Origin of the sequence: Solidesulfovibrio sp. DCME, assembly GCF_049995385.1 — a bacterium.
Classification (GTDB): domain Bacteria; phylum Desulfobacterota; class Desulfovibrionia; order Desulfovibrionales; family Desulfovibrionaceae; genus Solidesulfovibrio.
The window spans coordinates 5,329,000-5,383,491 of record NZ_CP188261.1 but is presented as its reverse complement, the minus strand read 5'-3'; the positions used below and the strand labels follow the sequence as shown (position 1 = coordinate 5,383,491).

General features: G+C 67.4%; 58 protein-coding genes (2 of these 58 cut by a window edge). 21 read left to right on the top strand and 37 right to left on the bottom strand.

What is annotated here, in order from left to right:
• Positions 1-384, top strand: partial view of a hypothetical protein gene (locus ACP59X_RS23755; RefSeq protein ID WP_428563346.1) — the 3' portion only. Its footprint begins 360 nt before the window's first position; 384 of the gene's 744 nt are visible here — the last part of the coding sequence; its start codon lies beyond the left edge, outside the window; the stop codon is at positions 382-384.
• A gap of 10 nt (positions 385-394) precedes the next feature.
• Entirely contained in the window at positions 395-1,213 is an 819-nt protein-coding gene (locus ACP59X_RS23750; RefSeq protein WP_428563344.1) for a sugar phosphate isomerase/epimerase family protein, read from the top strand.
• A gap of 200 nt (positions 1,214-1,413) precedes the next feature.
• Here the strand turns inward: ACP59X_RS23750 and ACP59X_RS23745 are convergent, their stop codons facing one another.
• The 8 genes from ACP59X_RS23745 to era all read right to left on the bottom strand — a co-directional run bounded on the left by ACP59X_RS23745 (position 1,414) and on the right by era (position 7,085).
• A complete protein-coding gene (locus tag ACP59X_RS23745) occupies positions 1,414-2,448 on the bottom strand; it encodes a carbon-nitrogen hydrolase family protein (RefSeq protein WP_428563342.1) in 1,035 nt (344 codons plus the stop codon).
• A 283-nt stretch (positions 2,449-2,731) separates the two neighbouring features.
• Positions 2,732-3,001 carry a flagellar biosynthesis protein FliQ gene (gene fliQ / locus ACP59X_RS23740; RefSeq protein ID WP_428563340.1) on the bottom strand — a complete coding sequence of 90 codons (270 nt, stop codon included), beginning with the start codon at positions 2,999-3,001 and terminating at the stop codon, positions 2,732-2,734.
• 14 nt (positions 3,002-3,015) lie between these two features.
• Complete coding sequence (fliP, locus tag ACP59X_RS23735; RefSeq protein WP_428563338.1) at positions 3,016-3,882, bottom strand: flagellar type III secretion system pore protein FliP; 867 nt, start codon at positions 3,880-3,882, stop codon at positions 3,016-3,018.
• Positions 3,788-4,201 (bottom strand): flagellar biosynthetic protein FliO, encoded by a 414-nt coding sequence (gene fliO, locus ACP59X_RS23730; RefSeq protein ID WP_428563336.1) that lies wholly within the window; start codon positions 4,199-4,201, stop codon positions 3,788-3,790. Before fliO ends, fliP begins: the two co-directional genes overlap by 95 nt.
• Complete coding sequence (gene fliN, locus ACP59X_RS23725; protein WP_428563334.1) at positions 4,194-4,775, bottom strand: flagellar motor switch protein FliN; 582 nt, start codon at positions 4,773-4,775, stop codon at positions 4,194-4,196. Before fliN ends, fliO begins: the two co-directional genes overlap by 8 nt.
• A 23-nt stretch (positions 4,776-4,798) precedes the next feature.
• The gene (locus tag ACP59X_RS23720; RefSeq protein ID WP_428563332.1) at positions 4,799-5,386 is read right to left on the bottom strand and encodes a flagellar basal body-associated FliL family protein; all 588 of its coding nucleotides are present in this window, start codon (positions 5,384-5,386) and stop codon (positions 4,799-4,801) included.
• Positions 5,387-5,407: 21 nt separating this feature from the next.
• Entirely contained in the window at positions 5,408-6,106 is a 699-nt protein-coding gene (locus tag ACP59X_RS23715) for a YggS family pyridoxal phosphate-dependent enzyme (RefSeq protein ID WP_428563330.1), read from the bottom strand.
• A 61-nt stretch (positions 6,107-6,167) separates the two neighbouring features.
• Entirely contained in the window at positions 6,168-7,085 is a 918-nt protein-coding gene (era, locus tag ACP59X_RS23710; protein ID WP_428563328.1) for a GTPase Era, read from the bottom strand.
• 145 nt (positions 7,086-7,230) lie between these two features.
• Between era and topA the strand changes: the two genes are divergently transcribed.
• Positions 7,231-9,489: a type I DNA topoisomerase gene (gene topA, locus ACP59X_RS23705; protein ID WP_428563326.1), complete on the top strand. Its 2,259-nt coding sequence runs from the start codon at positions 7,231-7,233 to the stop codon at positions 9,487-9,489.
• Here the strand turns inward: topA and ACP59X_RS23700 are convergent.
• The 4 genes from ACP59X_RS23700 to ACP59X_RS23685 form a co-directional block, all read right to left on the bottom strand.
• Positions 9,486-9,905 carry a hypothetical protein gene (locus tag ACP59X_RS23700; RefSeq protein ID WP_428563324.1) on the bottom strand — a complete coding sequence of 140 codons (420 nt, stop codon included), beginning with the start codon at positions 9,903-9,905 and terminating at the stop codon, positions 9,486-9,488. The genes topA and ACP59X_RS23700 overlap by 4 nt on opposite strands.
• Positions 9,902-10,477, bottom strand: a complete 576-nt coding sequence (locus ACP59X_RS23695; RefSeq protein ID WP_428563322.1) for a hypothetical protein — start codon at positions 10,475-10,477, stop codon at positions 9,902-9,904. Before ACP59X_RS23695 ends, ACP59X_RS23700 begins: the two co-directional genes overlap by 4 nt.
• Positions 10,478-10,504: 27 nt before the next feature.
• Complete coding sequence (locus tag ACP59X_RS23690) at positions 10,505-10,696, bottom strand: hypothetical protein (RefSeq protein WP_428563320.1); 192 nt, start codon at positions 10,694-10,696, stop codon at positions 10,505-10,507.
• A 74-nt stretch (positions 10,697-10,770) separates the two neighbouring features.
• Positions 10,771-11,757: an HDOD domain-containing protein gene (locus ACP59X_RS23685; RefSeq protein ID WP_428563318.1), complete on the bottom strand. Its 987-nt coding sequence runs from the start codon at positions 11,755-11,757 to the stop codon at positions 10,771-10,773.
• A 153-nt stretch (positions 11,758-11,910) separates the two neighbouring features.
• Here ACP59X_RS23685 and ACP59X_RS23680 point away from each other — a divergent pair, with 153 nt between their 5' ends.
• Complete coding sequence (locus tag ACP59X_RS23680) at positions 11,911-12,678, top strand: CBS domain-containing protein (RefSeq protein WP_428563316.1); 768 nt, start codon at positions 11,911-11,913, stop codon at positions 12,676-12,678.
• A gap of 68 nt (positions 12,679-12,746) precedes the next feature.
• Here ACP59X_RS23680 and ACP59X_RS23675 read toward each other — a convergent pair whose 3' ends face one another.
• Entirely contained in the window at positions 12,747-13,322 is a 576-nt protein-coding gene (locus ACP59X_RS23675; RefSeq protein ID WP_428563314.1) for a cysteine hydrolase family protein, read from the bottom strand.
• 186 nt (positions 13,323-13,508) lie between these two features.
• Here ACP59X_RS23675 and ACP59X_RS23670 point away from each other — a divergent pair, with 186 nt between their 5' ends.
• Positions 13,509-13,961 carry an RrF2 family transcriptional regulator gene (locus tag ACP59X_RS23670; protein WP_428563312.1) on the top strand — a complete coding sequence of 151 codons (453 nt, stop codon included), beginning with the start codon at positions 13,509-13,511 and terminating at the stop codon, positions 13,959-13,961.
• Here ACP59X_RS23670 and ACP59X_RS23665 read toward each other — a convergent pair.
• From ACP59X_RS23665 to ACP59X_RS23650, 4 genes are all read right to left on the bottom strand, one after another.
• Complete coding sequence (locus ACP59X_RS23665; RefSeq protein WP_428563310.1) at positions 13,949-15,235, bottom strand: EAL and HDOD domain-containing protein; 1,287 nt, start codon at positions 15,233-15,235, stop codon at positions 13,949-13,951. The two genes, ACP59X_RS23670 and ACP59X_RS23665, sit on opposite strands and share 13 nt — an antisense overlap.
• 152 nt (positions 15,236-15,387) lie before the next feature.
• Positions 15,388-16,560, bottom strand: coding sequence for an amidohydrolase family protein (locus ACP59X_RS23660; protein WP_428563308.1), 1,173 nt, complete (start codon positions 16,558-16,560; stop codon positions 15,388-15,390).
• A gap of 31 nt (positions 16,561-16,591) precedes the next feature.
• Complete coding sequence (locus ACP59X_RS23655) at positions 16,592-17,101, bottom strand: hypothetical protein (RefSeq protein ID WP_428563306.1); 510 nt, start codon at positions 17,099-17,101, stop codon at positions 16,592-16,594.
• Between the two features lie 79 nt (positions 17,102-17,180).
• Positions 17,181-18,275: a radical SAM protein gene (locus tag ACP59X_RS23650; RefSeq protein WP_428563304.1), complete on the bottom strand. Its 1,095-nt coding sequence runs from the start codon at positions 18,273-18,275 to the stop codon at positions 17,181-17,183.
• Between the two features lie 137 nt (positions 18,276-18,412).
• On the opposite strand from ACP59X_RS23650, the gene ACP59X_RS23645 reads away from it, so the two are divergent.
• Together ACP59X_RS23645 and ACP59X_RS23640 are read left to right on the top strand one after the other, a co-directional pair.
• Positions 18,413-18,841, top strand: coding sequence for an HIT family protein (locus ACP59X_RS23645; RefSeq protein ID WP_428563302.1), 429 nt, complete (start codon positions 18,413-18,415; stop codon positions 18,839-18,841).
• A 51-nt stretch (positions 18,842-18,892) separates the two neighbouring features.
• A complete protein-coding gene (locus ACP59X_RS23640; RefSeq protein ID WP_005997200.1) occupies positions 18,893-19,195 on the top strand; it encodes an integration host factor subunit alpha in 303 nt (100 codons plus the stop codon).
• Between the two features lie 235 nt (positions 19,196-19,430).
• On the opposite strand, the gene ACP59X_RS23635 is transcribed toward ACP59X_RS23640, so the two are convergent.
• The 6 genes from ACP59X_RS23635 to ACP59X_RS23610 form a co-directional block, all read right to left on the bottom strand.
• A complete protein-coding gene (locus ACP59X_RS23635) occupies positions 19,431-20,171 on the bottom strand; it encodes a septal ring lytic transglycosylase RlpA family protein (RefSeq protein WP_428563299.1) in 741 nt (246 codons plus the stop codon).
• Positions 20,172-20,236: 65 nt separating this feature from the next.
• Positions 20,237-22,375, bottom strand: coding sequence for a putative bifunctional diguanylate cyclase/phosphodiesterase (locus ACP59X_RS23630; RefSeq protein WP_428563297.1), 2,139 nt, complete (start codon positions 22,373-22,375; stop codon positions 20,237-20,239).
• Between the two features lie 324 nt (positions 22,376-22,699).
• On the bottom strand, positions 22,700-22,966 hold the full coding sequence (locus tag ACP59X_RS23625; protein WP_428563295.1) for a hypothetical protein: 267 nt from the start codon (positions 22,964-22,966) through the stop codon (positions 22,700-22,702).
• Between the two features lie 116 nt (positions 22,967-23,082).
• Positions 23,083-23,445: an STAS domain-containing protein gene (locus ACP59X_RS23620; protein WP_428563293.1), complete on the bottom strand. Its 363-nt coding sequence runs from the start codon at positions 23,443-23,445 to the stop codon at positions 23,083-23,085.
• A gap of 195 nt (positions 23,446-23,640) precedes the next feature.
• Positions 23,641-23,874, bottom strand: a complete 234-nt coding sequence (locus tag ACP59X_RS23615; protein WP_428563291.1) for a hypothetical protein — start codon at positions 23,872-23,874, stop codon at positions 23,641-23,643.
• A gap of 152 nt (positions 23,875-24,026) precedes the next feature.
• Positions 24,027-24,689, bottom strand: a complete 663-nt coding sequence (locus tag ACP59X_RS23610) for a CBS and ACT domain-containing protein (protein WP_428563289.1) — start codon at positions 24,687-24,689, stop codon at positions 24,027-24,029.
• 154 nt (positions 24,690-24,843) lie between these two features.
• On the opposite strand from ACP59X_RS23610, the gene ACP59X_RS23605 reads away from it, so the two are divergent.
• From ACP59X_RS23605 to ACP59X_RS23570, 8 genes are all read left to right on the top strand, one after another.
• Positions 24,844-26,058, top strand: coding sequence for a zinc-dependent alcohol dehydrogenase (locus ACP59X_RS23605; RefSeq protein ID WP_428563287.1), 1,215 nt, complete (start codon positions 24,844-24,846; stop codon positions 26,056-26,058).
• 116 nt (positions 26,059-26,174) lie between these two features.
• A complete protein-coding gene (locus tag ACP59X_RS23600) occupies positions 26,175-27,122 on the top strand; it encodes a bile acid:sodium symporter family protein (protein ID WP_428563285.1) in 948 nt (315 codons plus the stop codon).
• 136 nt (positions 27,123-27,258) lie between these two features.
• On the top strand, positions 27,259-28,311 hold the full coding sequence (locus ACP59X_RS23595; RefSeq protein ID WP_428563283.1) for a class I fructose-bisphosphate aldolase: 1,053 nt from the start codon (positions 27,259-27,261) through the stop codon (positions 28,309-28,311).
• Positions 28,312-28,505: 194 nt separating this feature from the next.
• Positions 28,506-29,003, top strand: a complete 498-nt coding sequence (locus ACP59X_RS23590; protein WP_428563281.1) for a Spy/CpxP family protein refolding chaperone — start codon at positions 28,506-28,508, stop codon at positions 29,001-29,003.
• 13 nt (positions 29,004-29,016) lie between these two features.
• On the top strand, positions 29,017-29,607 hold the full coding sequence (locus ACP59X_RS23585) for an RNA polymerase sigma factor (RefSeq protein WP_428563279.1): 591 nt from the start codon (positions 29,017-29,019) through the stop codon (positions 29,605-29,607).
• A 10-nt stretch (positions 29,608-29,617) separates the two neighbouring features.
• Positions 29,618-29,932, top strand: a complete 315-nt coding sequence (locus ACP59X_RS23580; protein WP_428563277.1) for a hypothetical protein — start codon at positions 29,618-29,620, stop codon at positions 29,930-29,932.
• A 9-nt stretch (positions 29,933-29,941) separates the two neighbouring features.
• Positions 29,942-30,604 carry a hypothetical protein gene (locus ACP59X_RS23575; RefSeq protein ID WP_428563275.1) on the top strand — a complete coding sequence of 221 codons (663 nt, stop codon included), beginning with the start codon at positions 29,942-29,944 and terminating at the stop codon, positions 30,602-30,604.
• 141 nt (positions 30,605-30,745) lie between these two features.
• A complete protein-coding gene (locus ACP59X_RS23570; protein ID WP_428563273.1) occupies positions 30,746-31,453 on the top strand; it encodes a superoxide dismutase in 708 nt (235 codons plus the stop codon).
• Positions 31,454-31,626: 173 nt separating this feature from the next.
• Here ACP59X_RS23570 and ACP59X_RS23565 read toward each other — a convergent pair whose 3' ends face one another.
• The 6 genes from ACP59X_RS23565 to ACP59X_RS23540 form a co-directional block, all read right to left on the bottom strand.
• Positions 31,627-32,421: a hypothetical protein gene (locus ACP59X_RS23565; protein WP_428563271.1), complete on the bottom strand. Its 795-nt coding sequence runs from the start codon at positions 32,419-32,421 to the stop codon at positions 31,627-31,629.
• A complete protein-coding gene (locus ACP59X_RS23560) occupies positions 32,418-32,678 on the bottom strand; it encodes a hypothetical protein (protein ID WP_428563269.1) in 261 nt (86 codons plus the stop codon). The genes ACP59X_RS23565 and ACP59X_RS23560 overlap by 4 nt, the downstream gene beginning before the upstream one ends.
• Before the next feature lie 76 nt (positions 32,679-32,754).
• Positions 32,755-33,363, bottom strand: a complete 609-nt coding sequence (locus ACP59X_RS23555) for a DUF4881 domain-containing protein (RefSeq protein ID WP_428563267.1) — start codon at positions 33,361-33,363, stop codon at positions 32,755-32,757.
• Positions 33,364-33,396: 33 nt separating this feature from the next.
• Positions 33,397-34,464, bottom strand: coding sequence for a sulfite exporter TauE/SafE family protein (locus ACP59X_RS23550; RefSeq protein WP_428563265.1), 1,068 nt, complete (start codon positions 34,462-34,464; stop codon positions 33,397-33,399).
• Between the two features lie 29 nt (positions 34,465-34,493).
• Complete coding sequence (locus ACP59X_RS23545; protein WP_428563263.1) at positions 34,494-34,790, bottom strand: DVU0150 family protein; 297 nt, start codon at positions 34,788-34,790, stop codon at positions 34,494-34,496.
• A gap of 17 nt (positions 34,791-34,807) precedes the next feature.
• The gene (locus ACP59X_RS23540) at positions 34,808-35,224 is read right to left on the bottom strand and encodes a universal stress protein (protein WP_428563261.1); all 417 of its coding nucleotides are present in this window, start codon (positions 35,222-35,224) and stop codon (positions 34,808-34,810) included.
• A gap of 220 nt (positions 35,225-35,444) precedes the next feature.
• On the opposite strand from ACP59X_RS23540, the gene ACP59X_RS23535 reads away from it, so the two are divergent.
• From ACP59X_RS23535 to ACP59X_RS23525, 3 genes are all read left to right on the top strand, one after another.
• Positions 35,445-37,916: a sigma 54-interacting transcriptional regulator gene (locus ACP59X_RS23535; protein WP_428563259.1), complete on the top strand. Its 2,472-nt coding sequence runs from the start codon at positions 35,445-35,447 to the stop codon at positions 37,914-37,916.
• A gap of 59 nt (positions 37,917-37,975) precedes the next feature.
• On the top strand, positions 37,976-38,710 hold the full coding sequence (locus tag ACP59X_RS23530; RefSeq protein WP_428563257.1) for an MBL fold metallo-hydrolase: 735 nt from the start codon (positions 37,976-37,978) through the stop codon (positions 38,708-38,710).
• A 157-nt stretch (positions 38,711-38,867) separates the two neighbouring features.
• Entirely contained in the window at positions 38,868-40,355 is a 1,488-nt protein-coding gene (locus ACP59X_RS23525; RefSeq protein ID WP_428563255.1) for a B12-binding domain-containing radical SAM protein, read from the top strand.
• Positions 40,356-40,430: 75 nt separating this feature from the next.
• On the opposite strand, the gene ACP59X_RS23520 is transcribed toward ACP59X_RS23525, so the two are convergent.
• Both ACP59X_RS23520 and dut read right to left on the bottom strand, forming a co-directional pair.
• A complete protein-coding gene (locus tag ACP59X_RS23520) occupies positions 40,431-41,630 on the bottom strand; it encodes an aspartate aminotransferase family protein (protein WP_428563253.1) in 1,200 nt (399 codons plus the stop codon).
• 371 nt (positions 41,631-42,001) lie between these two features.
• A complete protein-coding gene (dut, locus tag ACP59X_RS23515; protein WP_428563251.1) occupies positions 42,002-42,466 on the bottom strand; it encodes a dUTP diphosphatase in 465 nt (154 codons plus the stop codon).
• A 224-nt stretch (positions 42,467-42,690) separates the two neighbouring features.
• Here dut and glgP point away from each other — a divergent pair, with 224 nt between their 5' ends.
• The 3 genes from glgP (at position 42,691) to ACP59X_RS23500 (ending at position 46,916) form a co-directional block, all read left to right on the top strand.
• Positions 42,691-45,261, top strand: a complete 2,571-nt coding sequence (gene glgP, locus ACP59X_RS23510; RefSeq protein WP_428563249.1) for an alpha-glucan family phosphorylase — start codon at positions 42,691-42,693, stop codon at positions 45,259-45,261.
• Positions 45,262-45,477: 216 nt separating this feature from the next.
• A complete protein-coding gene (gene bla / locus ACP59X_RS23505; RefSeq protein WP_428563247.1) occupies positions 45,478-46,443 on the top strand; it encodes a class A beta-lactamase in 966 nt (321 codons plus the stop codon).
• Positions 46,444-46,559: 116 nt separating this feature from the next.
• Entirely contained in the window at positions 46,560-46,916 is a 357-nt protein-coding gene (locus ACP59X_RS23500) for a DsrE family protein (protein WP_428563245.1), read from the top strand.
• A gap of 130 nt (positions 46,917-47,046) precedes the next feature.
• Here ACP59X_RS23500 and ACP59X_RS23495 read toward each other — a convergent pair whose 3' ends face one another.
• From ACP59X_RS23495 to ACP59X_RS23470, 6 genes are all read right to left on the bottom strand, one after another.
• Positions 47,047-49,377 (bottom strand): FAD-dependent oxidoreductase, encoded by a 2,331-nt coding sequence (locus ACP59X_RS23495; RefSeq protein WP_428563243.1) that lies wholly within the window; start codon positions 49,375-49,377, stop codon positions 47,047-47,049.
• A gap of 40 nt (positions 49,378-49,417) precedes the next feature.
• Positions 49,418-51,052 carry a glutamate synthase-related protein gene (locus ACP59X_RS23490; protein WP_428563241.1) on the bottom strand — a complete coding sequence of 545 codons (1,635 nt, stop codon included), beginning with the start codon at positions 51,050-51,052 and terminating at the stop codon, positions 49,418-49,420.
• Positions 51,016-52,146 carry a class II glutamine amidotransferase domain-containing protein gene (locus ACP59X_RS23485; protein WP_428563239.1) on the bottom strand — a complete coding sequence of 377 codons (1,131 nt, stop codon included), beginning with the start codon at positions 52,144-52,146 and terminating at the stop codon, positions 51,016-51,018. The genes ACP59X_RS23490 and ACP59X_RS23485 overlap by 37 nt, the downstream gene beginning before the upstream one ends.
• 364 nt (positions 52,147-52,510) lie before the next feature.
• Complete coding sequence (locus tag ACP59X_RS23480; protein ID WP_428563237.1) at positions 52,511-53,455, bottom strand: ABC transporter substrate-binding protein; 945 nt, start codon at positions 53,453-53,455, stop codon at positions 52,511-52,513.
• 40 nt (positions 53,456-53,495) lie between these two features.
• Positions 53,496-54,263, bottom strand: coding sequence for an ABC transporter permease (locus ACP59X_RS23475; protein WP_428563235.1), 768 nt, complete (start codon positions 54,261-54,263; stop codon positions 53,496-53,498).
• A gap of 1 nt (position 54,264) precedes the next feature.
• Positions 54,265-54,492 carry the final stretch of an ABC transporter permease gene (locus tag ACP59X_RS23470; RefSeq protein ID WP_428563233.1) on the bottom strand. Its footprint extends 576 nt past the window's final position, so only the last 228 of its 804 coding nucleotides appear in the window; its start codon lies beyond the right edge, outside the window; it ends in the stop codon at positions 54,265-54,267.

The following is a 54,492-nucleotide window of genomic DNA, read 5'->3' as shown; positions in this document are numbered from 1 at the left end:
CCCCGTGAACGCGAGGCCGCCCGCCCCGACCTGTCCCGGCTGCTCGCCCGGGTGGACGCCAACCAGGCCGGCGTCGACAACCTGCGGGCCCGCATCGACAACAAGAAGCTCCAGCTCAATTTCGATTTGAGCAACGTCACCCCGCAGACCAATCTGGTCGGCCGGGTGGAAGCGGCCCTGGTGGGCAACGACGCCAGCCTCGTGCCGCTTAAGCCCGAAAAGGACGAACTGTCCTTCCAGATCCAGCGGTTCAAGCAGATCGCCGCCAGCCTGACCCTGCCGGCCAAGATCGACACCAAGGACCTCTACGGCCTGAAGCTGACCATCCTCGATCCCGCCGGCAAGACCGTCTTCGCCCAGGTCTATCCGCTGCCCCGGGAGTAGCCGTCGCGCCATGACCCGTTTTTACGTCAATTTGAACCTGCGGGTGGCCGACAAGGACCCGGCCGTGGTGGCGCGCCATCTAGAGGCCGGCGTGGCGGCGGAATTCGGCCTCGACCCGGTGCTCATGGACGCCAAGACCCCGGCCTGGCACCGGGAGATGGCCGGCCGATTCGATGGCGCCGGGCTGTCGCGCACCCTGCACCTGCCCTTTTTCGATCTCCAGCCCGGCAGTGCCGATGCCCGCATCCGGGCGGCCAGCCGCGACCGGCTGTGCCAGGCCATAGATACGGCCGCGCTCTACGCCCCGGACCGCCTGGTCGGCCATGCCGCCTACAACCGCTTCCTCTACATCCGCTCCTTCGCCGATTGGGCGGCCCGGGCGGCCGACACCTGGGCCGAGGTGCTGCGCGTGTGGCCCGAGCATCCGCCGCTGTGCCTGGAGAACACCTTCGAGACCGATCCGCTGACCGTTTCCGGGGCGGTGGCGGCCCTGCGGGAGCGGCTGCCCGAGGCCGATCGGGAACGCGTGGGCATCTGCTTCGACGTCGGCCACTGGTACAGTTTCGCCGCCGGCAAGGCGCTCGGGAACCTCGAGGCCTGGTGCGACGCCCTGGCGCCGTATCTGCTCCATCTGCACCTGCACGACAACGACGGTTCCTTCGACCAGCACCTCGGCCCGGGCCAGGGGGAAATTCCCTTCGATGCCCTGTTTAGGCTGCTGTCCGCCCGGGGCCTGCGCCCCACGGCCACCTTCGAGCCCCACACGCCGGCCGCCTTCCGGGTGGCCCTGGACTTCGCCGCCGCCAGGCCAGAATTCTTCGTCGACTGATCGCGGCAACCTGCCAGGCTTTTCCCGCGCCACCCCACGACCCGGCAGCGAACACTCCCGGAGCCGGGCCGAACCGGGCCGGTTTCGCCGGTTTCGGGCGAGTGTCGCGTCCCTTAATAAATACGATAGTATTTTTAAAATAATAATTATTTTAAAGTGTTGTTTCCATATACGCACGTATCCTTTTCAAGGGCGCGACACTAGATTTCCTCGGCGCCGACCGTCGAGGCCGCGTCGTGCCCGATACCGGGCGGGATGGCCAGTGCCGTTTGGCCAAACGCGTCCATGGGTACCACCCGCTTTGCCGGGGCGGTGTTGAGCAACAGCCGGGCCACGTCCGGCCTGGCGTAGTGCCCGGCCGGATCGGCGGCCGTCTTGGCCAGGCCGATGGCCGCGAAATCGACGTCCGCGTAGAGGATGCCTTCGCGGTCCTCGGGGATCGGTTGGCAAAGCGGCGCGCCGTCCGGGCCGAAGATCATCGAACAGCCGCCCCCCACGGGCAAAAGCCCCTGGCGCAGCGGCGTATCGCACAGCCTGGCCACCAGTTCCGGTGTGGCGACCTGGGTCGCGGCCAGGACATAGCATTGTCCTTCCAAGGCGTAGACCTGGCTCGTCGCCCAGGTCATTTCCGGCCCCAAGGCGTAGGACTTGCCCTTGTACAGGGACAGGCTGGGCCAGGCCGCGACGTGGATCTCCTCGTTTTGGGCATACATGGCATACTTGAGCAGCGGCTGGAGATGTTCCCAGCAGTTGAGCGCCCCCACCCGGCCGATGGACGTTTCCACCACCTGGAGATGGCTGCCGTCGCCCTCGCCGAACACGCACCGTTCGGCCAGGGTCGGCTTGAGCTTGCGGCGTTGGACAAGGGGCACGCCCTCGGGCGAGAGCAGCATCTGGCCCATGTACAGGCTGCTGCCGGACAGTTCGCTGTAGCCCATGCAGACGAAGATGCCGTTGTCGGCGGCCGCCCGGCGCAGGGCCAGGTCCTGTTCGCTGCCGATCACCAGCGCATTGTCGCGGTAGCCCGGCATGTGGGCCAAGCCTTCGATGGGGGCGCCAAGCCAGAAAAAGAAGGGATACCCGGGCAGCCAGACCTCGGGAAAGGCTATGAGCCGGGCACCGTTTCCGGCGGCGTCCTCGATGAGGGCGATGGACTTTTTGATGGTTCGATCCAGATCGAAATACACAGGCGCCGCCTGGACGCAAGCGACTTTGACCTTGGGTTTTTCGCGCATCGGACAGCTCCTTCCCGGCGTGTTCGCGCAGGCATTCGGGACGTTGCGGTCCTGGCCAAGAAGCAATATATGTTCCCGATATAAACGTCGTTATTCTAGGATGTTACTTGTTTTGTTCGGCAGAAACCGTCACGAATGAAGACAGTCCTGTCACTGGGCGCGACAAGGAACACGGCCACCGGCCGGGCGACCGGCGAAGGGGCCGTGGCCGTTTCAAAAAGGGCGGTTGCGGCCGCGACGGGGGTGCTTCAGACAGGCGGGGCGGGGGGCGGCGGCTTGCCGCTCAGCGCAGATACAGCGGGATGTTCATGAACAGATCCCTAGTGAAATTGATCATCTTGTCCATCATCCAGGGAAAGGCCAAAAGCAGGGCGATGAACATGGCCAGGATCTTCGGTACGAAGGTCAGCGTCATTTCCTGGATCTGCGTGGCCGCCTGGAGCACGGAGATGACCACGCCCACCACCAGCGAAACGCCAAGCATGGGCAGCGCCAGAAAAAGCGCCGTTTCGATGGCCTGCCGGGACAGGGCCACGACCATGTCGGGTGTCATGGGCCGTACCTCCCTTAGGTGGCGAACGAGTTGACGAGGGATGCTACCATGAGGCCCCAGCCGTCCACCAGCACGAACAGCAGCAGCTTAAACGGCATGGCGATGGTGGCCGGCGGCAGCATCATCATGCCCATGGCCAGCAGGATGCTCGAAATGACCATGTCCAGGATCAGAAACGGGATGTAGATCAGAAAGCCGATGGTAAAGGCCGTCTTGAGCTCGCTGATCATGAACCCGGCCGCCAGCATCAAGGTCGGCACCTCGGCCTTGTCCTTGGGCCGCTCCATCTTGGTCACGGTGTAAAAAACCGACAGGTCCTTTTCCCGGGTGTGCTTGAACAGGAACTCCCGCAAGGGAATCTCGGCCTGCTTGAGGGCCTCGGTGAAGCCGATGCGCTCCTCGAGGTAGGGGTTGAGGGCATTGTCGTAAATGGCCCGGCCCGTGGGGTACATGATGACGCAGGTCAGGAAGATGGCCAGGCTGGCCAATATCTGCGACGGCGGCACCTGCGGCACGCCCATGGCCTGGCGCAGGAAGGAAAAGACCACGATGATGCGGGTAAAGGAGGTGACCATCAACACGAACGACGGGGCCAGCGACAGCACCGTCAAGGCGAAGAGGATCTCCAGCAGGGTGGCCACCCGCTCGGGCTGGTTCTGGCCGGCGGCCAGGTTGAGCGAGAGCGTGGGCGCGTCCTGGGCCAGGGCCGGCGCGGCCAGGCACAGCCCGGCCAGGGCCAGGGCAAGGGCCGTCAGGCCAAGGCGAAGCGCCGGGGCGGCCGGCCGGCTAGGGCGAAGCGCCGGGGCCGGGGCCGCCGTGTGGCGGGTTGCCTGTCTTGGCGGCCAGGGTGGCGGCGAAGTTTTTGTCGGAGTCGTCATCATCGTCGACCGTTTCCTCGGTAAGCAGCGTGATGGCCTGGTCGGTGACGCCAAGCACCAGGTTCTTATGCAGGAATCGGACCACGACAACGCTTCTTCGCGGGCCCAGGCTCAAGTGGGCCATGAGCCGCAGCATGCCGCCCCGGCCGGCCGGGCCCAGGCCCAGCTTGGGGCCGTAGCGGCGCAACAGCCAGTAGGCGGCGAAGATGAGCAGCAAAATGAAAAGCAGGGCCAGGGCCATTTGCATGGCCGTGCCGGCCAGGCCGTAGTCCGACGGCGGCGGCGTCGGGATGCCGGCGGTCGGGAGGGTGGGATCAGGCAAGCTGTTTCACCCGTTCGATGGGGCTGATGATGTCGGTTAAACGCACGCCGAATTTCTCGTTGATGACCACGGCCTCGCCCCTGGCCACCAGCTTGCCGTTGACGTAGATTTCCAGCGGTTCGCCGGCCAGTTTGTTGAGCTCGATGACCGAGCCCTGGCCCAGTTGCAGCAGTTCGTTGATGAGCAGCTTGGTGCGGCCGAGCTCGGCCGAGACGTCCAGCGGAATGTCCAGGATGAAGTCCAGGTCGCGGCGCACGTTTTCCGGGCGCGGCGCCTTGGCCTCCTGCGTCAGATTCTTGAACTGGGCCGAGGCGCTTTGGCGCGACAGGGCATCCTGGTCGCGTTCGCGCTTGATGGACTGTTCCTCTTCGTCGGCCAGGGCGGCGGCCCATTCGGCGGCCAGGGCGTCGTCGCCGCCGCCGCCCTTGGCTTTGGCCTTGCCGCCGCCGGAGGCGGGCTGGTCGAAGAGGGCGTCGATGTCCGATTGGGAGGCCGGTTTGTCGTCGTCCTGCTCTTCCAGGGCGGCGGCCCATTCGGCGGCCAGCTTGTCCTGATCGATGTCGTCCGGAGCCATGGAATGTCCTTGCGCGGCAGCGGTTATTGGATGACGAAATCCGTGAAATAGACCCGCGCCACCTTGGCCTGGCCGATGGCCTGGTTGAGCCGGTCCACGATCTCCTTGCGCAACAGGATCTTGCCTTCCAGCGTGCTCAGTTCCTGGGAGGTCTTCGAGGACAGGAGCATGAGCAGGGCGTCGCGGATCTTGGCCTGGTTGGCTTCCAGCAGTTCCGGATTGCCGGTCATTTCCACATCGAGCACGATCTTGAGGTAGCGCCGGGCGTTGGGGTCGGCCAGGTTGACCACGAAGGCCGGCAGGGCCACGTTGTTGGACGGGGCCTTGTCCTTGCCGCCATGGCCGCCCTTGGCTTCGCCGTGGCCGCCTTCGGCCTTTTTCTCCTCGGCCTTTTGCGCGGCGTGGCTGTCCTCGGCCTTTTTCTCCTCGGCCGGGGCGGGCTGGCCTTCGGCCGTGGCCTCGGCCGCCGGGGGCTTGGCCGCGAAAAATTTCAGATAGGCGAAATAGCCGCCGCCGCCGAGGACCAGCAGCAAGACGACCAGGATGACGTATTTGAGGAATCCGCCTTTTTTCTTTTTCTTGCCTTCTTCGGCTTCGGGCGCGTCGGCCATGGTTTTCCTCCGGCGTGGCGGTCAGCGGGCCGCGCAGTATCGCGGGCCGAACAGGTCGGTGCCCACGCGCACGTGGGTGGCCCCTTCTCCGATGGCGGCCTCGAGGTCGCCGCTCATGCCCATGGACAGCACGGGCAGGGCCAAGCCCAGGCGCGGCTCCAGTGCGTCGCGAAGCTCCCGCAGCCGGGCGAAGGCCGGCCGGGCTCCCTCCGGGTCGTCGAAGACCGGCGGGATGACCATCAGGCCCCGAAGCTCCAGCTCCGGCATGGCGGCCACGGCCTCGGCCAGGGCGCCCAGGCCCTCGGGCGCGACCCCGGATTTCTGGGCCTCGCCGGCCACGTTGACCTGCAGGCACACGGCCTGGGTCAGGCCGGCCTCGCGGTTTCGTTTTTGCAATACCCGGGCCAGTTCCACATTGTCCAGGGTGTGGAGCAGGGCGAAGCGGCCCACGGCGAAGCGGGCCTTGTTGCGCTGCAAATGCCCGATGAAATGCCAGGCAAGCCCGGCCGGGGCGGCCTCCATCTTGGGCAGGGCCTCCTGGATGTAGGACTCGCCGAAAACCGTCTGGCCGCACCCGGCCAGGGCGGCCACGGCCGCGGCATCGTGCAGCTTGGACACGGCCACCAGTGTCACCGTGGCCACGTCGCGGCCGCAGGCGGCGCAGGCGGCCGCGATGCGCTCCCGCACCCGGGCCAGGCGCTTTGCGGCTGTTGTTTCCACCGCGAAAACTCCTTTCGGTCACTGCCGCAACACGGCGGACCTATTCCCCGAAACGGCTGGCCTATTCCCCCAGCCCCAGCTCGCGCAGCAGGGACGGATCGTCGGCCCAGCCGGGCCGGACCTTGACCCACAGTTCCAGGAAGACCTGGGACCCCAGCATCTCCTCGATTTCCAGGCGGGCTTTCTGGCCGATGTCCTTGATGCGCGACCCGCCCTTGCCGATGACCATGGGCTTGTGGCTGTCGCGGGCAACCAGGATGGTGGCCTGGATTTTCGTCAGCCCCGGCTTCGATTTTTCGTCCCAGTGGTCCACGGTCACGGCCGTGGCGTAGGGCAGTTCCTCGCCAAGGGCCAGAAAAAGTTTTTCGCGCACGATCTCGCCGGCCAGAAAGCGTACCGGCGCCGTGGACACCTCGTCCGGGTCGTACTGGTGTGGCCCCTCGGGCAGGCGGGAAAAAAGGGCGGCCAGCATCTCGGGCAGGCCCTTTCCCGTCAGCGCGCTGACGGGAAAGAGCTCCGCCCCGGGCAAGGCCTCGCCCACGGCGGCCAGCAGCGGCAGCAGCCGGGCCTTTTCCTTGACCAGGTCGCATTTGTTGAGCGCGACCACCACCGGGACGGCCCCGGCGCCCACGGCCTTGGCGATGGGGCGCAGCTCCGTGGCCAGGCCCTCGGGCCGGCGGGCCAACGGGGCCGCGTCGAGGAGCACGAGCACCACGTCGGCCTGGGCCAGGGCGCTGTAGGCGCTGCGCAACAAAAGCGGCGCGATGCCGCGCTTCTGGCGGTGCAGGCCGGGCGTGTCCAGGAAGACGGCCTGGGTGTCCCCCTCGGTCAGAATGCCGCTGATACTGTTGCGGGTGGTTTGCGGCTTGGGGGAAACGATGGAGACTTTCTGGCCGATCAGGCGGTTGAGCAGGGTGGACTTGCCGGCGTTGGTCGGGCCGAGCATGACCACGTGGCCGAAACGTTGGGTGTGCGCCAAGGGAACTCCGGGGCGGCCCGAAATCGGGCCGCGTTTGTCTTTCTTATAAATTCATACGCCTGGCTCGAAAATCGACACGTAGCCCGGCAAAGGACAAACGGCAACCCTTGCCTTGGCCCCTTCGGGTGGCTATAGCACGCCTGCCATGGGAAAGGACCTTATCATCGTCGAGTCGCCGGCCAAGGTGAAGACCATCAAGAAGTTCCTCGGCAACGCCTACGCCGTGGAGGCTTCCGTTGGGCATGTGCGCGATCTGCCGCAAAAAAAGCTCGGAGTGGACGAGGAAGACTTCGCCCCCCAGTACCAGATCATACCGGGCAAGCAAAAGGTCGTCTCCAAGCTCAAGGAAGCGGCGGCCACGGCGGCCACCATCTATCTGGCCCCGGACCCGGACCGCGAAGGCGAGGCCATCGCCTGGCACGTGGCCGAGATTTTAAAGGGCACCGACGCGCCCATCCACCGCATCCAGTTCAACGAGATCACGGCCAAGGCCGTGCGCGAGGCCCTGGCCCATCCCCGCGACATCAACGAAAAGCTCTTTTTGTCCCAGCAGGCCCGCCGCATCCTGGATAGGCTCGTGGGCTACAAGGTCTCGCCCATCCTCTGGCAGAAGGTCAAAAGCGGCATTTCGGCCGGCCGGGTCCAGTCCGTGGCCCTGCGCCTGGTCGTGGACCGGGAAAAGGAACGCCGGGCCTTCGTGCCGCAGGAGTACTGGAACTTCAAGGCCCGCCTGGCCGGGGACGCCCCCCCGGAGTTCGAGGCCGAGCTCGTCAAGTACCAGGGCAAAAAGCTCGACATCGGCAGCGCCGAGGCGGCCGAGGCGGCCGAGGCGGCCATCCGCGGCAACCCCTTTGTCGTGGCCGCCGTGGCCGAGAAGGAACGCAAGAAATCGCCGCCGCCGCCGTTTATCACCTCGACCCTGCAGCAGGCGGCCAACCAGCGCCTGGGCTACTCGGCCAAGCGCACCATGGGCGCGGCCCAGAAGCTCTACGAGGGCCTGGAACTCGGCGACCGGGGCACGGTGGCGCTTATTACTTACATGCGCACCGACTCCACCCGCATCGCCGACGAGGCCCGGGACGCCGCCCGGGAATACATCGTGGGCACGCTCGGCCCGGACTACTATCCGGAAAAGGCCCGGCATTTCCGCTCCAAGGCCGGCGCCCAGGACGCCCACGAGGCCATCCGGCCCGTCGACGTCGCCCTCACCCCGGCCGACGTCAAGGCGCTTTTGCCCAAGGACCTCTTTTCGCTGTACAAGCTCATCTGGGAGCGCTTCGTCGCCTCCCAGATGCGCGAGGCCCGCTTCTGGGACACCGTGGCCGACGTCGCCGCCGGCCCCGGGCTGTTTAAGGCCAAGGGCCAGCGGCTCATTTTCCCGGGCTACCTCAAGGTCTACGGCCAGGAGGCCGGGGACGAGGCCAAGTCCCTGCCGCCCCTGGCCAAGGACCAGGTCCTGACGCTTTTGGAGCTCAAGAAGGAACAGAAGTTCACCCAGCCGCCGCCGCGCTACACCGAAGCCTCGCTGGTGCGCGAGCTGGAGGAAAAGGGCATCGGCCGGCCCTCGACCTACGCGGCCATCATTTCCACGCTCCTCGACCGCGACTACGCCCGGCTCGAGGACAAGCACTTCGTGCCGTCCGAGCTCGGCGAGACGGTTTCCGACCTGCTGGCCGAGCACTTCGTCAAGATCATGGACGTGGGCTTTACCGCCGGCATGGAAGAAGCCCTGGACGCCGTGGCCGAGGGCCGGGGCGACTGGGTCGGGCTTTTGAAGGACTTCACCGGCGACTTCTACCCGGCCCTGGCCAAGGCGGCCAAGGACATGGCCAAGGTCAAGGCCGGCAAGGAAACGGACGTGACCTGCGAGCTGTGCGGCAAGCCCATGGTCATCCGTTTCGGCAAGGCCGGCGAATTCCTGGGCTGTTCGGGCTATCCGGAGTGCAAGAACACCAAGGAGTTCGACCGGGCCGCCGACGGCGCGGTCATTGCCCGGGAGCGCAAGGCCGAGGAAGCCGTTTCGGTCGGCACCTGCCCCCAGTGCGGCAAGGACCTGACCGTGAAAAAGTCCCGCACCGGCAGCCGGTTCATCGCCTGCACCGGCTGGCCGGACTGCAAGTACACCAAGCCCTTCCCCACGGGCGTGGCCTGCCCCAAGGAGGGCTGTTCGGGCACGCTGGTGGAAAAAAGCTCCAAGCGCGGCAAGGTGTTCTACGCCTGCGACGCCTATCCCCAGTGCGATTTCGCCCTGTGGGACTGGCCCATCCCCGAGCCCTGCCCCCAGTGCGATTCCAAGGTGCTCGTGCGCAAGAAGACCCGCGACGGCGAGGTCATCGCCTGCCCCAACCGCTCCTGCCGCTACAAGCGGGCCGTGGGCGGCAAAAAGGACGAGGGCGAGGCCTAGCTGTTGAAATAGGCGACCACGGCGTCGCGCGTGGCCTTGGACAGGAGCTTCAGGCGCAAAAACACGTCCGGGTGCGTCTGGAACACCCCGGCCAGGAAGAGGAACCGGGGATCGTTCATCCGGTCCTTGCCCCGATCCGCGCCCTGCACGGCGTTTTGCACCGTGGCCTCGAAATCGTAGCCGGCTTTCTTGAGCGTGGTGGCATAGAGCAGGCAGGTGCGCTCTTCGTAGTCCTTGCCCGAGATCTCCTCAGGAAAGGCCTGCTTCCCCTCGGCCACCTGCTTGAAATAATTGTACACGTTCTGCCTGTTAAACGGCAGGCTGCGCGGGGCGTCGGCGGCCCGGGCACTTGCGGCCCAAAGCACCAGCCCGGCCGCGGCCGCCGGCAACGCCGCCAGAACCTCGCGCCGCCTCATTGAGGAGCCGTCCCCCCGGGGCCGGAACAGGGCGCAAAAAGGGGCTGGTAGAAGTAGCTCAAGGTGCCGGCGTCCTTGTCCTTGAAAAACTGCAAGCGGATCAGTACGTTGCCCAGCGGCCAGGCCAGGTCCTCGGGCTTGTCCTCCACCTCCACCGGCGGGGTGTACTTGCCGATCAGGAACTTGCGGATGCTCTCGTGGGCCTTGGCCCCTTTGTAATCCACCATCACGGCCGCGAACTTGTCCTGGCAAAACCCGTAGACCATGTTGTTTAAAAAGGCGTCGCCGATGCGGTAGACCGCGCCTTCCACCGTGGCGTAGGCGGCCTGGCCGTCCTTTTCCACCACGGTCAGGTCCGGCACGGCGGCCATGGGCGTGCCCCATTTGGTGCCGTGGAAGGCGTTGGGTTCCTTGATGACCTTGCCGGGCGTTTCCACGGTTTCATGGTCGGCCTGGGCCGGGGCGGCTTTTTTGGCCGGCTGGTGCTTGGCCGGGGGCGGGCTTTTGGCCGCGGCCGGGCCGCAAGCCAGCAGGCAGCACAGGGCCGCCACAAAGACAGCGTGCAGTTTCATGGGATAGGCGCTGGGGGGTGGAAGGGTTCAGGCCGAAGCCGAAAGGATCATGCCGCGCAGGGTCATGGCCATGATGTCGCTTTGCACGGTGCGGCTGTTGGACAAAAACTGGGCCATTTCCTCGCGCCGGCGATCGGCCCGCAAGGCCATGTATTCCTGGATCATGTCGTTTATGGCCGAGCCGGTCAGCGGGGTGAGGGTCACAGCGGACGGTGCCATGGCGAGTCGCTCCCTTTTTCCGGTACGTAGCGCCGCCACCGGGGATTGGCAAGTCGCAAGGCCGCTGGCGGCCGTCACGGGGCCACCAGGGCGGTCATGGCCGACAGGCCCTGTTCCAGGAGTTCCCAGAAGGCCTCGGGCTCGGCGTGGACCAGGTTGAAGGCCGGCAGGACGCGTTCGTCGAGCCGGGGCAGGCCGGCGGCGGCCAGGCCGCGCACGCCCAGGGCGTTGGCCATGAAATCGGCGGCGTGGACGGCGGCGGCGACCAGGTTGTCCGGGCAAAGGGCCGGGTCGTGGTGGCCGGCCACGGCCTGGCACAGGGATTCGGGCAGGCGCCATTTCTCGGCGATGCGCCCGCCGAGGTTGGCGTGGTCGAAGCCGAGCTCCAGGCGTTCGGCGGCGGTGGTGGGCAGATTCTGGGCCGCGGCCCGGGCCAGGACCAGGGCGGCCAGGTCCGGCTCGGCCACGGTCAGGACCAGCCGGCCGATGTCGTGGAGCAGCCCGGCCACGAAATAGCGTTCCCCGCCCCGTTCGCCCACCCGTTCGGCCAGGGCCCGGGCCAGCATGCCCACGGCCACGGCGTGGCGCCAGAAGGCGTCCAGGGCCAGCAGTTCGGGCCGGGGCGGCTTGTCGAAGACGCGCGTGAGCATGGAGCCGGCGGCCATGGTCTCGATTTCGCCCAGGCCGATGACGGACACGGCCCGGCTGACGGTTTCCACCTTGGCCGAGGGGGTGTACAGGGCGCTGTTGGCCAGGCGCAACACGTAGGAGGCCAGGGCCGGGTCCATGGACAGGGCGGCGGCCACGTCGGCCGTGGAGCTCATGGGGTCCTGGGCCACCCGGCGCAGGGCCAGGTAGGCTTCGGGCAGGGGCGGCGGATGGATGTCGGCCAGGGAAACGGTGCCCGCCCCTAGCAGGTCGCCCAAGGGTTTGACGGCCTGGGGCACGGCCATGGCGCGAGGCCGCAACGGCTCCCCGAAGGCCAGGAACCGGCCAGTGAATCCGTCCACGGCGGACGATGGTGACGGGTTGCCGGAAGGTGCGGCGGCGTGGGCATGCATGGCGCGACGGTCTCCCTGGAAACGTCGTGCCGAAAGCTAGCCGATTTCGCCGCGGCCGGCAAGCCGGGGGCACGGGCATATTCGCCGGGATTCCTTGACTTTCGGGACGCTCCGGATATTTAAGTCCGTATCCAGGTACGGCGGATAGCCCTCATGTTCAAGCAACGGGTCGGCGAACTGGCCATACGGCCCCATATCGTTGCCGCGGACGCCACCGTGGCGCAAGCCTGCGAGGCCATGGCCCGGGCCGGCGTCAGCTGCCTGGCGGTCGTGCGTGGCGCCCGGGTGGTGGGCTTTTTGACCGAAAGCGAACTGGCCCGGCACCTGGACGTGGACCTGGACCCGACCGCCTCCATCGAGGACTTCCTCGTGCGGCCAAGCGCCAGCGTGCCCAAGGACAAGCCCGTGCAGGAAGCGGTCAAGATCATGCTCGAACGCCACGACCGCCACCTGCCCGTGGTCGATTTCAGCGGCTCTATGCTCGGGCTGGTCACGGAAAAGGAACTGGTCGACGCCCTGGCCGTGGATTTCATGGTGGAAAACGCCGCCTGCAAGGCGCTGATGCGGGCCGATCCGGTCACGGCCGACCCGGATGCCCTCGTGCGCGAGGGGCTTTCGCTCATGCGCCAGCGCGGCGCGGAATGCGTCCTGGTGACCGAGGCCGGCCGGCCTGTGGGCATTTTCAGCGAAAGCGACGCCCTGACCCGCATCCTGGGCCGGCCGCAGCGGCTGCTGGAGCCCCTGTCGCAATACATGACCGCCCCGGTCGTCAGCGTGCCCGGGGAGGCCATGGTCTACAAGGTCATCCTGTTCATGCGCCAGAAAGCCGTGCGCCGCGTGGCTGTGACCGGTGCCGACGGCGCCCTGATCGGGCTTTTGACCCAGCGCGACATTCTGCTCTACGCCCGGCGCATGACCTAGTTTTGAAAAAAATAATTATTTAAATATGTTGTTCCAGAAATTCGGGTGCCCGAATTTCGAGAACGCGACTAGGCCGGGCCGTCCGCCACGGCCGCGGCCGCAACCACCCGCGCATAGACCGCCGCCAGGGCGGCCAGAAAGGCGGCCTGGACATCGGCCGCCGCCACCGTCCTCCCTTCGAAAACGAGATCGCGCGTGGCGCAGGCGTCGCCCGCCACCGTCACCCCGAAACCCAGGTCAAAGGCCGCCCGGACCGTGGCGTCCAGGCACATGTGCGTCATCATGCCGCACACGACCAGCTGGCTGGCCCCGGCCCCGTGCAACAGGGCCAGGAGGTCGGTTTCGCGGAAACTGTTGGGAAAGGCCTTGGTGACCATGGCTTCCCCGGGCAGCGGGGTAAGGGCCGGGTGGATGGCCGCGCCCGGGGTGCCGGGCAGAAAAAACGTGCTCCCGGGCCGGACGGATTCGTGACGCACATGGACGACGGCCGCCCCGGCCCGGCGAAAACGGGCCAGGACCAGGGCGGCCCGGCCCAGGGCGGCCTCGGCCCCGACGAGTTCCATGGCCCCGCCGGGGAAATAGTCGTTTTGGATGTCCACGAGCACCAGGGCGGTCTGGGACAAAGCGGCATCAACGGCGGTCATGGCGGCTCCTTTCGGTAGCGAATCGGTACGTTGCGCCTCGGCCGGCCCGTTCTTGACGCCGGGGAGGGCTTTTTGGCAACAATCAGCACTGAACCGATCAATTTGGTCCCCGGATCGAGCCCGGCGTCCGCGACGTCGGGGGGGCCTGCGCGCCCGGGGGCCGGCGAGGCCATAAGGAGGCATGCCATGGCCGTGACCCAGAAATGCCAGTACGCCCTGCGGGCCCTGTTCGAGCTGGCCCGGCGCAAGGGCGAGGGCCCCATCCCGGCCGGCGGCATCGCCGACAGGCAAGCCATACCCAAGCGGTTCCTGGAAGTCATCCTGCACCAGTTGCGCCAGGGCGGGTTCGTGGATTCCCAGCGGGGCAAGGAGGGCGGTTTCTACCTGGCCCGGCCGGCCGAGGACGTGACCGTGGGCGAGGTCATCCGCTTCATGGACGGCCCCATAAGCCCGGTGGACTGCCACCGGGAACGGCCCGGCCACGATTGCCCGCTGCGCGGCGACTGCGTGTTCCGTGGGTTGTGGGACGAGGCCAGGCTCGCCCTGGAGCGGGTCTACGACACCCGGACCCTGCGCGACCTGGTGGAGGAAAAAAGGCGCATGGAACTGGCCGCCGTGGAGCCGCCCTACGAGATTTGACCCGGCGCCGGGCGGCTGGTGGAGCCGCGAAACATCTCCGCGGCCCAGGCCAGGGCCCCGAAATAGGCCCGGGAGGCCGTCTCGGCGGACACGCCGAAGCTGGAAAGCACCTGGGCCGCCTGGGCGTCGGGGCTGCCTTCGTAGCCCCGGCACAGGGCCAGGCACGGGCGGCTGGGGCTTGGTTGGCCAAGCAGGGCCTGGCGCATGGCCGCATCGATGGTCACGCCGGCCAGGGCCTTGTCCATGGGCACGCCGAGCATGGCGTCGAGCAGCGACAAAAGCCCCACCAGGCAGATGGACTGGCCGTGGTGGCAGGGATTGGGCCGGGACTTGTCGATCAGGGCCAGGAAGCGGCCGCGCACGGCCGAGGCGAAGGCCAGCTCCTGCTCCCGGGGCGTGGAACCCAGGGAGGCCAGGAGGTTGACGGCCACCCAGCTGGCCAGGGCGTCGCGCCCCATGAGCTTGAGGGCGTAGTCCAGGGATTCCACGGGCTGCCCCCGGTAGAAGCTGGCGGAATTGACGTAGCGCAGCAGCTTGTAGGCCAGTGAGACGTCGGCGCCGAGGATGTCCCGGACCTTGGGCACATCGATTTCCGGCCGGGAGACTTCGGCCAACAGCCCGAGCTTGGTCGCCTGGTTGGCCGGAAGCACCTTGGCCGTGACCACCTGGGGCCGGCTGTAGAAATAGCCCTGGGCCAGGGGAATGCCTTTTGCCCGGCAAAGGGCGATGTCCTCGTTGGTCTCCACCTTTTCGGCCAGCACGGTCTTGCCCGCGGCCAGGGTGGTGTCGATGACGGCCCGCAACCGGGCCGGATCGTCGCGCAGGGCCAGGAAATCGACCTTGACGTAGCGCACGTAGGGCAGGATCGGGTCGAAGGAAGGGTCGCCCACGTAATCGTCCAGGGCCAGGACGTAGCCGGCTTCCCGAATGGAGCGCACCAGCTCGGTGAAGGCGGCGTCGCAGGTCACGTGCTCGAGCACCTCGATGACGAACCGCTCGGGGTCGAGGAAGCCGTGGTAGCCTTTTTCCAGGATCTCCTTGGAGAAATTGATGAAAATCTTTTTATTCGCATCGATGTCCCGGGAGATGGCCTGGATGCCGTCGGCCAGCACGGCCAGGGTGGCTTCGGCGTCCGAGGGGATGATGGCGGCATTGGGGCCGCCCACGGAACGATAGAGCAGTTCGTAGCCGAAAATCCCGCCGTCCACCTGGTAGATGGGATGGCGGGCAACGGCGTAGTTGCAGTCCAGGGTGCAGTTTTGATCGGAGCCCATGACGGGGTATCCTGATGCGTGTTCGGCGAGGCAGGACTTTTCGGCGAACGTGGCTAGCGGTTACATGACCAACAAGCCCGGTGGGGCACGCCGTCTTGGTTTTCAAAACTAGGCGAATGGCCCGACAAACACAATCCCTCACCTGGGGCGGTTCAACGGCCGCCGGCCAGACGCGGGCGTAAGTCCTCGGGAATGAGGGCGATCCCGCCCAGGGCTCCCGGGGCCAGGCAGCCGAGTTCCCCGGGCCGGCCGAGCAACCGGGCCGGGGTCGTGGTCAGGGCGGCCAGGAGCGCCCGGCCGGGGAGGTCCGCCCAGGCGGCCAGCAGGGCCCGGGCTTCGTTCCACAAATCGAGGTCGTCGTTGGAGGCCAGGCTGTCCGTGCCCAGGCACAAGGGCACGCCGGCCGCCCACAGCGCGGCCGCGTCGGCCGTGCCGACGCCGATGCGGGCGTTGCTGCGCGGGCACAGGCACACGCTGGTACCGGAGGCGGCCAAGAGCCGGCGGTCGGCGGCGTCCAGCCACACGGCATGCACGGCCAGGACGTCCGGCCCGAGCAGGCCCTCCCGGGCCGCCGCGGCCACGGGCGAACAGCCCGGGGGGGTGTAGCCGCGCGGCAGCACCGAGCCGGCCAGCAGGGCCGCCAGCGCCCCCCCGCCCGTGCGCAACAGCGCGTCTTCCTCGGCGTGCTCGGCCAGGTGCAGGCAAAAGGGGGCGCGGCGCAGCCGGCAGGCCTCCCGGGCCAGGTGCAGGGTCTCGGGGCTGGTGGAGTAGAGGGCGTGGCCGCTGGCCGCCGCGCGCACCGGGCCGTTGCCGCCGGGCGGGTCGGCCGAGCCGGCGGCGGCCGTGGCCACGGCCGCGTCCAGGGCGGCCGGGACCATGGCCTTCGGTCGCCGGCGCCAGCCGAAGGCCTCGTGGCAGACCAGCCCGGCCAGCCCGGCCCGGTGCAAGGCCCCGGCCACGGCCGGGCCGGCCTGGCTGCCCACGTCGATGACCGCGCCCGTGCCCGAGGCGGCCATGGCGGCCACGGCCCGGTCGAGCAGGGCGTCGGTCGGCGGCCGGCGGCCCGTGGCCACGAGCCAGGCGGCCCAGGCGGCGAAACCGGCCGGAGGGGGGCACAGGCCGCGCAGGCCGGCCAGTTCGAGATGGCTGTGGGCGTTTACGAGCCCGGGCAGCAGGACCGCCTCGCCCAGGTCGTAAACGGGGCCGGAAAAGCCCCGCAGCACCAGGCGCCTTTTGCCCACGTCCAGGATGCGCCGCCCGGCCAGAAGCACGGCGGCGTCGTCCACGGCCGCCGCGTCCCCCATGGGCAGGGCCGTTCGGGCCACGACGGCGCGCGGCCGGGGCGGATCGGCCGGATCAGCGCTGGAAGACCACAAGGGAGGATTTGATGAAGGCCCGCAGCTTGTCGATACGGTCGTCGAATTCGGCGACGTTGCGGGCGATGGGGGATTTCTTGTCGTCGAGGAGGCTGGCGTCCACGTTGTAGGGCGTGGTCTTGATCTTGTCCAAGGTGTCGAGGATGTTGTCGATGCGATCGAACAGGTAGGTTTTCTCGTCCTTGGTGAAGCAGTAGGTCGTCTTGTTGTAGATGTAGTAGATGTCGCAGAGGTTGAGCGCCAGGCCCAGGGTCTTCTCGAGCCGGGCGGTCAGGTCGGTCAGGGCCATGTATTCCTGGGTGTAGGGCCTTTTGGCCACCAGGTTTTCCGATGCCTCGTATTCCTTGATGCGGATGGCCTGGACCACGGCCTCGTTGAAATAATTCATGAAATAATTGAGGCTTTGGCGCATGTTGGGCGCATCCGCCCGGGCCGGGGCAGCGGTGGCGAAAAGGGCGACGCAGGCAAGGACCGTAAGAAGACGTTTCATGGCATCCGCCGGACGGGTTGAGGGTTTGCGGGAGCGGGCCGCGCTCCTTGCCTGGATGTGGCACGAGTGGGCGGCGGAGTCAAACGTGGCGGGCCGATACATGGAATTCCTCCTGGTCCCAGAAGCGGATGCGCTCCCGGGGCAGGCCCAGGGCGGCGTAGGCCGGCACAAGCTCGCCGGCCTGGCCGAAAAGCTCGCCGGCGAAACGGCGCGGCACGGCCAGGCCGTCCGCTGGGCCGCCAAGGGCCGCGACCTCGGCCGCGACCAGGGCAACGAGCGCCCTGGCCCGGACCCGGGCGCCCAGGGCGGGATGGCGCGGCCCGGCCAGCACGGCCGCGTCCAGGCCCTGTTCCGGGGCCAGGCCGATGCGGGCCACCCGGACCCCGGCCCGCCACAGCACGGGCAAGGCCCGGGCCAGGGCGTCCAGGGTCGTTTCCAGGCTCCAGGGCCGGAAGCGGCCCGCCGCGAAAAGCCCGGCCAGGGGCGTGCCGGCGATGACCAGGCAGGGATGCAGCCGGGCGATTTCCGGGGCCAGGGCGGCGGCCTCGGCCGCGTCGCGCCAAAGCCCCTCGGGCGTGTGGCCGGGCAGCCCGGGCAGCAGTTGCAGGCCCAGGGCCAGCCCGGCCGCCCGGACCGCCGCCGCGCCCCGGCGGATGGCGGCCGCGTCGTGGCCCCGGCCGGCGGCGCGCAGGACCGCGTCGTCGAAAGTCTGGCCGCCCAGTTCGACCAGATCCAGGCCGGCGGCGCGCAACCGGGCCAGCCTGGCCGGGTCGCAGGCGTCGGGGCGGGTGGAGCAGCGCACGCGCGTCACGAGCCCCTGGTGGCGAAAGCCCGCCGCCGCCTCCAGGAACCGTTCGGGCCAGGGGTCGGGCAGGGCCGTGAACACCCCGCCGTAGAAGGCCAGCTCATAGGGGCCGCGCCCGGCCGCGGCCGCCGCGCCAAGGCCGGCGCGCAGGTCCGCGAGCACTTGCCCCGGCGCCTGGGCCGGGCGGCCGCACTGGAGGGGCTGGGCGCAAAACACGCACCGGCCGGGGCATCCCTGAAATGTCACATAGGCCGGCCAGATGCGGGAACGGGGCTTTGGGGGTTCGGGATGGCGGAAAAAGCGGCCTGGCGGGCCTTGGCGACCGGCCGCCCTGGCACTCCCGAGGGGCGGAGATGGTGCGTGTTGCAATATTTTTCTCCTAAACCACTTGAAAAAAAGCTTTTCCTTGTCTATCAGGAAGGCAATGCATCGGCTCGGCCCCCGGCCATGGCCAGGTGGGGCCGGGCCAGGCCGAGCAGCCGCAGCCAGGGGAGACGGGATACGCCATGCACCAGCCTGATTGCATTTTTTGCAAAATCGTCAAGGGAGAGCTTCCCTGCGCCAAGGTTTTCGAGACGGACCACGTGCTGGCCTTTCTCGACATCGCGCCCGTGGCCCCCGGCCATGCCCTGGTCATTCCCAAGGCCCATCATGTCAACCTGTTCGATCTGCCCGAGGAGGCGGCCGTCCGGCTGTTTGCGGCCCTTTCCCCGGTCGGGGCGGCGATCATGGCGGCCACCGGCGCGGCGGGCCTCAATGTGCAGATCAACAACAACGCCGCCGCCGGGCAGGTGGTCTTCCACGCCCACGCCCACCTGATTCCCCGGCATGAAGGGGACGGGCTGCGCCTGTGGTCCGGCCATCCCTATGCCGATAACGCAGCCATGCAAGCCATGGCCGCAGCCGTGCGCCAGGCCCTCGCCCCATCGCGCTAGACCGGATCGAAGCGGCCGGATCAACGCAACGCCCTTTCGCAGGAGAATGCCATGAACGGAAAAACCCTCACCAAAGCCGACATCGTCGATTACATCTACGAAAAGACCGAACGCAACCGGGCCGAGGTCAAGGTGCTGGTGGACCATCTGCTGGAACTGATGAAGCAGTCCATCAAGAAAGACCATTCCCTGCTGGTCAGCGGCTTCGGCAAATTCGAGTCCTACGACAAGAAGGCGCGCAAGGGCCGCAACCCCCAAACCAACGAGTCCATCATGCTGCCGCCGCGCAAGGTCGTGGTTTTTCGGCTCTCGCGCAAGTTCCGGGCCGAACTCAATCCGGACGAGGTCCTGTAGACCCTCGGCCGTTGCAGCCGACAGGGTGGTTGTTTTCGCCCCGGTCCGCCGGCTTTTCCCGAGATATGCCCGGCCGGCCGGCGGCCTCGGTGAGGGCCGGGGCCGGCCGCCGGCTGTCCGGATGCGCCCTGGCCGTATTCCGATTCCACCTGAAAAGCGGCATTGGGCGGCCGCGCGCATGGTGACAACGTTTCCTCTTTGTTAAACATAACGTCCGTTATGTTTTCTGTTCGTATTACTGGGCCAAAACGAACGCCCCCTCGAAGGCCGAGGACAGCCGCAGCCGGGCCTCCTCGGCGGCGGCCACGGTGGGGAAGGTCCCGGCGTGGACCCGGAAAAACTGGGTCCCGTCGATCTCCTTGTAGTGGATGCGCGAACCGGCGTAGCCGGCGGCCACGATCTGCGAAAAAAGCTTCTCCGCGTTCTCCCGCCGGGTGAACGCCCCCACCTGCACGTAAAACGGCCCCGGCAGCTCGCCGGATGCGGTCGCGCCCGGCACGTCCCCCACCACCTCCACCCGCACCTTGGCCGTGCCCCGGGCGTAGACGCCCAGTTCCTTGGCCCCGGCCAGGGACAGGTCGATGACCCGCCCGGACACGAACGGCCCCCGGTCGTTGACCCGCAGCTCCGTGAACCGGCCGTTCTCCAGATTCGTCACCCGGACCTTGGTGTGCATGGGCAACAGCTTGTGGGCGCAGGTCATCTGGTACTGGTCGTAGATCTCGCCGCAGGAGGTCAGGCGGCCGTGGAAGCCCGGGCTGTACCACGAGGCGATGCCCTCCTCGCGAAAGCCCTTGGCCGAGCGCAGGGGGGTGTAGGTGATGCCCTTGATGGTGTAGGGCCGCAGTGTCGCCGGTTCCCGGCCCGAGGGCCGGGGGATGGGGGCCTTGGCGGCGCAGCCCCACAACAGGGCGGCCAGAAGGCCGAGGCACAGGCAGCGCAGGCAGCGGACGAGGAACGCGGGGCGGTGCGGCATGGGCCTGTCCTAGCCGCTGGGCCGGCCCGCGGCAACCGTTGCCGTGCGCCGGGGCCGGGAAACCCCTAGCAGGAACAGCCCGGGGAAGTGCGGCCAAACAGGCCGAGCAGGTCGTTTTCGGGCTGGGGCCGGGCGTAATGGAACCCCTGGCCCAGGTCGCAGCCAAGGCCGGCCAGGTCGGTCAGCTGGTTGGCGGTCTCGATGCCCTCGGCCACCACGTCGTAGCCCAGGCTGTGGGCCAGGCCGATGACCGAACGCACGATGGCCCGGTTGCCGTGCTCCTCCATGCCCGAGACAAAGGCCCGGTCCACCTTGAGGGTGTCGATGGGAAAGCGCTGGAGGTAGGACAGGGAGGAATAGCCGGTGCCGAAGTCGTCGATGCCGATGCGCACGCCCAGTTCGCGCAGCCCCCGCAGCTTGGGCATGGCCGATTCCGGGTGCTCCATGAGCACGCTTTCCGTGATCTCGAGCTTGAGGTCGGCCGGGTCCATGTTTTCGCTGCGCAGCGCCGAGACGATCTGCTTGACCAGGTCCGGCTGGCTGAACTGCCTGGCCGAAAGGTTGACGGACATGAAAAAGGGCCGCGCCCCCAGAAGCCCCCGACGCCAGCGGCAAAAGGCCCGGCAGGCCTCGGCCAGCACCTGGGCGCCCAGGGGGATGATCAGCCCGCTTTGCTCGGCGGCCGGGATGAACTCACCCGGCGGCACGAGCCCGCCGTCGGCCCGCCGCCAGCGCACCAGCGCCTCGACGCCGCGCATGGACAGCGTGCGAAGACAGAAAATCGGCTGGTAATGGAGCACGAATTCGTCGCGTTCGATGCCCAGGCGCAGGTCCGTCTCCAGGTCCATGACCCGCTTGGCCCGCTCACGCATGGACCAGTCGAAGACCCGCACCCGGCCGCTGCCGGCGGCCCGGGCGTTGCCCATGGCGATGGTGGCGTTTTGCAAAAGCTCCTCGGGACGCTCGTAATCGGCCGGCCCCAGGACCACGCCCAGGCTGGCCGTGACGTAGCACTGCCGCCCGCCCACGGAAAACGGCGCTCGCAGCCGCTCGCGGATGGCCCGCACGATGCGCAACGCATCCCCCGGCGAGGCGATCTCCTCGAGCAGCACCACGAACTCGTCCCCGCCCACCCGGGCCACGGTGTCGAGCTGGCGCACCTCCCGGCGCAACCGGTCGGCCACGCGGCGCAGCAGTTCGTCGCCGGCCAGATGGCCCAGGCTGTCGTTGATGAGCTTGAAGCGGTCGATATCCAGAAACAGCAGGGCGTAGACATAGTTGGCCCGGCGACGGGCCCGCTCGATGGCCCGGGCGATGCGGTCCAGGCACAAGGCCCGGTTGGGCAGGCCGGTCAGGGCGTCGTGGAAGGTGCGGTAGCGCAGCCGCTCCTCGCCGTGCTTGCGCTCGGTGACGTCCTCCAGGGCCACGGCCACCTGGCCCGGCGCCGGGCTGTAGGCCTGGGCCAGGAAATACATGTTGCGGGCGGACAGGAAGTTCTCGAAGCGCACCGACCGGCCCGTGCGGGCCGTTTCACACAGCGTCTCCAGCCAGAAGGGCTCCATGCCCGGAAAAACTTCGGTCAACGGCCGGCCGACCACGGCGTCGTGGGCGAGCTCCGTCATCCGCTCGAAGGCCGGATTGGCTTCCAGGACCTGGAAGTCCCCGGGCCCGTCCGGGGCCGGGATATGCTCGAGCAGCAGGAAGGCGTTGAGCATGCCGGAAAAGAGCTGGCGGTAGCGCAGTTCGCTGCGGCGCAGCTCCTGCTCGGTACGGTGCTTGAAAAGGGCCACTTCCACGGCCGTGCGCAGCCAGTTCTCGTCCACGGGCTTGAGCACGTAGCCGTAGGGGGCGGTGCGCTTGGCCCGCTGGAGCGTGACCTTGTCGGTGTGGGAGGTGAGGTAGATCACCGGGACGTTGCATTCCCGCTGGATGACGCAGGCGGCTTCCACGCCGTCCATGTCGCCGGTGAGGAAGATGTCCATGAGCACGAGGTCGGGCCGGAGGTTGTCGCACATTTCCACGGCTTCGGCCCCGGAGCTGGTCAGGCCGGCCAGGCAGTAGCCCAGGCGGCGCAGGATGGCCTTGAGGTCCAGGGCGACGATGCGTTCGTCCTCGACGACCAGGATGCGGGGGGCGCGCCCGCCCAGGCCGTTGCCTTCGGGAGCGAGCCCGGCGCAGGTGGTGTCCAGGGAATGGGCGATCACGACTTCCTCGGCTTGCGGTTGCTGCGTGCTGTGGCGGTATTGTTGAACGTTTTGCCCAGCCTGTAAAGGGTTGTCCGGGCTTTGAGGACCTATTTCGTTCTTTTCTTCACGAAGGACCGGTTGCCCGGCCGGTCGAGCCGTGGACCGCCTATCGGCAAGGCGAAGGAACGCACGGCCCAGGCCTGGGCCGCGCCGCGACGGGGGGCCGGGAGGGGGCGGTCCGTCACGGCCGCGGGCGCAGGGAAAGGCCCGGCGGCCGCGCGGGGGCCAGCCCGGGCGGGATCGGGAAGTGTCAGGGACGTGCGCCCGGGAACAGCCGGTCGGCTAGGTCGGGCACTCGCCCTGGCCCAGGCAGTAGTTTTCCACGAAGCGCCCGATCTGGATGCCCAGGGCGGCGCAGGAAATACCCCGCAGGCAGGCCGCGGCGTCGTCCTTGCCGAGGTGGGTGGACAGGGAATGGGCGCCGTGGCGCATGGTGACGAGCCATTCCCCGGTGGCCGGGTCGTCGGCCACCGAGACGTCGATGCCGTGGCGGGCGATCTCGGGATACAGGGCGGTGATGGCCGCGGCGATTTCCGTGGGACCGGACATGGTGCGCTCCTCCGTTACAGCTTCTGCGCGACAAGGGCCTGCCACATGACGGGCGGCCAGGGGACACGCCCCATTGTCTGACCGATTCGGCCGGTCCGGTCAAGGCGGGGGGGGACTCAGGCGTCGCGGGCCAGGAGGAGTTCTTCGGTGTCCATGTCCGGATGGATGTCGCGCGAGACCTGGAAAAAGCCGTAGAGGTCGCGCAGGCGCAGTTCGTCGGCCACGTTCGGCTGGGGATTGGCCAGGATCAGGCGGCGGCCCTTGGTGGCCAGGGCGGTTTGCAGGCGCACCAGCGCCCCGACGCCGGAACTGTCCATGGCCGTGACGGCGGCCATGTCCAGGACGGTCACGGCGAAACGGCCGATGGCGGCGGCTTCGAGGATGGCGGCTTCCAGTTCCAGGGCGAGGCTTCCGCCCAGCACGGATTGGGTGCTGGCCCAGAGGACTCCCTGGCGGTGGCTGATGGCGATGCGGCTCATGGGCGGCGTTTTTCCTGGTGAAGGGCGGGGCCGGGCGCGGCATTCCCCGCGCCCTTGTCCCGTCGGCTGGGGCACCTTAGCGAAAAGCCGGCCGGACAGGCAAGGGCCGGGGTGACCGTCCGGCCGGGTCCCGGGCGGGCAGGCCAGGGGTGCCGGAGGGCGGCCGGCCCCGCCGGGTCGCGGCTTCCCGCCGCCCTATTTGTACCAGGCCAGCAGGTTGAAGGCCGTGTAGCCGTTGTCAGGGTCCTCGGCGTAGCGGCAGCCCAGGCTGTTGTCCTCGTCCTTGTTGCGGATGTCCGTCTGGGAATTGCGGTAATAGACGCATTCGTTGTTGTTGCAGACCAGGATTTCGCCCCAGCCCGATTCCGGCGGGCCGATCCAGGACGAAAGCTGCACCCCGCAGTGGGGGCAAAACCGTATTTCGAGCATGCATGTCTCCTTGCGGCTGGGCGCCGGTCGAAAAAGCCGGCGGCATGGCTCAACTGTAGCCACGATTGAGGGGGCGTCAACTGGCGCGTCCGGTCGGACCGGGGCCGGGGCCGCCCGCGCGCCGCATGGGGCGGCGCGCGGGCCGGGCCGAACTAGAAATTGTCCTTGGCCCAGTAGAGCAGGATGTGGTTGGCCTTGAGCCGGGCAATGAGTTCCTCGGCCCGTTCGTCGTCGATGGGGTGCAGGCGGATGTAGACCGTGCGCCGGCTGGGGTTGTCGTCGTCGTAGGAGGTCAGGATGCTTATGATGCGCACGTCGTGGGCCTTGAGGTCGTCGAGCACGGTCTTGAGGCTGCCCGATTCGTTGGGCAGGTCCAGGGCGAACTGGATGCCGCCGCTCAAAACGCCGGTGATGCTCACCAGCACCTTGAAAATGTCGCTGTCGGTGATGACACCGACCACCGTGCCGGCCTCGTCCACCACGGGCAGGCCGCCGATGTTGTGGCGCAGGAGCAGGACCGCCGCCTTTTCCACCGTGTCCTCCGGCCCGACGGAGAACACGGTCTTGGTCATGATGTCGCCGACCTTGATCTCGGAGAGCAGGTAATACAGCTCGTGCATGTCCAGGGTGGTGGCCTTGGACGGCGAGGCTTCCTTGATGTCGCGGTCGGACACGATGCCCACGAGCTTGCCTTCGTCGTCGACAACGGGCAAGCGGTGGTAGCCGTTTTCCTTCATGAGCTTGGCCGCCTTCATGATGGAGGTGGCCGGCTTGGCCGTGACCGGGGATTTGCTCATCCAATCCTTGATCAGCATGTCTGGCTCCTTGACGGTCCCTTGAGGATGGGCCGCTTGTGGTATATGGCCCGGATGCCGCACGGCGGGTTTCGCCGGAGACGGTCTGTTCGCTATACACTTGAATCGGCCGTCATTTCAAGCCATTCCCGGTGCGTCGGCCAAGGAAAAGCCTATGAAAGCCCTGCTGTACCGAAAAAGCATACCCCGCTACCTGGCCTGTGCCCTGGCGGCGCGCCTGGCCCCCCGGCGGTTTTTCCCCGGGCTCGCCCCCCTGGCCCTGGCCGAGGTGCCCTTCGACCCGCCCCGGGGCTGGCTGGCCTTGCGGCCTCTTTTGTGCGGCATCTGCGGTTCGGACCTGGGCTTGTTGCGCGGGGCCGAATCCGTGCTCCTCGAACCCTACGCCAGCCTGCCGTTCGTCCTCGGCCACGAGATGGTGGCCCGGCTGGAGGTGGACGCGCCGGACCTCGGGCTCGGCGCCGGCGCCCGGGTGGTGGTGGAGCCGGGCTTGCCCTGCGCCGTGCGCGGCCTGCCGCTTTGCCGGCCCTGCCGGGAGGGGCGATACAACCGTTGCGAACGCTTCCTGGACGGCGAGCTGCCGCCGGGCACGTTTTTGGGCTTTACCGCCCGGGCCGGCGGGGCCATGGCCGAACGCTCGGCCGCCCATCCCTCGCGCATCCTGGCCGTGCCGGACGGGCTGGCCGACGAGGAGGCCGTGCTGACCGATTCCCTGGCCTCGGCGCTCCAGCCCGTGCTGGAACATTTCCCGGCACCGGGAAGCCTGGTGCTGGTCACGGGGGCGGGGATTTTGGGCCAGCACGTGGTGCGCTGCCTGCGGGCCCTGGGCAGCACGGCCCGGGTGCTGGTGGCCGCCCGGCACAGGGGCCAGGCCGATCTGGCCGTGGCCGGCGGGGCCGACGGCATCGTTTGGGCCCGCAACCGGCGCGAACTGGCCGAGGCGCTCGGCGCGCGCTTCCTGCCCACGAGCCTTGGCGGGGGCAACATCGAGGGCGGGGCGGATATGGTCTTCGACTGCGTGGGGTCCTCGCGCACCTTCGAGGACGGGCTGCTTAGCCTTCGGGCCGGCGGCACCTATGTCATGGTCGGGGCCGGGGCACGGCTTAAAAACGTCGATATTTCGAGCCTGTGGTTCCGGGAGCTGACCGTTGCCGGCTCGTCGGGCTGCGCCGACGCCCCCGATCCCCGCCACCCCGGGGCCATGGTGCGCACCTACGCCCTGGCCCTGGAACTGCTGGCCTCGGGCCGCTATCCCACGGCCGGCCTGCTCAGCCACCGCTTCCCCCTGGAGAAATGGCGCGAGGCCTTTGCCTGCGCCTTCGACAAGCGCACCAGCGCCAGCGTCAAGGTCGCCTTCGATCTGCGGGGGTAGGGGCGCCCGGGCGAGGACCTCCGCCGGCCGGGAGGGCGCATCCCGCCCGGACCACCCTTGCGGGGCGGCCTTCGGTCACGGCTTGACCCTGTGTGACGGCGGCGTTACCAGCGGGCATGCTCGTTCGTGTCGCCAAGGCCCTGGAGGCGGGCTATCTTTTCCTCGTGGCCGGCTGTTGCGGCCTGGCCCTGGCCTGGCCCGGGCTTTTCACTTGGCTCGCGCCCTTTATCGCCCCGGCCCTGGGCATCATCATGTTCGGCATGGGGCTGTCCTTGACCTTCGACGACTTCGCCGCCCTGCTGCCCAAGTGGCGGCTGGTGGCCGTGGGAACACTGCTGCAATTCACGGTCATGCCCGGCCTGGCCTGGGGGCTGGCCCGGGTGTTCGACCTGCCGCCCGAGGCCGCCTTGGGCGTGATCCTGGTCGGGGCCTGCCCCGGCGGCACGGCCTCCAACGTCATCACCTATCTGGCCGGCGGCAACCTGGCCCTGGCCGTGACCCTCACCCTGGTCACCACCCTGGCCGCGCCCGTGGTCACCCCGGCGCTCACGGCCCTTTTGGCCGGCCCGGTCATCGCCGTGGACGGCTGGGCCATGGTGGGCTCGGTCTTCTGGATCGTGGTCTTTCCGGTGGTGGACGGGCTCGTCCTGCGCCGGCTGCTGCGCCGCCGCCTGGAGCCGGTGCTGGCGATTTTCCCGGCAGTGTCCATGCTGGTCATCGCCCTGGTCATCGCCTGCGTGGTGGGGCTTAACCGCGACACGGTGCTGGCCTTCCCGGGGCTGATACTGGCCGTGGTCGTGCTGCACAACTGCGGCGGCTTCGCCCTGGGCTACGCCGGGGCGAGCCTTTTTACCGCCGTGCGGGCCGATCGCGTGGCCATCGCCGTGGAGGTGGGCATGCAGAATTCCGGCCTGGCCGTGGCCCTGGCCAAGCTCCACTTCACGGCGCTTACCGCCTTGCCCGGGGCGCTTTTCAGCCTGGTGCAAAACCTCACCGGCGTGCTCTGGGCCGGCTACCTGGCCCGGCGGCCCGAGGTTCGGCCGGGCGGCGCCGGCAAAACGTAAGCCCGCTGTCGCCGATCGGCCGCCCGCGGCCCGGCCTTTCCTGCCAGGATGGCGCCGGCCGGCGGATTTCGGTTGTCGCCGGACGCGTTTTGGCGCTATTGCCATGCTACCGTTGCAGCCAAAGGAGGCCGCCCCCATGATCGACAGGATTACCGAGTTACTCGGCGACGAAGCCGAATCGTTGCTTTCCCACGTCTGCAAAACCATTCCCAAGCAGCAACTCCATCTGCCCGGCCCGGACTACATCGACACCGTCTTCGTCCAGTCCGACCGGCCGGCGCCGGTGGTGCGCTCCCTGGCCGCCATGCTCGGCCACGGCCGGCTGGGCGGCACGGGCTTCATGTCCATCCTGCCCGTGGACCAGGGCATCGAGCACTCGGCCGGGGCCTCGTTCGCACCCAACCCCGTCTATTTCGATCCGGCCAGCATCGTGGAACTGGCCATCGAGGCCGGCTGCAACGCCGTGTGCTCGACGCTCGGCGTGCTCGGCTCCGTGGCCCGCAAATACGCCCACAAGATCCCCTTCATGCTCAAGATCAACCACAATGAGCTGCTTTCCCTCCCGCCCATCCACGACGAGACGCTTTTCGCCTCCGTGGACCAGGCCTTCGACATGGGCGCCGTGTCCGTGGGCGCCACGGTCTATTTCGGCTCGCCGGAAAGCCGCCGCCAGATCCAGGAAGTCTCCGAGGCCTTCGCCCGGGCCCACGAACTGGGCATGGCTTGCGTCCTGTGGGCCTACCTGCGCAACCCCGCCTTCGTGAAGGGCGGCGTGGACTACCACACCGCGGCCGACCTGACCGGGCAGGCCAACCACCTGGCCGCCACCATCGGCGCGGACGTGGTCAAGCAGAAACAGGCCACCAATAACGGCGGCTATACGGCCATCGGCTTCGGCAAGACCGACAAGCGCGTCTATTCCGAGCTGACCACCGACCACCCCATCGACCTCACCCGCTACCAGGTGGCCAACTGCTACATGGGCCGCATCGGGCTGATCAACTCCGGCGGCGCCTCGGGCGCGGCGGACTTCGCCGATGCGGTCAAGACGGCGGTCATCAACAAACGCGCCGGCGGCATGGGGCTCATTTCCGGCCGCAAGGCCTTCCAGCGCCCCATGGCCGAGGGTGTCAAACTGCTCAACGCCATCCAGGACGTCTACCTGTGCCCGGAAGTTACCGTGGCCTAGGGTTGCGGCCTTGCCGCTCGCCTGGCGCCACACGCGGGTCGTCCCGGGCGGCCCCGGCGCCGAGCGCCTCCATGCTTCCCGAGGCGGGGACTCTTCCCCGCCTCGGGATGTCTGTAACCCCGAGGGGATACCCGGCGACCAAACGCGCACAACGGACGGCGCATGCCGCCCATTTTACGCGGGAGGTCCTCTCCATGAAGAAATTGTGTTACGGCGTGCTGACCTTGATGATCCTGGTCGGTTCCGCCTACGCCGTGGCCGCCGGACCGGGTCCGGGCGGTCCCGGCGGTCCCGGGCCCGAAGGTTTGCTCAACCGCCTCTTGTCGCTTAAGCTCACCGACGCCCAGAAGCATGACGTGGCCGTGATCCTCAAGGAGAACCGGCAGGCGTTCCGGGCCGCCAGCGTGGCCATGTTCGAGGCCTTCGACGGCATGCGCGAGATCATGCGCAACGACCCCGGCAACGAGCAACTGGTGCGCCAGGCGAGCAAGAAAATCGCCGACGCCGGCGAGGAGCTGGCCGTGCTGCGGGGCAAGGTCGAAGCGAAGACACTGGCCTTGTTGACGCCCGAGCAACGCAAGACCTGGGCCGAGGAAGACGTACCGCCTCCGCCGAAGAACAAGGAGCGATTCCATGTCGGCCACGAGTTGGTCAATGAGTGGATCGACGCTCACGCCGGCGCGGGCAACTAAACTCCGGAGCGTTATGGCCGAAACGGTGGTGGACATGGAGGACGCCCGGATCCTCGTGGATATCCGGGGCGGCGACGTGGACGCCTACGCCAGGCTCATGACGAAGTACCAGGGGCGCGTGGCCGGGATCGTTTCCGGCCACGCCCCCCGGGAACGGGTGACGGAGCTGACCCATGAGGTGTTCGTGCGGGCCTACCGGTCCCTGCCCGGCTACCGGGGGGACAGCCCCTTCGGGCATTGGCTGGCCAAGGTGGCGGTGCGCACCTGCCACGATTTCTGGCGGGCGGAGTACCGGCGCCGGGAACGGCCGGAAAGCGAGCTGTCCGACGAGTGCCGGGCCTTCGCCGAGGAGGCGGCCGCCCTGGAAACCAGCGAGGCCGCCGAGGAGGCGGCTTCGCGGCGGGAGGCCAGGGAGCTTTTGGCCTGGGCCATGGACAAGCTCTCGCCCACGGACCGCATGGTGGTCACGCTGACCCATCTGGAGGAGCGGCCGGTGGCCGAGGCGGCGGAGATGCTCGGCATCAGCGTCCCCAACGTCAAGGTCCGGGCGTTTCGGGCCCGCAGGAAGCTGCGGGAACTGCTTGGCGACGTCATCGGCACGTAAGGAGGACTCCATGGACGGAAACGAAAACCGACGTGTGGACCGTTTGGAAACGGTGCTGCGCGCGGCCCATGCCGGCCGGCCGGCGGCGCCTGTTGATCCGGGCATGGCCGCCTCGGTGCTGGCCGCCATCCAGGCCGCGCCCCTGGTGGACGAGGACGCGGCGGCCACCGGCGTGCTGTGGCGCATGGCCGCCGGAGCCGGATTCGTGGCCGCGGCCACGGTGCTTCTGGCCCTGGTTTTCGGCTCGGGGCTGGAAGAGGAGATCGGGCGGATGTTGTTTTACGACCCCAACGGCCAGGTTCTGGTCTCGCTGCTGGGCATCTGAGGCGGCGCCATGCGTTCCACGGCGACGAAAATCCTGGCCGGGCTGCTGCTGTTCGCTTCCGGCGCGGTGACGGGTTTTTTCGGCTCCCGGCTCCTGGCCGAGCGGGGCAGGTTCGATTTGTTTCATGGCGATTCCCGCCATTTTTCCGAAATGGTCGTGCGGCGCCTGTCCGACGACCTGGAGCTTTCGGCCGAGCAGCGCGAGAAGCTGCGGCCCATCGTGCTCAATACCGGCGACTCCCTGGCCAAGATCCGGCGGGAGCAGGAGCCCATGATCCGCGAGGCCATCGACAAGAGTATCGAGGACGTCAAGACCATCCTGACTCCCGAGCAGCGCGAGAAGTTCACGGCGCTCATGGCCCGGCTGGAGCAGCGGCGCAAGGCCATGGAGCGGTTCGGGCCGCCTCCGGGCCCGCCGGGCATGGGGCCGCCCCATGGTCCGCCGCCGGGCCCGCCGGGCATGGGGCCGGGGGATTTGGGCGGTTTCCCGCCGCCACCGCCGCCCTTGGGATTTGGCGGGCCGCCGCCGGGACCCGGCATGGGGCCGCCCCCGGACTGGGACGCCGGTCCGCCGCCACCGGGGCACGGCCGGGAACGGACCGATCCCGGCCCGACCGACAAGGGCGCGCCCGAGACCCCGCCGCCGGCAGCGACACCGAAACCCGGGCCGTAAAAAAGGTTTCCCATTCCCCTTCGCCGCGAAGTCTGGCAATACTGACGACAAATCCAGCGGGCCGCCCGGACACGGGCGGCCCGGGCCAACCCAAGCACACGGGTCCGCGCGCCGTGCGGGCCGTGCCAAGGAGGAATCGTCATGCCATCGCCGCGCGCCACGTCTTTTTCCCGCCGCGACGTCCTGCGTCTGTCCGCCGCCGCCGGGCTCATGGTCCTGGCCAGCCCCTTCCTGCGCCCCGGCACGGCCCTGGCCGAGGCGTTTGCGGCCCCGCCCCTGCCCTATGCCGAAAACGCCCTGGAACCGGTCATCTCGGCCCGCACCGTGAGCTTCCACTACGGCAAGCATACGCTGGGCTATTTCACCAACGCCAACAAGCTCGTGGCCGACAGCCCCCTGGCCGGCAAGTCCCTGGAGGAGGCCTTCCTGGCCGCCGGCAAGGACCCCAAGCTCACCGGCATCTTCAACAACACCGCCCAGGCCTGGAACCACGTGTTCTACTGGAACGGCCTGGCGCCCGGCGGCGGCGCACCGGCCGGCAAGCTGGCCAAGGCCATCGAGGCCTCGTTCGGGGGCCTGGACGGCGCGAAAAAAGCCCTGTCCGAGGCGGCCATGGGCGTGTTCGGCAGCGGCTGGGCCTGGCTTGTGGCCAACCCCGACGGCAAGCTTGCGGTGGTCAAGACCGGCAACGCCGGCAACCCGCTCCAGGAGGGGCTCAAACCCCTGTGGGTCATCGACGTCTGGGAGCACGCCTACTATCTGGACTACCAGAACCGGCGCGCCGATTACGTAAACGGTGTCCTGGACAAGCTCGTCAACTGGGACTTCGCGGCCAAGAACCTGGGATAGGGGGAGCGGGAGGGAAGGGAAAGACGCCTCCGGCGGCCGGGGGGCAGGATGCCCCCCCGGACCCCCTCGCAAAGGTGATGGGCCATGTCTGGCGCGGGCCGGGCATGGCTTTTTGTTTGGGCGGGAATTGGGGATAGGGCGACGAAAAGCCCGGACCGGCGGAAGCCCGCGGCTCAGGCGGCGGCGGGGCGGCTGACGATGTTGCCGAGGGCCACGCGCCCTTCGCCCAGCACCAGGGCCGAGGCATCGGCGGCGGCGCAGCGCACCACCGAAGCCGTGGCCACGGGCAGGCCCGACTCGTCGGCCACGGCCACCGTGGCGCCCGTTTCGAGCCCGTGGTCGGTGCCCAGGCCAAAGGAGATGAGCAGGCCGTCGGGCGTTTTCTTGGTCATGTAGACCACGGCCTTGCCCTGGCGCGTCCACAGCGCCTCCAGGCGCCGGGAGGTCAGGTAGACCAGGCCGCCGCAGCAGACCGCGACAGCCAGGCTTCCGGCGGCGAAGGCCAGGGGATGCAGGCCGAGTAGCCGGCGGGTGTAGGCGTTGGAGGCGGCATCGAGGCTGGCCTGGTCCGGGAAGACGCGGATGACGAAGGCCTGGACCGGGGCTTTTTCGTCTGCGCCGGGGTCGCGCAGCACGATGGTGGCGGTGCCCGGGGCGGCGTCCGGGGCGACCTTGACCTCGGCCTGCCAGATGCGGTTGCCGAACCAGAACCCCTGGGACTGGGTGGTCATGACCAGGTGCACGCCCGGCTGGTCGATATGCACGCGCAGGGCCGAGGCGTCGGTGGCCTCCGGCGGCAAGGGGCCGGAGAGGCGTTCGGTGCCGCCGGGCAGCATGGAGAACGTATTGGGTCCGCTGCGGAAACTGTTGAGGAAGCTGTCGGCCAGGCCCAGGGCGGCGCACAGGCAGCACAGCGCCGCCAGCCAGCCGAAAAATGCGCGCCGGCGCAACAGCTTGCCTTCCGTCATGCCCCGGCCTCGGTGGGGGCGGCGGCGGGATGGCGGTCGCGGAAGCGGCGGATGGCGTAGATGCCGGCGGCCACGGTGGGGATGCACATGGCGAAAAATACCTTCAGGAAAACGGTGGTGAAATCCTCGGTGGAATGGGAAGCCATGTAGACGGAAACGGTGAGTTCGGCAAGCACGGCCACATCCATGCCGATGACGGCCAGGCGCTGGCGGCCGTTGAGTTCCGGGGCCGGGGAGGCGGAGCGGTCGAACAGCATGGCGGACTCCTTTGGGGGAAAGGGCCGTCCCGGCCCCGTGGGTCAAGGACCGGGACGGCCTGGCGGGGGGTGTGGGTTATTTCTTGAAGATGTTTGTCTTGGAGACGTTCATCAACCGCAGGGCCTTGCCGTCATCCTTGTAGTAGACCCGGACTTCGTCGCCGGAATCCCAGGCCGTGGCCGGCAGGCTGGCGTACTCGTCGGGCGGTATGAAGGAGACGAGCAGTTTCTGGCGCCCGGAGTAGATCGTCACGATCTTCTTGTCCTTGTCCACGGCCGGGAAAGCCTTGGCCTTGCCGGCGGCGCTGTCGTACACCAGGGGATGGCTGGAATCGATGCCTTCCTGCTTGTCCACGATCTGGACGGGGATGGTCACGAAGTTCTTCTTCTGCGGATCGTACAGCACGACTTCGGACTTGTCGGCGTCAAGCTTCATGCGCAGGCCGGCCTTGGGCTCGGGCCCCATCTCGGCGGATTCCGTGGGGAAGGTATAGGTCAGGGCCGGCAGATAGTTGTAATCGGGCTTCTGGGCGTCGTTGGCCTTGTCCCGGATGATGGTGACGGTCTTTTTCTCCTTGTCCACGGCCACGGTACGGCCCTGGTCCACTTTGCCGTAATCGACGCAACCGGCCAGGAAGACAACGGGCAGGGCGGCCAGCAGCATTTTTTGAAGCGTCCTTCGCATGGCGATCTCCTTTGTTCCCTTCTCGGTTGCGGCCTAGGCGGCCTTGCCGGCCTTGGCGGCCTTGATGGCCAGCTCGCGCTTGGCGCCCTCGACCATCTTCAAGGTGATGTAGATGGCCAGGGCGGAAACCAGGCCGAGGATCATGTAGGTGGCGATGGTGTCGCAGATCTGGTTGACGGACGGCACGTACACGGGGATGAGCTTGAGCAGGACCGAGATGGCGCAGCCGATGACGGCCAGGCCGAAGGCGATGCGGATGCCGTAGCCCTTGATGTACTTGGTGGCCACGGCGCCGACCTGCGCGCCCATGGCCGCGCCGATGAGCATGATGATGGCGGCCACGAGCTCGACGCGACCCTTGTAGGTGTAGGAGGCGGCGCCGTACAGGCCCGAGATCATGACTTCGAAGAGGTCGGTGCCGACGGCGACGTGGGTCGGGCAGCCGACGAGGTAGATCAGGGAGGGCATGCGGATAAGGCCGCCGCCGATGCCCAGGATGCCGGCCAGCCAGCCGGTGAAGAAGCTGACGGCGATGGGCAGCCAGGCGGAGCAGTAGATGCCGGCCACGTCGAGGTGGATCATGGGCGGGATCTTGATCTTGTGCAGGGTCTTGTGCCACTCGAGGCCGGTGGCCATCTTGTCCACTTCCTTGCCCGCCGCGATGGCGGCCCGGTCCTTGGCCTTGCGCTTGGCCACGTCGGCGAAGACCATCCAGGTGATGAACGCCAGCAGGATCATGTAGATCCAGCGCACGACCATGTCGACTTTGCCGATGCGCTCCAGCCACATGATCATCTGGGCGCCGATTTCAAAGCCGGCGATGGTGCCAAACAGCATGATGAAGCCGAGTTTGTAGTCCACGTTGCCGAACTTGCCGTGGCGCATGGTGGAGATGAGCGATTTGCCGGCCATGTGGGCGATGTCGGTGCCGATGGCGAAGGCCATGGGGAAGCCGAGGATATTGAGGCCCGGGGTGACCATCCAGGCGCCGCCCATGCCGAAGAAGCCGCCGATGACGCCCACGCCGATACCGAGGATGATGAGGCCGGGCCAGAAGATTTTAACACCCGCGATGGGCATGAGAATGTATAGCCAGTCCATGGTATGCTCCTTTCTTCGTGGGCGTTATTTTAATGTTCCGCCAGGTCGCGGGACTTCAGGTCGATACCGATGAAGTGCATGATGATGTCGGCCAGCACGCCGAAGATCACGCCAATCAGCGGAATGAGGATGACGGTCAGGATGGTGAAGTAGAGGTGGGATTCGTTGTAGAGGTTGGCCCACCAGGCCATGACGCCTGTCAGTTTGCGCGTGTCGGCGACGATGACGATGGGCGCGCCGCCGCCGCCGGCGGCGAAGGCCGCGGCCGGGGCCAGGAGCAGGAACGTGGTCAGTCCAGCCAGAAGCGCCTTCCATTTCGCAAGCATGGTAACTCCCCTTGTGGTTAGCGGATGACAAGCACGGAGCAGGGCGCGTGGGCGACGACCCGGGCGGCCACGCTGCCGATGAGGAAGCGCGACAGGCCCTTCTTGCCCTGGTGGCCCATCACGATCAGGTTGAACCCGCCTTTTTGGGCCTGTTCGATGATCAGGTCGGCCGGCGAGGTCCCCTGGTCGACGAGGACGTTGGCGGTAAGGCCGGCGGCCTTGGCTGCCTCGACGTAGGCGTCGGCCTTGGCTTTGGCGTCGGCCAGCAGTTTTTCGGTCACTTTTTCGGTGTCCATGTAGTCGCCGATATCCATGAAATCCTCAGCCACGGTCATGATGGTCAGAGCCGCCCCCTGGTTCTTGGCCAGAGCGATGGCCTTTTCCAGCACCGTCGCCGCAAACGGGGATTGGTCCAACGCTACGAGAATCTGCATGTTTCCCACCTCCTGGACGCAGGTTATTGCCGTGTCGGGCGTTACGATGCGCCACACTTAGCAAGGGGTGTGCCGGCGCGATTATCCTATTGAAAAAACACTTAAAAATTATTTCGTGAAAAAAAGCGCTTGACAGAAGCCCCCTCCTTTTGCGCAATAAAAACGCAAAACAAAGGGTATTGCGCCAATCCCGCAAGCGTTTGCCCCCCCAGGAGGACGCATGCTGCACCTGTTTCGCCGCGACAGTCGTGCCCAGCCCAGCGACCGCTATATCGAAGGGTTGTCCCAATGGAGCATCCGCAAAAAACTGCTGGTCTTCCTGCTGCCGGCCGTCATCGGCATCCTGGCGGCGACAGGCATCATCCTCAATCTCTTCTCGAATTATTACATCGAATTGGCCGTCGGGCGCAGTTCGCTGATCCTGACCCTGGCCCAGGCCCACGAGGTCGACAACCTGTTGCAGGGTTGTCGGGAGGACATCCTGTCCCTGTCCTACCGCCCGGTGACCCGCGAGCGGTTGCGCGAATTCATGGAGGGCTCGTCCGCCGCCCGGGGGGCGCTGTACGCCGAAGCTGCCTACGTGGGCGAGGACGGGGACCATCAGTTCGCCTTCATCCGTACCGACGAGGGCGTGGAGGAAATGCCGGCCGATGTCGCCAACAAGGCGAAAAACAGTCCCCTGGTGGTATCGCGCAAAGCGCTGGAATACGCCCCGGGCCAGGTCGCCCTGTCGGACCTGGCCGAGGTCTACTACCAGCCCACGGGCCTTGGCGTCGCGCCACGGCCCCGCACCCTGGCCATCCTGCGCCTGACCACGCCCGTGGCCGGACCGGGCGGGGCCATCGCCGGCTACCTGATCCTGTCCATCGACGCCCGGGCCGTGCGCAACCTGCTTTCGCTCTACAATTCCAACCGTTCGCCCATTCTGGGCTTCAGCCGTACCTCGGAAAACCGCCAGAGCATGTTCGTGGACGATCGGGGCTGGATGCTCTTCCAGTCGGAAAACGTGGAGGAACCGACCCGTCGGCTGTCCGTGGAGGATGTCAAAAGCGGCCTGAGCGGCGATCACGGCAAGCCCGGCTTCGATGGCGCCTTCCGGCCCGGGCCGCGCCACGAGGGCTACTGGCGCATCCTGACCAGCCTGCAGCAGGGCCAGTCCGGCATGGAGCGCAGCGAGCCGGATTTCGGGCCGCCCAAGCTCGCCTCCAGCGAGGACTTCATCGGCTACGCGCCCGTGCGCTTTCTGGAAGGCGAGGCCACCGAACCCGTGGTCGTGGGCGGCATCATCTACGTGGACCGCAGCCTGTTGCCCCGGGCGGCGGAATTCGGCCAGATCAACATCCTGTTCCTCACCACCATGGGCGCCATCGTCACCCTCACCGCCCTGGTCGTGGTCCTCGGCGGCGCCATCACCAAACCCTTGGCCCGGCTGACCGAGGCCGTGGGCCGGATGCGCCTGGAAGGCCGGCTCCACGAAATCGAACTGCCCGAAAGCGACCTGGAGTCGACCACCCTCAAACGCGCCATCAACCGGTTGATCGCGGCGGTCATGTCCAAGGAATTGGAGATAAAAGCCAAGGATGAACGCTTGCGATCGGCTCGCGCCAAGGAACGGGTCGCGCTAGTCGCGCCAAAATCGCGCCGGGGCGAGGATGGGGTGCTCCTGGAGGACATGGTCGGCGAAAGCGCGGCCATGGTGCGCCTGCTCGAACGCATCCGCAAGATCGCCGCCACCGACGCCGACGTGCTGATCATCGGCGAAACCGGCACCGGCAAGGAGCTCACCGCCGAGGCCATCCACCGCCTCAGCCGCCGGGCGCCCATGCCCTTTATTTCCATCAACTGCGGCGCCCTGGATGAAAACCTGCTCATGGACGCCCTGTTCGGCCACGTCAAAGGCGCCTTTTCCGAGGCCAAAAGCGACCGCAAGGGGGCCTTTCTGGCCGCCGACGGCGGCACGCTGCTCCTCGACGAGATCGGCAACGCCTCCCCCCGCGTCCAGCAGACCCTGCTGCGGGCGCTGTCCGTGCGCCGCATCAGCCCCCTTGGCAGCGACGAGGAAACCGCTTTCGACGCCCGGGTCGTGGCCGCCACCAACGTCAACCTCAAGGAACTGGTGGCCACGGGCGAATTCCGCGAGGACCTCTACTACCGGCTCCAGGTCCTGGCCGTGACCACGCCGGCCCTGCGCGAACGCCAGGCGGACGTGTCCGTGCTGGCCGGCTATTTCCTGCGCCTGGCTGCCCGGCGCATGGGCAAGGGCGAGCTGGCCCTGTCGCGGGGCGCCCTGGACAAGCTCGAGGCCCACCCCTGGCCGGGCAATGTCCGGGAACTCAAGAACTGCATCATCCGGGCCGCCGCCCTGGCCGAACGCGAACTCATCCTGGCCGAGGACATCCATTTCGAGGACGAGATGGTCGATGGCCAGCCCGTGATGGAAAAGCTCCCGGTCGAGGTGGCCGTGGAACAGCCCGCCCTGGACGCGCCCCTGACCAGCCGGCAGCGCAAGGCCCTGCGCGCTTTGCTCGAACACGGCCCCTTCACCCGCCAGGATTACCAGGAAGCCGGCGGCGGCGTGCCCCAGCGCACGGCCCAGCACGACCTGCAAGACCTCGTGCGCCGGGGCATCCTGCAAAAGGACGGCCGCGGCCCGTCCACCAAATACACCCTGAGCCACCACCGTGAGGGGTAGGCCGGGCTTTTACCCGGCCGAGGAATCTGGTAGGGATGTGGCAAACCCTGGAGGTTGCCATGATCGCGGAAGTATTGGCCTTGGCGGGGCTCATGGTGTGTTGCCTGGCGGTTCCCGCCACGGCGGCCGCGCCGGCAAACGACGATTACGACACGTCCGGCGGGACGCTACGCATCACCTTTATCGGCCACGGTTCGCTGCGGTTCGACTACGCCGGCAAGGCCGTCTACGTCGATCCCTACGGCAAGGTGGGCGACTACGCCTCTATGCCGCCGGCCGACCTGGTCCTTTTGACCCACGAGCACCAGGATCATCTGGATGCCGCGGCCCTGGCCAAGATCACCGGGCCGGACACGCCGCTGGTGCTCACCGGGGCCTGCCTGGCCACCCTGGGGCGGGGCATGGTGCTGGAAAACGGCCAGACGGCCACGGTCGCCGGCATCGGCATCGAGGCCGTGCCGGCCTACAACATCAAGCACCTGCGCGCCCCGGACACGCCCTACCATCCCAAGGGCCGGGGCAACGGCTACGTCCTGACCTTCGGCGACAAGCGGGTCTACGTGGCCGGGGATACGGAAAACATCCCCGAGATGGCCAACCTCAAAAATATCGACATCGCCTTTTTGCCCATGAACCTGCCCTATACCATGACGCCGGAGATGGCCGCCGAGGCGGCCCGGATGTTTACGCCCAAGATCCTGTATCCCTATCACTACGGCGATACGGACCCGCAAAAGCTGGTGGCCCTGCTGGCCGATTCCGGCATCGAGGTGCGGGTGCGGGAGTTGCGCTAGTGGTGCGTCCCTAAACAAGAACGCTTCCCGGGTGTTGGCTGGGGGCTAGGGTGTATCCTCTTCGCGGAGGCGACACGAAGCCCCGGGGTTTATCTTTGCGGGCGCCGATGCTACCTGACGAGGCGGCTTTTGGCCGCCAAAGGAGGGCTGTCGCCCCATGAACGTCCTTTTCGCCAACCTGGCCGGGGTCAAGGTCGATCCCGACGGCAAGGTGCGCCACTTCATCAAGGCCGGGTCGCGCTGGCCCATGACCATCGGCTACGCCAAGTCCGTCGACTACTATCCCTTCCCCTTCTGGCTGGCCTACGCCCTGGCCCTGTGCAAACGCGACACGGCCGCGGCCTGCAGCGGGCTCGACGGCGTGGTCATGGACCTCACCGACGCCGAGATGCTCGTGGCCGTGACGGACCGCAAGCCCGATTTGCTCGTCACCGAACTGGCCGCCCTGACCCTGGCCGACGACCTGCGGTTTTTGGCCGCCGTCAAGGAAGCCACGGGCTGCAAGGTGCTCATCGCCGGCAACCACGCCACCGTGGCCGCCGCCGCCCTGCTCGAGGAGAACGACTGCCTCGATTTCGCCGCCATGGGCGAATACGAGATGACGGTCAAGGACGTCGTGGAGGCGTTGCTGGCCGGGCGCGACGACTTCGCCGACATCCCGGGCCTGGTCTATCGCAAGGACGGTGCCGTCCTGGCCACGGCCCGGCGCGAACTGCTGGCCGACCTCGACAGCCTCCCTTTTCCCGACCGCGAGGATTTTCCGGCCACCATCTACCCGGACTTCACCCTCTATTCGCCCTGCATCAACATCATTTCCTCCCGGGGCTGCCCCTGCGGCTGCGTCTACTGCCAGGAACGCCACATCATGTACGCCTCGCCGCGCTACCGCGCCCGCGACCCCGAGAAGGTCGCCGAGGAAATGGAATACTGCATCAAGCGCTTCGGGGCGAAGCAGTTCTATTTCGACGACCAGAGCTTCGTGGTGAAAAAAGCCCACGTGCTCGGCGTGTGCGCCGCCATCAAGGCCCGGGGCCTGACCGTCCCCTGGACGGTCATGGGCGACGCCATGTTCGTGGACCGCGAAACCCTGGCCGCCATGGCCGACGCCGGCTGCATCGGCATGAAGTTCGGCGTGGAATCGGCCGACCCGGGCATCTTGAAGGCCATCGGCAAGCCGCTCAACCTCGACAAATGCCGGCAGGTGGTCGGGTGGTGCCGGGAGCTCGGCATCCGCACCCATGCCACCTTCTGCCTGGGCCTGCCCGGCGAGACCGAAGCGACCATCCGCAAGTCCATGGCGTTTATGGAGGAGCTCGACGTGGACACGGCGCAGGTGTCCAAGGCCGTGCCCTATCCCGGCACGCCCATGTATGCCTGGGCCAGCGAACACGGCTACCTCGTGGCCAGGGACCTGACCAGCTTCGACGGCATGGGGGCCTGCGTGGTGGGCTACCCCGACCTGCCGGCGGCGGAAATCGACCGCTGGTATGGCATCTTCTCGCGCCGGGTGGCCAAAAAGAAGCTGCTCAAGTACATGAGCGAGCCCGGCCAGAGCCTGTCCATCCTCATCGAGATGGGCCGGCGCAAAGGTGTGAAAAGCGTGCTCAAGTCCGCCTGGACGTTCGTGATGCGGGCGTTTCGGTAGGAAGGTCGGGGGAGAAGAGGCCTCCGGCGGCCGGGGGGCATGATGCCCCCCGGACCCCCGCGGCGAAGGAAAGGGCTAGATTTCGCCCAGCACGTCGGCCAGGGCGGCGGCGAAAAGCTTCAGGTCTTCCTGCTCGATGGTCAGCGGCGGCAACAGCCGCAGCACCGTGTCCTGGGTCAGGTTCAGGATGAAGCCGCGCTCGAGCAGCTTCTTCCAGACCTCGGCCCCGGGGAAGGTCAGCACGATGCCGAGCATGAGGCCCATGCCGCGCGTGGTCTCGATCTTGTCCGGAAACTGCTCCCGCACATCCTCGAACAGCGCCTTGGCGAAATCGCCCAGGCGCGCCGCCCGTTCGGCCAGGCGGTCATCTTGCATGATGGCGATGGTCTTGGCCGCCGCCGCCGCAACCAGCGCCCCGCCGCCGAAGGTCGTGGCATGGGAGCCCGGCGCGAACCCGGCCGCCACGGCGTCCGTGGCCAGCACCGCGCCCATGGGCAACCCGTTGGCCAGGGCTTTGGAGCAGGTGAAGACGTCCGGTTCCAGGCTGTAGTTCTGGAAGGCCCAGAACTTGCCCGACCGGCACATGCCGCACTGGACCTCGTCGCACATGAAAAGGATGTCCTTTTCCTTGCACAGCGCGGCCACGGCCGACAGGTATTCCTGAGGAAAGGGGTTTACGCCGCCCTCGCCCTGGATGCACTCCAGGAGCACGGCCGCCGTTTTGGGCGAAACGGCCGCGCGCAGGGCCTCGATATCCCCGGCCGGCACGGTGGTGAAGCCTTCGGGCAGGGGATCGAAGCCGAACTTGATCTTGTCCTGGCCGGTGGCCGTCAGCGTCGCCAGGGTGCGGCCGTGGAAGGAGTGGCTGAGCGTCACGATCTCGTAGGCGTCGCGGTTTTTGACCGTGCGCATGTAGCGCCGGGCGAGCTTGATGGCCCCTTCGTTGGCCTCGGCCCCGGAGTTGCAGAAAAAGGCCTTGCCGGCGTGGCAGGTGGCGGTCAGCGCCTCGGCCAGCTCGATCTGTTCGCGCTGGGTGAAGAGGTTGCTCACATGCACTAGCTCGCGGGCCTTGGCGGAAATCGTCTCGGCGATCTCCTCGCGGCAGTGGCCCAGGTTGCACACGGCGATGCCGGCCAGAAGGTCGATGTATTCGCGACCGTCGCAGTCGTAGAGGCGGCAGCCCTTGCCCGAAACGATGGCCAAGGGATACCGGCCGTACGTGTTCATGATCGCCGCCTGCTCCCGCGCCTTGAGCGCGTCATACGCTTCGCTCATCACGAACCTCCTTCGGAGTGGAATTCCGGGGGAGGGAACCCCCTTTTTTGTAAAAAAGGGGGTTCCCTCCCCCGGACCCCCACCTTCCCTCAAAAAACGTTCAAAGGGGGATTCCGTTCTCTGCCTTCCTCGAATGCGGCGCTTCGCCGCTGGCGCCCGTGGCCGCGCAATCCGCCCGGCCGAGCTGGCCGGCTTTGCGGCCTGCAGCGGCCGGGCGGATTGCGCGACCACCACCACCGACGCCAGGCCGTCCGACATTCCCGACCGCTGCGCCACCCGCCCCATCGGGGAGGTCCAGGAGGGGATCATCCCCTCCTGGCCGCCGGAGGCATCTTCTCCCCCCTCTCCCCCTCCCTCATCTTATTCTTCCCCTACACTCTCCCGCTATGCCCGAAGCCGCCCTCGCCGCGGCCGGTGTCGCCGAGTTCGTCCACGGGCGTGACGATGGGGCGCACGACGGGCGCGAGGATGAGCTGGGCGATGCGTTCGTGGCGGGCGATGGTTACGGGCTCGGCGGAGGTGTTGAGCAGCCAGACGATGATTTCGCCCCGGTAGTCCGGGTCGATGACGCCCACGCCCTGGGCCACGGTCAGGCCGTGCTTGGCCCCAAGTCCCGAGCGGGAATAGACGAAGCCGGCCAGGCCGGGTGTTTCGATCTCGATGGCGATGCCGGTCGGCACGGCGGCGCGCGCGCCGGGGGCGATGGTGAGCGTTTCGGCCTCGATGTCGGCGCGCAGGTCCAGCCCGGCCGAGCCCGGGGTGGCGACGCTCGGCGGATTGGCCCGGCTCGATTCCCGGAGGAATTTGAGGCGAAGGATGCTGGTCGGCGCGGTCATGGGGAAAACCTCCGGGTGGCGATAGGGGGGTTAACCTACCGTATCCGTTGATTTTGTAAATAAGATTTAACATGCTGAAATCGCGGAAGTTCTCGCTTCGGTGTCATGGTCGTGACGATTTGCGGCCTCCCTTGCCTTTTGCCGGGCCTTATGGGTAGATGCCACGAAGCCACGGACCGGGCGGCGATGCGCGCCGCGACGGAGGGCTCATAAAAGGGGAAGCTATGCAGCCGTTACGCGTCTATAGCGTGGTGCCGAAATTGCCGGCCAAACTCAAAGCACTGTGGGATCTGGCCTACAATCTGCTTTTTTCGTGGAACGACGACATTGCCTCGCTCTTCGCCCAGGTCGATCGCAAGTTGTGGCGGGATTGCGCGGGCAACCCCGTGGGCTTCCTCAACCGCCTGCCGCAAAAGACCCTGGCCAGCCTGGCCGAGGACGAGTTCTTCGTGGAACGCGTCAATGATCTGCGCCAGACGCTCCAGACATACCTTTCCCGCAAAACCACCTCCATCCCGTTCCCCGACCGCGACGGCCAGCCCGTGGTGGCCTATTTCAGCCTGGAATACGGCATCAGCGCCTGCCTGCCCGTCTATTCCGGGGGTCTGGGCATCCTGGCCGGCGACCACCTCAAATCGGCCAGCGACCTCTGCGTGCCCCTGGTCGGCATCGGGCTGTGCTACCAGCAGGGCTATTTCCGCCAGTACCTCACGGCCGACGGCTGGCAGCAGGAACGCTACCCCATCTACGATTTCGAGCAGATGCCCGTGTCACTTTGCCGCGACGAGGCCGGCGAGCGCATCCTCATCCATGTGGACCTGCGCGGCGAGCGCGTCTATGCCCAGATCTGGAAGGCGCAGGTCGGCCGGGTGTCGCTGTACCTCATGGATACCAACGTACCGGAAAACCAGCCCGGTTCGCGCCAGCTGACCAACCGCCTCTACGGCGGCGACCTGGAAACCCGGGTGCGCCAGGAATACCTGCTCGGTATCGGCGGCATCCGCGCCCTGGAGGCGCTTGCGCTCAAGCCCAAGGTCATCCACATGAACGAGGGCCATTCGGCCTTCGCGGGCCTCGAGCGCATCGCCAACTTCATGGACAAGTACAAGCTGTCCTTCGAGGCGGCCATGGAGCTGGTGGCCTCGAGTTCCATCTTCACCACCCACACGCCGGTGCCGGCCGGCAACGACCGCTTTCCGCCGGACCTCATCCAGGCCTATTTCGAGGACTACGCCAAGCGCCTGGGCCTGGCCTTCAAGGTCCTGCTGGCCCTTGGCCGCGAGGACCCGCGCAACGACTCCGAGCATTTCTGCATGCCGGTGTTGGCGCTCAAGCTCTCGCGCTTCAACAACGGTGTGTCCAAGCTCCACGGCGTGGTCTCGCGCAAGATGTGGAACCGGGTCTGGAACCAGTACCCGGTGGAGGACGTGCCCATCGGTGCCATCACCAACGGCGTGCACGTACCGACCTGGGTGTCCCAGGACATGGCCGCCCTCTACGACCGCTATTTCGGGGCCAACTGGCGGGAGGACCCGGACACGGGCCGGGTGTTCGCCCAGACCCACCTCATCTCCGATGCCGAGCTGTGGCGCACCCACGAGCGGCTGCGCGAACGGCTGGTGGGCTTCGTGCGCGAACGGCTGCGCGAGCAGTTGCTGGCCCGGGGCGCCAAGCGCAAGGAGCTGCAGGCCGCCGAGGAAGTGTTCGATCCCCAGGCCTTGACCATCGGCTTCGCCCGGCGCTTCGCCACCTACAAGCGGGCCAACCTGCTGCTGTCCGACAAGGAACGCCTGCTGCGCATCATTGGCGACAAGGCCCGGCCGGTGCAGTTCGTCTTCGCCGGCAAGGCCCACCCCCACGACAACGAGGGCAAGCGGTTCATCCAGGAGCTGGTGCAGCTGTGCACCAGCCCGGCCTGCCGGTTCAACATGGTCTTTCTGGAAGACTACGACATGGAAATCGCCAGCTACCTGGTCCAGGGCGTGGACGTCTGGCTCAATACGCCGCGCCGGCCCCTGGAGGCCTGCGGCACCAGCGGCATGAAGGCCATGTGCAACGGCGTGCTCAACTACAGCACCCTTGACGGCTGGTGGGCCGAGGCCTGGAAGCCGGACAACAGCGTGGGCTGGGCCATCGGCATGGGCGAGGAATACGAGGACGCCGGCTACCAGGATTTCGTGGAGAGCCAGACCCTCTACAACATCCTCGAAAACGAGATCATCCCGACCTTCTACGACCGGGGGCATCACGGCAACCTGCCGCGCAACTGGATCCGCAAGATGAAGGACTCCATCGCCGAGCTGGCGCCCCTGTACAACTCCCACCGGATGGTGGAGGACTATGCCCGCATCGCCTATGTCCCGGCCCTGGAGAACTACAACCGCCTGACTCTTACGGACTGCGAAGCGGCCAAGAGCCTGGCGTCCTGGCGCATGGACATGATGACCAAGTGGGGCAGCCTGGACATCCGCAACATCCGTTCCGACGAGCCGGAACAGATCCATGTCGGCGACCCCATCCGCGTGCGCGCCGAGGTGCATTTAAACGGCATCCGCCCCCAGGACGTGGAAGTGCAGATCTACGCCGGCCGCCTGGATTACGAAGGCAAGTTCAGCCAGCGCGAAACCGTGAACATGCGGCCCGTGGACAGCCAGGACGACGGCTGGACGGTCTACGTGGGCGAGGTCCAACCCGGCGAGGCCGGCCGGTTCGGCTACACGGTGCGCATCCTGCCGCACCATCCGCTGCTGCTCGACTCCCATTCGCTGGGGCTCATCCGCTGGGCCACGGTGTAGGGCAATACGTCGGGGGAGGGGAAGCCTCCGGCGGCCAGGAGGGGGTGACCCCCTCCTGGACCTCCCCACAAGGGGGGGGAGGCCGCCTGACAAGCGATTATCGGCGAGTTTTTGAACCGGCACCCGGTTTGGGCAAAAACGAAAACCAGGCAGAAAAGGTGGCGCAGCAGGCGACAAACGCAGGCTGCGCCGCTGTCGTTTCGAGCGGGGGAGCGTATGCGGCATCGGGTGTTGTGGCGGTGTGTGCTGTCGGTGGCGCTGGCCGTGGCCGTGTGCGGCTTGGCCGGGCCGGCCTGGGCCGGCCAGGGGGGGGATACGGTGTTGCGTTCCCGGTTGGCGGCCGAGGAACGCGAGGCCGATCCGCAACGGCAAGCGGGGCATGATCGCGTGTTGCGGTCCCGGCTGGCGGCCCTGGAGCGCGAAGCCGGGGGCCGGCTCGGCCTGGCCTTGCTCGACCCGGCCACCAGCCGGAGTTTCACCTACCGGGGCGGCGAACGGTTTGCGCTGTGCAGCACCTTCAAGCTGGTCCTGGCGGCGGCCGTCCTGGACAAGACCCGGGACGAGCCGGGGCTGCTCGTCAAGCATGTCGCCTACGGCGCGCGCGACCTCCTCGCCTGGGCGCCGGCCACTAAAGCCAACCTGAGCCGGGGCATGGACATTGACGCGCTGTGCGCCGCCGCCATCCAGGTCAGCGACAACACGGCCGCCAATCTGCTGCTGGCCGAGCTTGGCGGCCCCGGTGCGCTGACGGCTTTTGCCCGCCGGCTTGGCGACGGCACCTTCCGCCTCGACCGCCTGGAGCCGGAGCTCAATAGCGCCATCCCCGGCGACCCCCGCGATACCACCACGCCCGAGGCCATGGTCCGCACGGTGGCGCGCCTGACGCTCGGTGACGCGCTCCCCCCCGAAAAGCGCGACCTGCTCGTGGCTTGGCTTCGGAGCAACACCACGGGCGGGGCCAGCATCCGGGCCGGGGTGCCGCAGGGCTGGACGGTCGGCGACAAGACCGGCGGCGGCGATTTCGGCACGACCAACGACGTGGCCGTCCTGTGGCCGCCGCAAGGCCGGCCGCTGGTGCTGGCAATCTCTTTCACGCAGCCGCAACGCAACGCGCCGGCCCGGCGGGAGGTGCTGGCGGCGGCGACGCGGCTGGTTCTGGAGAGTCGGGCACAACCTCGGTAGGGGCAGTGTTGCGTCTTTTCATTGCCGGCATTTGCGCGCTATACTCTCGCCGTACGGTCGTTTTCATTGTGTTGCGGTCGGCAATGTCCTCAACCCAGACGATAACGAGGGAAGTCATGGCGCAATTTCTGTTTGCCTTGTCCCGTGGTCCGGAGGATCCGGTCCGGGCGGTCCGGGCCTTTTTCCTGGCCAAGGTCGCGGCCGGCAAGGGGCATGAGGTCACGGTGTTTTTGCTCGACGACGCGGTGTATTGGAGCAACCTGGGCATGGCCGAGACGGTGCGCATCCCCACCGGCGATGCCCTGATCGACCAGATCCGGGCCTTGCAGGAAAAGGGCGTGCGGATTTTGGTGTGCAAGCCCTGCGCCGAGGCCCGGCTCATCAGCGGGGACGACCTGCCGCCAAACTTCGCGATCAGCACCGCCCCGGACATGATCGACATCGCCGCCGAGGCGAAAGTGTTTTCGTTTTAACAGTCTGCCGTATTGATGCAACAAACCGGGCCGCCTCCAACGAGACGGCCCGGTTCGTTTATCCCGTATGGGAGGTCCAGGAGGGGCGAGCCCCTCCTCGTCGCCGAAGGCTTTCGCCCTCAATCAACCGCTACACCAGCGGCGCGTTCTCCACTAGGCTCCAGACGCCGCAGGGGCAGGCGTTGGCGCAAAAGCCGCAGCCGATGCACTTGGCCGGGTCGGACACCATCTCGAACTCCTTGCCGTCCTTGGCCTGGCGCGAAATCGCCCCGGTGGGGCAGATCGTCTCGCACAGCCCGCAGTCGCGGCAGGCGCCGCAGGACGAACACTGGCTGGCGCAGGAGTCGAGGTCATTGAATTCCATGATGCGCGGGTCGAAGTATTCGAGTTTGGCCCGGCGGTAGTCGATCATCTTGCGGGTGTCCTCGCAGGGGCGCTTGCCGGCGAAGATGTCGATGATGGCTTTCGCCGCGTCGCGGCCCATGCCGATGGCCTGGGTCAGCAAACCCGGTTTGACGATGTCGCCGATGGCGAACACCTTCGGGTTCGTGGTCTGGTAGATGTCGCTGACCTTCACGTAGCCGCGTTCGGTGGCGATGGTGTCGTCGAGGAACTCCAGGTCCGGCACGTCGCCCACGGACAGGATGACCGTGTCAGCGGGCAGGAGCTCGCCGGACTGGAGCAGGACCCCCTCGGCCGTGATCTCCTTGGTGAAGCAGGGCCACTGAAAGGTCGCGCCCACGGCTTCGGCATCCTTTTTTTCCTTGCCGAAGGCGGCGGGCTTTTGGATGTCGATGAGCGTGATGGTTTCGGCCCCCAGGCGGGCCGCTTCCGTGGCCACGTCGCAGCCGACGTTGCCGGCGCCGATGATGACCACCCGCTTGCCGACCGCAACCGCGTTTTTCTTGGCCGCCTTGAGGAAGGTCAGGGCCGGCTGGGCCAGTTCCTTGCCGGGCACGGGCAGCATGCGCGGCTTGTTGGCGCCGACGGCCAGGACCGTGAAGTCGTAGTCGGTCACGAGCTGGGCGAAAGCGTCCTTGCCCATGACCGCCGGGAGCTGGATATGGGGCAGCACCTCCTGGGCGCGCGCGATTTCCGCGTCCAGGACGTCCTTGGGAATGCGCGTGGCCGGGATGGCCGCCGTGATCTTGCCGCCGAGCTTCTCCTCGAGGTCGTAGATCACGGCCTCGTGGCCGGCCAGGCGCAGCTGCCAGGCGATGGACATGCCGGCCGGGCCGCCGCCGACAACAGCCACGCGCTTGCCGGACAGGGGCGGCAGATCGGGCATGCGCCCGGATTTGACGTTGGCCTTGCCGAGCATGGCCGTGTCCAGCGGCACCAGGTTGCCCACCGAGCGCGTGCAGCCCTGCATGCACAGGTTGGGGCACAGGTAGCCGCACACCGTGGCCGGAAAGGGCGTATAGGCCAGGGCCAGGTCCATGGCTTCGTCCATGAGCCCGTCGCGCACGAGTTGCCAGCGCTGCTGCACCGGGATGCCGGTGGGGCAGCTGGCCTGGCAGGGCGAGAGGTATTTCTTGTTTTCCCAGACCGGCACGAAGCGGCGCAGGTCGCCGTTGACGATGAGCCCGATGGGCGAGCGGTCGCTGTCGTCGAGGTCGCCGATCAGGCCGCCCCGGCCGAGTTCGGCGTCCCAGACGCCGGCGCGGAATTCGCCCATGGCCCGGCGTTTCTTGCCGGTTTTCTCGTAGGGGCTGCGGGCCAGGATGCACTGCCAGTCGTCGCGCGCGGCCAGGGTGTCGTACAGCTCCGGCCGGCCGATGGCGGCGAGGTAGGTGCGCAGGTTGTCGGTGAGCCAGGCGAAGGCCGCGTCGTCGATGGGTTCGAGCTTGGCGTCGGCCAGGGAGAAGCCCTTGTGAGGGCCACGGAAGAAGATGCGGCCGCCGACCATGCCGACGCAGGGCCGGTAGCCGAGCACGTTGTCCGGGTTTTGCGGCTCGAAGCCGCAGACCACGGCCGTGCCGCCGGCCATGAACTCGGCGAAGTAGTCGCCAACCGAGCCCAGCACCCACATTTCCGGGGCGTCGTACTTGGGGTTGCGCTTGGTCATGGTCATGCCGCGCGCGCCGATGTTGCCGCCGACCAGGACCTTGCCCTGGGCCATGGCGTTGGCCGCGCCGTTGCCGGCGTTGCCGAGCACGACGATCTCGGCCCCGGCGTTGAGCCAGCCGATGTCGTCGGAGGTCGGGGCCTCGATGATGATCTTCGTGCCGGGAAAGCCCATGGAGCCGGTGCGCTGGCCGGGCGAACCGGTGATGCGCACGGTGACGGGTTCCTTTCGCGAGAGGAAAAGCCGGCCGCCGATGCCGTGCTGGCCGTAGGCCTCGACGGTCAGGGCGCGCGCCCCCTGGGTCACGGCCCGCTGGATGCGTTCCTCCAGGATGCGGGACTGGACCCGGTGGCCGTTTTCAAAACCGTGTATGGTGACGGATTGCTGTTCCATGTCGGTTGCTGCCTTGGCTTGTGCGGTGGATGTCGTTGCCCTAGACCACGTACTTGATCTTGAGGCGGTTTGCCGCGTGGTAGTCGCCGATGCCCAGGGCGTCGGACATGCCGACGGGCAGCGACGTGGAGCGACCCAGCGGCGCGACGATCTTGCGCAGCTCCGTGTCGAAGGACAAGAACACGTCCACCAGGCGTTCGGCCACGAGTTCGGGGTCCAGGCGGCGGTAGAGGCGCGGGTCCTGGGAGGTGATGCCCTTGGGGCACACGCCGATGTTGCAGACGTTGCAGCGGTCGTGCTCCGAGCCCAGGCAGCCGGCCGCGGCCTGCATGATGTATTTGCCGGACTGCACGGCGCTGGCCCCGAGCATGATCAGGGCGGCGGCATTGGCGGCCAGGTTGCCGTTCTTGCCGATGCCGCCGCCGGCGATGAGCGGAATCTCGTTCTGCCTGCCGGCGATGCACAGGTTTTCGTAGCAGTCGCGCAGGTTGGTGGCGATGGGATGGCCCATGTGGTTCATGGACACGTTGTAGGCCGCCCCGGTGCCGCCGTCCTCGCCGTCGATGGCCAGCCCGGCCGCGTAGGGGTTGCGCACGAGGTTATTGAGCACCGCCGTGGAGGTCGTGGTGCCGGAGATCTTCGGGTAGACCGGCACGCGGAATCCCCAGGCCATGGACATGGACTGGATCATCTTGGCCACGGACTCCTCGATGGAGTACTGGGTCTGGTGGGTGGGCGGGCTCGGCAGGGAGACGCCCTGGGGCACGCCGCGGATGGCGGCGATGAGCTTGTTGACCTTGTACCACATGAGGAGCCCGCCGTCGCCGGGCTTGGCCCCCTGGCCGTACTTGATCTCGATGGCGCAGGGGTCTTCCTTCATGTCGGGCAGGGCTTTTATGATCTCGTCCCAGCCGAAGTAGCCCGAGGCGATCTGCAGCACCATGTACTTGAGGAAGCGCGAGCGAAGGAGCCTGGGCGGGCAGCCGCCCTCGCCCGTGCACATGCGCACGGGCATGCCCATTTCCTCGTTTAAGTAGGACACGCCCATGACCAGCCCTTCCCACATGTTGGGGGAAAGCGCGCCAAAGGACATGGAGCCGATCATCAGCGGATAGATCTCGCGCACCGCCGGCACCCAGGCGTTGTCGGCCAGGGCGGCCAGGCCGTCCTCGGGGGGCAGGATGCGGCCTAGAAGCGTGCGCAGTTCGAACTCGTGGCGGCCGGCGTCCAGGGCCGGGTCCGTGAGCATGGAAATGCGGATGAACTTGATCTGGTCGAGCAGGCTGCCGGTATCGTTGCGGCGACCGCCACGGGTGCGGGCCGCGCCGCCGCGGTTGTTGTGGAACTTGAGCGTGGTGGCTTCCGGGCGCAGCCTGGGGGCGATGGCGTTATTGGGGCAGACCATGTTGCACATGCCGCAGCCGATGCAGCGGTAGGCCGGGTCGGTGCGCTGGCGGATGCCGTAGTAGATCGAGTAGCTGTTGGTCGGCTTTTTCTGCAGGGCGATGGTCGCCTCGACGCTACGCTTGCGGAAGACCCCGAGCTCGATGGCACTGACCGGGCACACGGAGGTGCAGCGCCCGCACAGGGTGCAGGTGCCCTTGTTCCACTCGACCTGCCAGGGGAGATCGACGACGCTTAGTGTGGACGGGGTAATGACTGCAGCTGATTGCATAAGGTGACCTCTTGGCATTCGGGGCGCACGATGGCCGTGTCCAGGTGCATGGGTTGCACGTCGGCGCGGGGGTCGCGGTGGGGGAGGGCCGCGTCCAGGCCGCAGATTTCCGAGGAGAAGGCGAAGATGCCGTCATGGCCGCCGACCACGCCCGGCCGCAGCTTCTTGCGGTCCTGGACCATGAACATGGTGCCTTCCGGCAGGCAGCCGATGACGCAGTTGGGCCCGTCGATGATGAGCTTGCGGCAGGTCTGCTTGATGCGCCCGAGAAGCGCCCGGTCGGGATGGCCTTCCATCTCGGCGTCATTGAGCGGCGTGATGACGTGCTTGTAGTATTCGATGCCAAGGCCCAGGCGATTCAAGGTAAAATGCATGATGTGGGCGAAGACCTCGGAATCGGACTGGTAGCCCATGTAGCCTTCAAAGCCGCGCGAGAGCAGGTATTCCTTGATGGGAATGAAAGCCGTGTTCTCGCCGTTGGTCATGGTGCACACGCCCTGGAGGAAAAACGGGTGGCAGGCGTACAGGTTGATGGCGTAGTTGGTGTTCTGGCGGCCCTGGGCCAGGATGCGCCGGGCGTAGAGCTCGGGCCGGTCCAGCCCCAGGTATTCGGCCACGGTCATGGGGTCGCCGACTTCCTTGACCATGATGGTGTCGGGCCAAAACGAGAACACGCGGATGTCGTCGCGCTCTTCGCCCAAAAGCCGCAAGGTCACGCGGATGCCCATGTAGGTCAACTCGCGCTCGGCCCTGAAAGCGGCCTTGAGGTCGGCCGGGACCTCGTAGGCCCGGGCCATGTAGACGCCCCGGACCGGGGTGCCTTCCGGTGTCTTGGTGCGGGGATCGAGCACCAGGGTGGCCTTGGTCACGAAGCCCCGTTCGTCCATGAAGGCGTCCAGGCGCTTGAGGCCGTCCTCGGTGAAGATCCCGGACAGGATCGGCGCATCCTTCATTTCCGCGAAGGGACCGCCCAGGTCATGCAGGAACAGGCCGACGCCGGAGCCGTCGTGGCCCTCCTTCATGACGTTGAGCGCCTCGATGGCACGCATGGGGGACACGGGGTCCCGGCTGCTGAGGGCGAATAAGCGGCACATGGTCTACTCCGAATAACGGTATCTATTTGAGGGGGGTTTTTTCATAGTGACAAAATGGGGCATCGTAAAGCGAAAAATAAAATAAGGGACTGTCTTGCGGAAATTGTAAATAATTCCCGCAGGGAAGAAATGGACAAACGAACGGAACCGACAGGGTGTTTCACCGCATTTGGCAAGTCCAACCGGCGATAAAACGTCGAATCTCTGCCGTGGCGGAAGATATTGCGACGATTCGTCGGCAATGCCCGGTCGATGGTTCGCGACAACATGTTTTTTTCCGGTCTCCGCCGCAAGCGGTGCCAGGCCGCCGGGCGAAGGGGGAGGTTTTCCCCGAATTGGGAAAATAAGACCGCTCCGACCGGCGTCAACGCCCGGGAACGTCCAGGAGCTCCGCGGCGGGAAAGGGCATCTCCAGCAGCCGGAACCGGGCGCAGACGTCGATGACGCCTTGCAGGGCAGCCGGGTCCAGGGCCTCAGGGAAGCGCGGCAGGGCGATCTTGGCGGCCAGTTCCGGCGAAAGCCTGGTGCGCCCGGCCAGGATGTCCCGGGCCTTTTGCGGCTGGGCGGCAATGAAGGCCGAGGCCTTGGCCACGGCCCGGGCGAAGGCGGCCGCCTCCTTGGGATGGCTGTCGATCCAGGATTTTTTGGCGAACCAGGCGCCGATGAGGTAGGGGTCGCCGAAGGCGGCGTGGGGCGAGGGGTCGAGGATGCGGGCCGCGCCGCGCGAGGTGGCGTCGGTGACGAAGGGCTCGATGGCCAGGGCCGCCGCGACCGAACCCTTGGCCAGGGCGGTGGTCATGTCCGGGAAGGGCACTTCCACCAGCCGGACCGCCTCCGGGGCCAGGCCCGCCTTCTCGGCCAGGGCGCGCATGGCCGCCTCGTTGATGTTGCCGAGCGTATTGATGGCCACGGTCTTGCCGGCCAGGTCCTTGACCGAAGCGACGGCCGAGCCGGCCGGCACGAGCAGGGCGTGGACGTCGTTGCTGCCGATTTTGCCCTCGGCGCCGGGGGCCAGGAAGGCGAAATCGAAGCCCCGGGCGTGGGCCAGGATGATGGACACGGTGTTGGACCAGCCGATGGCGACCTCGCCGCCTTCCACGGCCGGGGCGATGACCGCGCCGCCCTTCATGGCCAGGCCTTTGACGGCCAGGCCCTCGGCGGCGAAATAGCCCTCGGCCTCGGCCACGTAGAGTTGCAGGCAGTCGCCCACGGGGATGTAGCCCACGGCGACGGTGGCCGGGTCGGCGGCCCGGGCCGGGGCGGCCAGGCACAGGGCGCAAAGCAGGGCGAGAAGGGCGGCGAGGCGCATGGCAAGCTCCTTGGCTGGTTTGGGCCGGGGGAAGGCCGGCCTAGTCCCCCATACCGTCCTTGGGGCCTTCCCGCCAGGGCAAAAGTTTGGCCAGCCCCCATTGGGCCGCCGCGTTGAGCCCCAGGCCCAGGAGTCCCAGGGCCAGCACCCCGGCGTACATCTCCGGGATGGCGAAGGTGCGCTGCATGCGCAGGATGTAGTGGCCAAGGCCGCTTGTGGCGCCGATCATCTCGGAGAGCACGGCCACGATGAGCCCCATGGGCACGGCCGTGCGCAACCCGGCGGCCACGCTCGGGCCGGCGGCCGGCAGCAGCACCCGGGCCAGGGTGTCGACGCGCGACACGCCGTAGGCGGCGGCCGTGAGCCGGAAAAGCGGCGGTACCGCCCGCGCCCCGTCGGCCGTGCTGACCAGGATCGGGAAAAAGCAGGCGAAAAAGACCACGAACACCTTCATGGCCTCGCCGATGCCCAGAAACAGCATGGCCGCCGGGATGATGGCCGGCGGCGGCACCGGGCGCAGGACTTCCACCAGCGGCGCCAAAAGCCCCCGCAGGCGCCGGGACACGCCCATGCCCAACCCCAGGGGCACGGCGCAGCCCGTGGCCAGGGCCAGCCCGGCCAGGGCCCGGCCGAGGGTCAAGGCGGCCTGGGCCGGCAGCAGCCCCGACACCGTCAGCTTGGCGAAGGTGGCGGCAATGACCGTCACGGGCGGGAAATACAGCGGCGAGACGAGCTTGGCCCGGGAGACCGCCTCCCAGGCCACGGCCAGGGCCAAGGCCACCAGGAGGCCGGAAAAGCGCCGGGCCATGCTAGCGTCCCCTTCGCGGCAGCCAGCGCAGCAGCCGGCCGCGCAGGGCCAAAAAACAGGCGTTGACGCCAAAGCCGAGCAGCCCCACGGCCACGATGCCGGCGTACATGCCCTCGGGCCGCCGGGCCAGCGAGCATTCCAGGATGAACGAGCCCAGGCCGCTGGGCGAGGCGGCCATCTCCGTGGTCACGGTCACGGCCACGGCCACGGCCAAGGCGATCCGAAGCCC

Coding starts and splice junctions, on each gene's coding strand:
- glgP (WP_428563249.1), top strand. CDS start 42,691: ATGCAGCCGTTACGCGTCTATAGCGTGGTGCCGAAATTGCCGGCCAAA.
- ACP59X_RS23750 (WP_428563344.1), top strand. CDS start 395: ATGACCCGTTTTTACGTCAATTTGAACCTGCGGGTGGCCGACAAGGAC.
- ACP59X_RS23550 (WP_428563265.1), bottom strand. CDS start 34,464: ATGGACTGGCTATACATTCTCATGCCCATCGCGGGTGTTAAAATCTTC.
- ACP59X_RS23555 (WP_428563267.1), bottom strand. CDS start 33,363: ATGCGAAGGACGCTTCAAAAAATGCTGCTGGCCGCCCTGCCCGTTGTC.
- ACP59X_RS23720 (WP_428563332.1), bottom strand. CDS start 5,386: ATGGCCGACGCGCCCGAAGCCGAAGAAGGCAAGAAAAAGAAAAAAGGC.
- topA (WP_428563326.1), top strand. CDS start 7,231: ATGGGAAAGGACCTTATCATCGTCGAGTCGCCGGCCAAGGTGAAGACC.
- ACP59X_RS23545 (WP_428563263.1), bottom strand. CDS start 34,790: ATGCTTGCGAAATGGAAGGCGCTTCTGGCTGGACTGACCACGTTCCTG.
- ACP59X_RS23570 (WP_428563273.1), top strand. CDS start 30,746: ATGCCATCGCCGCGCGCCACGTCTTTTTCCCGCCGCGACGTCCTGCGT.
- ACP59X_RS23535 (WP_428563259.1), top strand. CDS start 35,445: ATGCTGCACCTGTTTCGCCGCGACAGTCGTGCCCAGCCCAGCGACCGC.
- ACP59X_RS23665 (WP_428563310.1), bottom strand. CDS start 15,235: ATGGGCTCCGATCAAAACTGCACCCTGGACTGCAACTACGCCGTTGCC.
- ACP59X_RS23565 (WP_428563271.1), bottom strand. CDS start 32,421: ATGACGGAAGGCAAGCTGTTGCGCCGGCGCGCATTTTTCGGCTGGCTG.
- ACP59X_RS23695 (WP_428563322.1), bottom strand. CDS start 10,477: ATGAAACTGCACGCTGTCTTTGTGGCGGCCCTGTGCTGCCTGCTGGCT.
- ACP59X_RS23585 (WP_428563279.1), top strand. CDS start 29,017: ATGGCCGAAACGGTGGTGGACATGGAGGACGCCCGGATCCTCGTGGAT.
- ACP59X_RS23655 (WP_428563306.1), bottom strand. CDS start 17,101: ATGAAACGTCTTCTTACGGTCCTTGCCTGCGTCGCCCTTTTCGCCACC.
- ACP59X_RS23600 (WP_428563285.1), top strand. CDS start 26,175: ATGCTCGTTCGTGTCGCCAAGGCCCTGGAGGCGGGCTATCTTTTCCTC.
- ACP59X_RS23635 (WP_428563299.1), bottom strand. CDS start 20,171: ATGCCGCACCGCCCCGCGTTCCTCGTCCGCTGCCTGCGCTGCCTGTGC.
- ACP59X_RS23620 (WP_428563293.1), bottom strand. CDS start 23,445: ATGAGCCGCATCGCCATCAGCCACCGCCAGGGAGTCCTCTGGGCCAGC.
- ACP59X_RS23525 (WP_428563255.1), top strand. CDS start 38,868: ATGAACGTCCTTTTCGCCAACCTGGCCGGGGTCAAGGTCGATCCCGAC.
- ACP59X_RS23485 (WP_428563239.1), bottom strand. CDS start 52,146: ATGTGCCGCTTATTCGCCCTCAGCAGCCGGGACCCCGTGTCCCCCATG.
- ACP59X_RS23480 (WP_428563237.1), bottom strand. CDS start 53,455: ATGCGCCTCGCCGCCCTTCTCGCCCTGCTTTGCGCCCTGTGCCTGGCC.
- fliQ (WP_428563340.1), bottom strand. CDS start 3,001: ATGACACCCGACATGGTCGTGGCCCTGTCCCGGCAGGCCATCGAAACG.
- ACP59X_RS23495 (WP_428563243.1), bottom strand. CDS start 49,377: ATGGAACAGCAATCCGTCACCATACACGGTTTTGAAAACGGCCACCGG.
- ACP59X_RS23560 (WP_428563269.1), bottom strand. CDS start 32,678: ATGCTGTTCGACCGCTCCGCCTCCCCGGCCCCGGAACTCAACGGCCGC.
- ACP59X_RS23610 (WP_428563289.1), bottom strand. CDS start 24,689: ATGCTGATCAAGGATTGGATGAGCAAATCCCCGGTCACGGCCAAGCCG.
- ACP59X_RS23580 (WP_428563277.1), top strand. CDS start 29,618: ATGGACGGAAACGAAAACCGACGTGTGGACCGTTTGGAAACGGTGCTG.
- ACP59X_RS23615 (WP_428563291.1), bottom strand. CDS start 23,874: ATGCTCGAAATACGGTTTTGCCCCCACTGCGGGGTGCAGCTTTCGTCC.
- ACP59X_RS23500 (WP_428563245.1), top strand. CDS start 46,560: ATGGCGCAATTTCTGTTTGCCTTGTCCCGTGGTCCGGAGGATCCGGTC.
- ACP59X_RS23520 (WP_428563253.1), bottom strand. CDS start 41,630: ATGAGCGAAGCGTATGACGCGCTCAAGGCGCGGGAGCAGGCGGCGATC.
- ACP59X_RS23490 (WP_428563241.1), bottom strand. CDS start 51,052: ATGCAATCAGCTGCAGTCATTACCCCGTCCACACTAAGCGTCGTCGAT.
- ACP59X_RS23530 (WP_428563257.1), top strand. CDS start 37,976: ATGATCGCGGAAGTATTGGCCTTGGCGGGGCTCATGGTGTGTTGCCTG.
- bla (WP_428563247.1), top strand. CDS start 45,478: ATGCGGCATCGGGTGTTGTGGCGGTGTGTGCTGTCGGTGGCGCTGGCC.
- fliP (WP_428563338.1), bottom strand. CDS start 3,882: ATGATGACGACTCCGACAAAAACTTCGCCGCCACCCTGGCCGCCAAGA.
- ACP59X_RS23675 (WP_428563314.1), bottom strand. CDS start 13,322: ATGACCGCCGTTGATGCCGCTTTGTCCCAGACCGCCCTGGTGCTCGTG.
- ACP59X_RS23605 (WP_428563287.1), top strand. CDS start 24,844: ATGAAAGCCCTGCTGTACCGAAAAAGCATACCCCGCTACCTGGCCTGT.
- ACP59X_RS23690 (WP_428563320.1), bottom strand. CDS start 10,696: ATGGCACCGTCCGCTGTGACCCTCACCCCGCTGACCGGCTCGGCCATA.
- dut (WP_428563251.1), bottom strand. CDS start 42,466: ATGACCGCGCCGACCAGCATCCTTCGCCTCAAATTCCTCCGGGAATCG.
- ACP59X_RS23540 (WP_428563261.1), bottom strand. CDS start 35,224: ATGCAGATTCTCGTAGCGTTGGACCAATCCCCGTTTGCGGCGACGGTG.
- ACP59X_RS23575 (WP_428563275.1), top strand. CDS start 29,942: ATGCGTTCCACGGCGACGAAAATCCTGGCCGGGCTGCTGCTGTTCGCT.
- ACP59X_RS23590 (WP_428563281.1), top strand. CDS start 28,506: ATGAAGAAATTGTGTTACGGCGTGCTGACCTTGATGATCCTGGTCGGT.
- ACP59X_RS23645 (WP_428563302.1), top strand. CDS start 18,413: ATGCACCAGCCTGATTGCATTTTTTGCAAAATCGTCAAGGGAGAGCTT.
- ACP59X_RS23685 (WP_428563318.1), bottom strand. CDS start 11,757: ATGCATGCCCACGCCGCCGCACCTTCCGGCAACCCGTCACCATCGTCC.
- ACP59X_RS23595 (WP_428563283.1), top strand. CDS start 27,259: ATGATCGACAGGATTACCGAGTTACTCGGCGACGAAGCCGAATCGTTG.
- ACP59X_RS23625 (WP_428563295.1), bottom strand. CDS start 22,966: ATGTCCGGTCCCACGGAAATCGCCGCGGCCATCACCGCCCTGTATCCC.
- ACP59X_RS23745 (WP_428563342.1), bottom strand. CDS start 2,448: ATGCGCGAAAAACCCAAGGTCAAAGTCGCTTGCGTCCAGGCGGCGCCT.
- ACP59X_RS23640 (WP_005997200.1), top strand. CDS start 18,893: ATGAACGGAAAAACCCTCACCAAAGCCGACATCGTCGATTACATCTAC.
- ACP59X_RS23670 (WP_428563312.1), top strand. CDS start 13,509: ATGGCCGTGACCCAGAAATGCCAGTACGCCCTGCGGGCCCTGTTCGAG.
- ACP59X_RS23700 (WP_428563324.1), bottom strand. CDS start 9,905: ATGAGGCGGCGCGAGGTTCTGGCGGCGTTGCCGGCGGCCGCGGCCGGG.
- ACP59X_RS23475 (WP_428563235.1), bottom strand. CDS start 54,263: ATGGCCCGGCGCTTTTCCGGCCTCCTGGTGGCCTTGGCCCTGGCCGTG.
- fliN (WP_428563334.1), bottom strand. CDS start 4,775: ATGGCTCCGGACGACATCGATCAGGACAAGCTGGCCGCCGAATGGGCC.
- ACP59X_RS23680 (WP_428563316.1), top strand. CDS start 11,911: ATGTTCAAGCAACGGGTCGGCGAACTGGCCATACGGCCCCATATCGTT.